The sequence below is a fragment of the Xanthomonas sp. NCPPB 3959 genome (assembly GCF_056675575.1).
This window is the reverse complement of record NZ_JBWWVR010000005.1, coordinates 228,191-272,754: the sequence shown is the minus strand read 5'-3', so window position 1 is coordinate 272,754 and position 44,564 is coordinate 228,191. Positions and strand designations below refer to the sequence as shown.

Sequence of the window (44,564 nt, the reverse complement as noted above, 5' to 3'; positions counted from 1 at the left end):
ATAGCGAGCTACAGCCTGCTTGTCCGGGGAGAGCAGGTGAGAGTGTTTCTGAAGAAGCTCAATTGATCGATCTGCCGTCATGAGGCGTAACGCTTGAATTAAACCGACCGGCGAAGCCGGTTCGGCTTGAATGAATTGTTAGAACTCAGCACGGCATCGACCACAAGCAATGCCTAACCGCATCGGTTTGGCCGGCCGCAAGTAAGGACTTTGGCGTGATCCCGTCAAGGGCGGGCACCTCGCGAGCGAGCCACGCCAAAGAGTCGCTCTGCAAATGGAAATACGTAGCCCAGGCAATGTCCTCATGGCCGCCGCAAGCCGCAATAAGCTCTGCCGCGAAGGGGCAGCCGTGAAACTCATCGTGGCAGATCGCTGCAAATGCGTTCCAGCGTGGGTCCATGAGTTCTAACTACTCTTGGACCGCCTAAAAGCGGTGTTGCGCCAAGTATCGACTAAGGCCGGAGGTCTGGGAAGGGGGAATTCCTGTTCCCTAACAATGACTTGCCGGATGGCAATCGACGGTCTTGGCGTCGATGCTGGTTGCGTTATCCGACGTTTGAGCAGGCGTATGAGTTACACCCGTGACGATGCAGCCGTAACTACGCGTCTGACCCCCAAGCTGTTGGATCAGGTCCGTGGTCGGCTGCGGCTTCGCCACTACAGCTTGCTACCTAGCAGGCGTATGTGGGCTGGATCCGACGCTTCATTCTGGCCAACGGCAAACGGCATCCAGTACAGATGCGGCGGGTAGAGGTCGAGGCGTTTCTCACCGAACTGGTGACGCGGGGCAGGTGTCGGCCGGCACGCAGAATCAGGCGCTGGCGGCACTACTGTTCCTGTATCGCGAGGTCCTGGGCATGGAGTTGCCCTGGATGGAGAATCTAGTGCGCGCCAAGCGGTCGCGGCCCATTCCGGTGGTGCTCTCGGCCGAGGAGGTCGCGCGCACCGTGCGGGGGCTGTTGGGCCACAAGGATGTGGCAACCACACAGATCTGCGCGCAGGTGCTGGGGCGCGGGGCCTCGGCGATGCGCAGCCCGATGGATGGGCTGCGCATCGGCGGTGGGTGATGTTGTCGCCAAGAAAAACCAACCCGCTGTGGTTTTTGCGGTCAGGCGTCGGTACTGAAGTGCCTCCCGCAGTCCGATGCCAGATACGATGAAGACCGCTAAAAATCCGCGGTCTTCATGGCAACGCCTCAGCCGTCCAGCATCGCCTTGTCCCGCACCGCACCCTTATCCGCACTGGTCGCCAGCAACGCGTACGCCTTCAACGCCGTGGTGACCTTGCGTGGACGTATTTCCACCGGCTTCCAGCCCTTGGCATCCTGCTCGGCGCGACGACTGGCAAGTTCCTCGTCCGAGATCAGCAGATTGATCGAGCGATTGGGAATGTCGATCAGGATCTTGTCGCCGTCGCGTACCAGGCCGATCGCGCCGCCTGCGGCGGCTTCCGGCGAGGCGTGGCCGATCGACAGGCCCGAGGTGCCGCCGGAGAAGCGGCCGTCGGTGAGCAGGGCGCATTGCTTGCCCAGGCCCTTGGATTTGAGATAGCTGGTGGGGTAGAGCATTTCCTGCATGCCGGGGCCGCCCTTGGGGCCTTCGTAGCGGATCACCACGATGTCGCCGGCTTTCACTTCGTCGGCCAGGATGCCCTTGACCGCCGAATCCTGGCTTTCGTAGACGCGGGCATTGCCTTCGAACACGTGAATGGATTCGTCAACGCCTGCGGTCTTCACCACGCAGCCGTCGCGGGCGATATTGCCGTACAGCACGGCCAGGCCGCCTTCCTGCGAGAACGCGTGCGCGACATCGCGGATGCAGCCTTCGCTGCGATCGGTATCCAGGCTGTCCCAGCGCGTGGCCTGGCTGAAGGCAATCTGCGTGGGGATGCCGGCCGGGCCGGCCTTGTAGAACGTGTGCACGGTTTCCGCGTCGGTCTGGGTGACATCCCATTGCGCGATGGCGTCGGCCAGCGTGCGTGCGTGCACGCTGGCCGCGTTGGTGTGCAGCAGGCCGCCACGTGCGAGTTCGCCGAGGATGGCCATGATGCCGCCTGCGCGATGCACGTCTTCGATGTGGTACTTCGGCGTGTTCGGCGCGACCTTGCACAGCTGCGGCACGCGCTTGGACAGGCGGTCGATATCCTGCATGCCGAACGGCACTTCGCCTTCCTGCGCGGCAGCGAGCAGATGTAGGATGGTATTGGTCGAGCCGCCCATGGCGATATCCAGGGTCATCGCATTCTCGAACGCTTCGAAGGTGGCGATGCCGCGCGGCAGGGCGGTGGGATCTTCGCCGCCGTACCAGCGATGGCACAGCTCCACCGCCACGCGTCCGGCGCGCAGAAACAGCTGCTCGCGGTCGGCGTGCGTGGCTACGACGGTGCCGTTGCCCGGCAACGACAGGCCCAGCGCTTCGGTCAGGCAGTTCATCGAGTTGGCGGTGAACATGCCCGAGCACGAGCCGCAGGTGGGGCAGGCGCTGCGTTCGAACTCGGCCACCTTTTCATCGGAGGCGCTGTCGTCGGCGGCGATGACCATTGCGTCGATCAAATCGAGTTTATGTTCGGACAACTTGGTCTTGCCGGCCTCCATCGGGCCGCCGGAGACGAACACGGTGGGGATATTGAGCCGCAGCGCGGCCATCAACATGCCGGGGGTGATCTTGTCGCAATTGGAAATGCACACCAGCGCGTCGGCGCAATGCGCGTTGACCATGTACTCGACCGAGTCGGCGATGATCTCGCGGCTGGGCAGCGAATACAGCATGCCGTCGTGGCCCATGGCGATGCCGTCGTCCACGGCGATGGTGTCGAACTCTTTGGCCACGCCGCCGACGCGCTCGATCTCGCGCGCGACAAGTTGACCAAGATCCTTCAGGTGCACATGCCCGGGCACGAACTGGGTGAACGAGTTGGCGATGGCAATGATGGGCTTGTGGAAGTCGCCATCGCGCATGCCGGTGGCGCGCCACAGTGCGCGGGCGCCGGCCATGTTGCGGCCGTGGGTGGAGGTCTTGGAGCGGTACTCGGGCATGGCGAATTCGACGGCTGATTGGCGAGCGGTGGCTGGCAATTAGAGCGCGTCGCAACTGTTGCTGCTGCAACCGTCGCGGCGCGTTCCGGTGATCTGGCACGTTAGCACGCAGCTGTTCGGCGCGGCCGTCATTGCAGCGTGCACGCTGCCGGGCGATCAGGCTGCAGTGGGCTGGTTTCAACGCAAGTGGAGTGCACGTGCAGCGCGCCCGGGTGGCGGCGTTCCGAATAGGGGGCTCGGCAAATGTGGTTTTTTGCCAGCGCCGCAACTGCGTCGCGCCGCTACACTGTGCGGATGTCTTCCACACTTTCCTGCCGCCCGGGCTGCGCTGCCTGCTGCATCGCGCCCTCGATCAGCTCGCCGATTCCCGGCATGCCCGATGGCAAGCCGGCCGGGGTGGCGTGCGTGCAGCTGGATGCGCAGCTGGGCTGCCGCTTGTTCGGCTCGCCGACGCGCCCGACGGTATGCGGCAGCCTGCGGCCATCGCTGGAGATGTGCGGCGCTTCGCGCGAACAGGCGTTGACGATGCTGACGGCCTTGGAGCGTGCGACGCAGCCTTGAACCGGAACGTCAACGCCAGGCGCGAGCCCGCCTCGCAGACCCCCAATCAATCGCCAGCCGGCACACCCAGATACTGATCCTTGAGCCGCACATAATGTTGTGCGGAGTAATGCAGGCTCTCGATCTCCTTGTCGCTAAGCGTGCGTGCCAGGCGCGCGGGATTGCCCAGCCACAGTTCGCCTTCGCCAACGACCTTACCCGGGCCGACCACCGCGCCGGCGCCAACGAATCCGTAGCGTTTGACGGTGGCGCCGTCGAGTACACAGGCGCCCATGCCGATCAGGCACAGGTCTTCGATGGTGCAGGCATGCAGGATGGTGCCGTGGCCAACGGTGACGTCTGCGCCAATCACGGTGGGATAGCCGGCCTTGTTGAACGGGCTATGGTGACTGACGTGGATGATGGTGCCGTCCTGCACGTTGGTGCGTGCGCCGATCTGCACATGATTGACGTCGCCGCGAATCACCGTGCCCGGCCAGACCGAGACGTCATCGCCCAGGCTCACCTTGCCGATGATGGTGCAGGCGGGGTCGATATAGACGCGTGCGCCCAGCTGCGGGGTGTGGTCCAGGAACGAACGAATCGGGGTCACGGCACTCTCCGGCAAATCAGCGTGCCGCCCAATGCATGCACTGCTTGCATGATAACTGGCCGTCTGCAGGTGTGCAGAACAGGCTGCGCGTGGTGGGTGTGCCGCGTGGCTGCGATCATGCACGACACGGTGGCTGCGCATCGAAGCCATCAAGGCTGCAAAGACAGAGTGGTTACGCCTTCCTTTTGTAGTGCATGCGATGCACACGACGAAGGCGTTTGATTGCAGTCACCAGCAACGAACGCGTGAGCCTCGAAACGAAGCGGCGTGCCGGCCTGTCCGATAAGCGCACACCAGTGCAGGCAGTCGTCTTGAACGCTGCCTGCGATCGGCCTAGCGTGGCCACGCACTGTTGCAGCGGTGTTGGTTTGCCACTGCATCGCAACGCGACATGTCGTCGAAACTGCCGATTCGTGTAACCGCGTCGGCTGCATCCATGGGCTCGATCTGCGCCGCAACTGTGCGGCGCCCTCGGACGACCTGCATGCAGGTCGGCGTACTGCAGCAAGCACCCTTCTCAATCACAGGATCCACGCATGCCGCATAGCGCAGCAACACCGGCAAGCTTCGTGCTGCAGCGGATGACGCCGTTTCAGTGGAGGGCGGTGGCGGTGTGCGTGCTGCTCACCATGCTCGACGGCTTCGATGTAATGGCGATGGCGTTCACCGCGCCGCATGTGTCGGCGCAGTGGCAGTTGTCGGGCAAGTTGCTCGGCGTGTTGTTCAGTGCCGGCCTGGTCGGCATGGCGGTGGGATCGTTGTTGCTGGCGCCGTTGGCCGACCGCATCGGGCGTCGCGCGATGATCCTGGTGTGCCTGGCGATATTGACCGTCGGCATGGGCGCCTCGGCGTTGGCCAGCAGCGCGTGGCAGCTCGGTGCGCTGCGTGCGTTCACCGGGATCGGGATCGGCGGCATGCTGGCCTGCGTTGCAGTGATCGCCGCCGAATACTCCACCGCACACTGGCGCAGCACCGCATTGGCGCTGCAGGCCACCGGTTATCCGATCGGCGCGACCCTGGGCGGTGCGATCGCGGCGTTGTTGCTGCAGCAGTGGTCGTGGCACGCGGTGTTCCTGCTTGGTGCGGCCGGCTCGCTGCTGTGCGTGCCGTTGGTGCTGGCCTGGCTGCCCGAATCGCTGGAATTTCTGATCGCGCGTCGCCCGCTGGGTGCGTCTGCGCGCTTCAACGCGGTGCTGGCCCGCATGGGCATGCCGCCGCGTGCCGAACTGCCATTGCCGCCGCCACAGGTGGCCGATGATGCGCAGGGCTACGCGGCCTTGTTCGTGCCTGGCTTGCGGCGCCAGTCGCTGCTGATCGCGCTGGCGTTCTTCCTGCTGATGTTCGCGTTCTACTTCGTGCTCAGCTGGACGCCGAAGCTGCTGGTGGTGGCCGGGCTGTCGGCGGAGCAGGGTGTGACCGGCGGGGTGCTGTTGAATCTGGGCGGCATTGCTGGCGGTGGGATGTTCAGCTGGCTGGCGGCGCGTGCGCGGTTGTCGCGGCTGACCGCCGGGGCGCTGCTATTGTCGGCGCTGGCCATGCTTGCGTTCGGGCTCTACAGCACGGTGTTGAGCTGGGCGTTCGTGATCGCGCTGTTGACCGGTGCGGCCATGTTTGCCGCCATTGCCGGCCTGTATGCGGTGGCGCCGGTGGTCTTCACGGCGGCGGTGCGCTCCACCGGCATGGGCTGGGCGATCGGCGTGGGCCGTTTCGGGGCGATTGCCTCGCCGCTGTGCGTGGGCGTGCTGGTGGATGCAGGGTGGTCGCCGGCCACGCTCTACCTGGCTTGCAGCCTGCCTCTGCTGCTGGCTGCAGCGGCCGTGCTGAGCATGCGTCTGCCCCCTCGCTGAACCGCTCACGCTGCGTCAGCCAGGTGCCGCTAGCGGAGTCGACCGCGCCAAAGAAATCCACTGCACTGCCGATAACTCGTCAGACCCCCCATCCCTGTGGCGGGCTCTTCCGCGGATTTCAAGCAGACCAGCGCCGGCATGCTCAGAACCATCGACTCAGATCAACTCCGCCCCGGCATGTATGTCTACAAGCTGCTGGGCGCGTGGGTGCACCACCCGTTCTGGAAGACCTCGTTTCTGGTCGACTCCGACGATGTGGACAAGATCCATGGCAGCCGCATCGAGCAGTTGGTGATCGATACCGCGCGTGGATTGGATCTGGAAACGCCGGCCGCAGCGCACACAGCACAGGATGCAGCGCCCGAACCGGAACTGCCGGAGCCATCGGAGCCGCCCAAGCCTGCATGCACCTCCCGCACCGCGCGCACCAACAGCGTCACCGCACAGGTCGGCATCGAGTCCGAAGTGGTGCGTGCCCGCAAGATCTTCGAAGACGGCCGCGACATGGTCGAGGCAATGTTCCGCGACGTGCGGCTTGGCCGCACCGTCGACACCGAGGCGGCGATGCCGCTGGTGCAGGCCATCAACGATTCGGTGCTGCGGCATCCACAGGCCCTGATCAGCGTGGCGCGGCTCAAGACTGCCGACGACTATACCTATCTGCATTCGATGGCCGTGGCCGGGCTGATGAGCGGGCTGGCGCGTCAGCTGGGGTTGCCCGAGGCGCAGGTGGTGGAGGCGGCAATGGGCGGCCTGCTGCACGACATGGGCAAGGCGGTGACGCCGCTGGATATTCTCAACAAGCCCGGCAAGCTCACCGACGAAGAGATGGACATCATGCGCCAGCACCCGATGGATGGTCATCGCCTGCTGGTGGCTGGCGGTGTGCAGAACGCGGTGGTGTTGGAGATCGCGCTGCATCATCACGAGAAGATGGACGGTACCGGTTATCCGAATCAGCTGGCGGGCGACACGATCTCGTTGATGTCGCGGATGGGTGCGGTGTGCGATGTGTACGACGCCATCAGCTCTGATCGCCCGTATAAACGGGCCTGGGATCCGGCCGAATCGCTCAAGCGCATGGCATCGTGGCAGGGGCATTTCGACCCGGCGGTATTCCAGGCGTTCGTGCGGCGGCTCGGTATTTATCCGGTCGGTTCGCTGGTGCGGCTGGAGTCGCAGAAACTGGCGGTGGTGATCGAGCAGACCCCCGATGCGCTGCTCAAGCCCAAGGTGCGCGTGTTCTATTCGGCCAAGCTGCGCAGCCACGTGCTGGTGCAGGACATCGATCTGTCGCGGCCGGACTGTCAGGACCGCATCGCGCAGATGGAAAGCCCCACCGATTGGGGCTTTCGCGATCTCGAGAAACTCTGGCTGCCATAAGCGGCTGCACCGCGTGAACACGCTGGCGAGCGCGACCATGCTGCGCTGCAGCTTGGCAATGTAGTTATGATCCATAACTATTCCGGAACGCAATCAATGCCGACCCGGATCTCATGCCCACGCCGTGCCTGGATCACCGCCGTTCCCTACGTGCTGCAGCTGCCGCACGCAGCTGCCATGCGCTGGCGCCGGCCGGCCGTTGGCCGGCTGCGCGGGTCTGCAGGCAGCAACGGGCAGCATCGGCAACGCACACGCCCGCATCGGTACCCCCGGCCACGTCTACAATGCAGCTCACGCCGCGGATCGGCGTTGCGGGCGGGGAGTGTTGCGCGCACCGGTCCGCCCGCTGCCATCGTTGCGAGAACCGTCATGTCCGTCACTGCCAATGCCGCACTGCTGCCCGATGCCGTCACCACGGTGGACCAGGCGCGCCTGCTGCGGTTGCTGGGCTACCGCATCACCCGCACCGAGCTGCTGGTGCGGCGGATGTTTCAGGACTGCGTGGCGGCGTTCGACCTCAAGCCGGTGGATTTTTCGCTGCTGATGCTGGTGGACGGCAACCCGGGCATCAACCAGCGCCAGATCGGCGATGTGCTGCACGTGTCGCCGCCCAATCTGGCGATCGTGGTGGCGCGGCTGGTCAAGCGCCGCCTGCTGCGGCAGGTGCGTGGACGCCAGGACCGCCGCATGCAGCATCTGTCGCTGACCGCTGCCGGCGTGGCCTTGCTGACCGATGCCGAAGCCGAGGTGCTGCGCATGGAACAGCAACTCAGCGCGGTGCTTGGCAGCAGCGAAGCGCCGTTGCTGCGCGCACTCGACCGGCTGGATCGTCTCGACACGCAGTGATCCGCCGCTGCCGAGCCTGCGCCCGGCAGTACCGTCCCCCCAAATTGACCATCGCACGTGCCTTGAGCGGCGCGGCGATTGCGCCTGCCTGACCGTTGCCACGTCCTATCTACCGCTGTTTCCTCCCAACGCTGGAGATGTTCGCAGTGAGTTATCTATCGGTTGTGCGCCACGTGGGTTGGCGTGGGTTACTGCAGTGCAGTGTCCTGCTCGGGGTGATGTCGCTGCTGGCAGCCGGGCCTGCGTTTGCGCAGGGCGTGCCGCAGAGTGCAACGCTGACCAATGGCATCAACACCGGCGGCACCAGCTTCTTCGACGGGTTCACGCGCACCACGCCGGGTTGGGCGGTGATCACCTATCTGCGTCAGAGTTCGCTGGATGCGATCAAGGACGCGCGCGGCAACGATGTGCCGGTGTTCGATAATCCGCGCATCGATTCCACGCTGTTGCTGACCCAGATCGCCTATGTCACGCCCTACAAACTCTTTGGCGGCGCACTGGGCATCAATACGCTGGTTCCGCTGATCAACCTGGATGCCTCGTTCGGCCGCAACAGCGTCGCCACACTGCGCGATAACGGCGCCGGCGTGGGCGATCTGACGTTCGGGCCGTATCTGCAGATGCTGCCGGTGATACGCGATGGCAGGCCGGTGTTTTCGCAGCGTTTCGAGATCGATGCCATCGCACCGATCGGCAAGTTCGATCGCGACCGCGACCTCAACCAAAGTGCAGGCTATTGGTCGGTGGTGCCGAACTACGCATTGACCTGGCTGCCGACGCCGAGCTGGGAAATCAGTGCGCGCTTGAATTACATCTACAACTTTCGCAGCGAGCGTCGTCCGAATCTGCCGCCCGGCTTCGAATTCCGCAATGGGCAGGCAGGCGATGCGGGCTGGATCAACTTCGCCACCTCCTGGGAAGTGGCACCGGATATCCATCTGGGCGTGAATGCGTATTACCTCACCCAGTTCCGCGATAACCGCACCAATGGGCAGCGCGTTGCAGACACGCGTCAAAGCGTGTTCTACGCCGGACCAGGCGGCTCATGGCGGCTGGATGCCAGCAACATCGTGTTCGCCAATCTCTATCTGCCGGTGGAAGTGAAGAACGCCGCCTCCGGCAACAACGTCAACCTGCAGTACGTCCATGTGTTCTAGTGCCGGCGTGGCCGGCCTCTTCGGAGAGTGGCAATGAATTTGCAGAACAAGACGATCGTGGTCACCGGTGTGGCCTCGGGTATCGGTGCAGAGGTCGCGCGGCTGGCGCGGTTTCATGGTGCCACCGTGATCGGCATCGACCGCACACCGGTGCAGATGACGCTGCATGGGTTTCACCAGGCCGACCTCGGCGACCCGGCCTCTATCGATGCGCTGGTGAAGGCCTTGCCGGAGCGTATCGACGCGCTGGCTAACGTGGCCGGCGTCCCCGGCACCGCACCGCTCGAGCTGGTGGCACGCGTCAACTATCTGGGACTGCGTCATCTCAGCCAGGCCTTGCTGCCGCGTATCGTGCCGGGCGGTGGCATCATCAACGTGGCCTCGATTCTGGGCGCCGAATGGCCACAGCGGTTGGACCTGCACAAGCAACTTGCCGCCACCGACAGCTTTGCTGCCGGCAGCGCGTGGTTGGCGGAACATCCGGTCGCACACGACACTTGCTACCAGTACTTCAAGGAAGCGTTGATCGTGTGGACGTTGCTGCAATCGCGGCCCTGGTTTGCCGAGCGTGGGGTGCGCGTCAACAACGTCTCGCCTGGGCCGGTGTTCACGCCGATCCTGGGCGACTTTGCCGCCATGCTCGGCGAAGAGCGCGTCAAGGAAGATGCCAAGCGCATGACTCGCCCGGCGTATGCCGATGAAGTGGCCGAGGCCATCGTGTTTCTTGCGTCCGATGCCGCGCGCTGGATCAACGGCATCACGCTGCCGGTTGATGGCGGGCTGGCGTCGACCACTCTGTAACTCCACCCCACAGCAGGAGGCTAGACCATGAATGCTCTCCCCAACGTTGCAGTATCCGCGCCCACCACCCCGGCGTGGCACGGCTGCATTTTCAATGGCGATTGGGTGCCCGGCAACGGCGGCACCTTGCAGATCTACGAGCCTGCCACCGGCAACCTATTGCATGAAGTGAGCAAGGCCGATCTGTCCGATGTTGCAGCTGCGGTGGCGCAAGCCAAACATGCGCAGCGTGCGTGGGCCGCCACTGCGCCGCGTGAGCGCGCTGCGATATTTCACCGTGCCGCGCAGCTGATGGAAGCGCGCAGTGCAGAAGCCGCGCTGCTGATTGCGCGCGAAACCGGCGGCATCCTGCCCAAGGCACAGCGCGAAGTGAATGAGTCGGTGGTGTTCTATCAGCAGGCTGCAGCGCTGCCGCTGCAGGCCGTGGGCCAGGTACTGCCGACTGGTGCCGGTCAGCTAAGCCTAGCGCGGCATCTGCCGTTGGGCGTGATTGCGGTGATTTCGCCGTTCAACTTCCCGTTGATCCTGTCGCTGCGTTCGGTCGCACCGGCGCTGGCAATGGGCAATGCGGTAGTGCTCAAGCCCGATCCGCGCACGCCGTATACCGGCGGCGTGATCATCGCGCAGGTGCTGGAAGAAGCCGGTCTGCCAAAGGGCTTGCTGCATGTGCTGCATGGCGATGCGCAGATCGGTCAGGCGCTGGTCGAATCGCCGGATGTGCCGATGATCGCCTTCACCGGTTCCACCGCTGCCGGCCGACGCATCGGCGAGATTGCAGGGCGGCACTTGAAGAAGGTCGCGCTGGAACTTGGCGGCAACAACGCAGTGATCGTGCTCGACGACGCCGATCTGGACAAGGCCGCATCGGCAATCGCGTTTGGCGCCTACATGCATCAAGGCCAGATCTGCATGGCCACCGGCCGGGTGCTGGTACAACGCAGTGTGGCCGAGGCATTGACGCAGCGGCTGGCCGAAAAAGCCCGTCATCTTCCCGTTGGCGATCCGGTCAGCGGCACCGTGGCGCTGGGCCCGATCATCGACCAACGCCAGCTGCAACGTGTGATCGACATCGTGCGCGACAGCGTTGCTGCCGGTGCGGTGGTCGAAGCCGGCGCGACAAACGAAGGCCTGTTCTATGCGCCGACCGTATTGTCCAACGTGCGTCCGGGCATGCGCGCATTCGACGAAGAGGTGTTCGGCCCGGTGATCAACATCACCGTGTTCGATACCGACGACGAAGCGGCGGAACTGGCCAACTACGGCGAGTATGGGTTGGCTGCAGGCATCATGTCGGCATCGGTGTCGCGTGCGATGAATTTGGGCGAGCAACTGTACATCGGCTCGCTGCATATCAACGACCAGACGGTGGTGGACGAAGTCATCAATCCGTTCGGCGGCACCGGTGCGTCGGGCAATGGCACCAGTGTCGGCGGCCCGGCCGATTGGGAGCAGTACACGCATTGGCAGTGGCTGACGATCAAGAACACGGTGCCGCAGTACCCGTTCTGATCAGAGTAATGCAGCCGAATGGGGTTGCTGACGAAACCTCTCTAACGCTGCATTGATGGTTGCAGCGTATTGGTTTCACCCGACTTTCGTTGTTTGGCTGTATCCCTGGCGTCGTCTTTGATGCAGCCGAAAGCCTGGTTAGTCGAGCGCGCGGTGCCCTCACCGCTCGCGGGACACGCCGCAAGTACGTCCATGTAGGCTCGGTGGCGGCATCCATGCCGCCACACGGTCCCGCAATCGGTGAGGACACCGCACCAGAGAATTTGCTGGCTGTTTTATTGAAAACCATGCACACCGACCATCTTGACTGGTCCTTGCCCGCCCACCGTCGCGGGACCTTACGCGGCATGGATGCCGCGTAAGAGCCTACATGGACGTACTTGCGGCGTGTCCCGCGATGGTGGGCGGGCAAGGACCCTGCAGCCAACCCGCAGATCAGCCGCCCTGGCAACTTAGCTATCCATGCTCTGCAATCACTTCAAGACGTGTACGGGAATTAAGTAATAGCCGGCTGCGCCCAACTAGCGGTAAGCGCAGTAGTTTTGTTAGCCGCTCTTAATCGCCAGCACGGAAGCGCGTAGGCGAGCAGCCGGTGTGGCGGGCGAAGTAACGACTGAAATACGCAGCGTCGAAAAATCCAAGGCTGGCGGCGATCTGTTGCACGCTCAGGCTGGTGTAGCGCAGGCTGCGGCGTGCTTCCAGCATGATCCGGCGCTGCAGCAGGTGTAATGCCGAGGCACCTGCCAGTCGCTGGCACAGCGCGTTGAGATGGCCCGGGGTCAGTCCCAATTGATCGGCGTAGCGGGAGATCGGCCAATGCGCGCGATAGTGCTGGTCGATCAGGGCCTGGTAGCCACGTAGATGGCGCAAAGCCGGATCGGCCTGCGGGCTTACCGCAGCTGCATCTTGTGCGCGTTCCAGTGCAGTGCGCGCCGTCCAGATCAACAGCTGCGCCGCAGCCGCCTGCAACGCGGCCTCGTGGCCGATGCGCTGGCGCGCGTGATCGTCGGCAATGGTGGCGAACAACACGTCGAGCAATCCGCGTGCTTGATTGACCTGCAGCACCAAAGGCGCCGCCAATGCGCGCTGCAGCAGTGGTGTGGCACTGAGTGCACTGCGTACCAACGGCATGCATAAGGTGATGATGTGCCCGCGCACCTGTGGATCGAATCCGAAGCCGTGCACGCATAACGGTGGCAACCACACTACGGTTGCGCCGCGCACGCGTTGGCTGCGGCCATCCAGCTGCAGCGTTGCAGGCCCGCGCTGCACGTAGAGCAGCTGCGCCAGGTCTTCGTGGCGGTGCGGCACGATATGCCAATCGTGCAATCGGCTACGTGCGGCGATCGACTCCCAGTGCAATAACTCCGGCGCGTCGGCATCGTGCTCGCCGTACAGACCGAAGGCGGGAACGTGGGTGGCTGCAGCAAGATCGGGTGCGCGTGTCGGCATCGTCGAAAAGTCCAAGCACTGCACGCAATCATCCCTTCAAAGCGCACGCTTGGCTACCGACACTGGCCTGCATCAGCCCGCTGAGGCAGGAGCATTGCATGCGAACCCAGATTGCGATCATCGGCGCAGGTCCCTCCGGGCTGTTGCTTGGCGAGCTGTTGCTGCGTGCCGGTATCGATACCGTCATTATCGAACGGCAGACACCGGAGCACGTGCTCGGCCGCATTCGCGCCGGCGTGCTGGAGCAGGGCAGTGTGGAGCTGCTGCAGCGCGCAGGTGTCGGCGAGCGCCTGCAGCGCGAAGGCTTGCTGCATCACGGCTTCGAACTGTCGCTGGATGGTCAGCGTGAGCGCATCGACCTGCTGCGCGGCTGCGGGCGTGGCGTCACCGTCTACGGCCAGACCGAGGTTACCGCCGATCTGATGCAGGCACGTGCGCGTAGCACTGCGCCGACCTATTACAACGCCCAGGACGTCACCCTGTGCGAGGTACAAAGCAATGCGCCCGCAGTGGAATTCACCCATGATGGCCAACGCCAGCGTATCGCCTGCGACTACATCGTTGGCTGCGACGGCTTCCATGGCATCAGCCGCGCCAGCATTCCGCCTGAGCGACTGCGCCTGTTCGAGCGCGTATATCCGTTCGGATGGCTGGGCGTGCTTGCCGACACACCGCCAGTGCACGATGAGCTGATCTACGCACGTCACCCACGTGGGTTTGCGTTGTGTTCGATGCGCTCGCCCACACGCACGCGCTATTACGTGCAGGTGCCTGCCGATGCGCGTGTTGAGGCCTGGAGCGACCAGGCATTCTGGAATGAATTGCGCGCGCGGCTGCCAGACACCTTGGCTACGCAACTGGTGACCGGCCCATCGATCGAAAAGAGCATTGCGCCGTTGCGCAGTTTTGTCGCCGAACCGATGCAGTACGGTCGTCTGTTTCTGGCCGGCGACGCGGCGCATATCGTGCCGCCGACCGGCGCGAAGGGCTTGAACCTGGCGCTGGCCGATGTCGGCCTGCTCGCACAGTTGTTCGAACGCTGGAACACATCCGGCGATGCCGGCGTGCTGCAGCAGTATTCGGCGCTCGCGCTGCAACGGGTCTGGAAGGCCGAGCGGTTTTCATGGTGGATGACCACCTTGCTGCACACCTTCGACCACGAAGATGCATTTACTGCGCGCATCCGCACAGCCGAGCTGGATTATCTTCTGAGCAGCGAGGCCGGTCGCGCCACGGTGGCAGAAAACTATGCCGGCCTGCCGTTGGTGGAGTTGCCTGACGAGTGATCTGACCAGGGCGGTTGACCCAGCGCTGCGCTGCCGTCAGGCAAGTATTCTTGCTGCTCGGAATGGGCACGGATTCGTGCGTTGTGCGGTTTGCGCGCCACTCGAGCTCACACATCGGAGCGCTCCTGGCATGCATTCACCATGCTTGGTAACACGACACGCGTCACGTTAAGAGGTGATTTTTTTCTCACCACCCATTTCAGAGGTGCCCTGGTGCACTTTCAGGCGGCTAGCGGGCGAGCGAACGCGGCCGTTAGGCTGGCGGCGACGCGTAGAAATCGCTGTGTGCAAGGGCGCGTCATTCCCCCAATCAGCGGAGCATCGTGCTGCTGCCTGCAGCGAGCGCAGTGCCCGTCTCCACCCAGGAGTGCTCCATGAAAACCCTGTTCTCCCGTGCCCTGTTACTGGTCATGCTGGTGGCGCCCGTGGCTGCGTTCGCGCAGACCGCAGTGACAGCCAATCCCAACCACCAGAAGATGCTGGTCGGTTCCACCTGGTTCGAAACCGCCAACAAGCGCCTGGTCTACGATTTCTGGCGCACCGTGTTCGAAGCCGGTCAGGTGCAGTACGCGCCGATGTACATGGACAAGAACTACATTCAGCACAACCCGAATGTGGCCAACGGGCGCGACGCCTTCATTGCATTTCTGACCGCCTTCGTGCCGCCGACGCCGGTGCAGGAACGCGTGCAGTTGCCGCTGGTCGCGATCACCGCAGATCGCGATCTGGTCACGCTGGTGTCGGTGCGCACGCTGCCGGATCCGCGCGATCCGAGCAAGACCTACACCACCACCTGGTTCGACATGTTCCGCATCGAAAAAGGCCTGATCAAGGAACATTGGGATCCGGACACGATTGCCGGCCGTGCCAACACCGGCGGCCAGTAAGTGCTGCGGCATTGCAGGGCTGCAGCGTGCAGCCCTGCAATGCGTAACTCACGCGAGTTGCCAACCTAACGTTGCGCCCACCTATTGGTGGGCGCAGTCGTTTCCATGGCAGCGTTTAGCTGATGCGGAAACCCATCGTGGCCTCCACCGCCTGCTGCCAGCCGGCATACAGCTGTTCGCGCTTGTCGTCGGCCATGTTCGGCTCGAACCGGCGATCCACTGCCCACTGCTTGGCGATCTCTTCGCGGCTGCTCCAGAAGCCGGTCGCCAGCCCTGCCAGATAGGCCGCGCCGAGTGCGGTGGTTTCTGAAACTTCCGGACGCAGCACCGGTACGTTGAGAATGTCGCTCTGGAACTGCGCCATGAAGTCGTTGGCGATCGCGCCGCCGTCGGCACGCAGCTCTTTCAGCTCGATGCCCGAATCGGCCTGCATTGCCGTGAGTACGTCGCGGGTCTGATACGCCATCGATTCCACCGCCGCGCGCACGAAGTGTTCCTTGGTGGTGCCGCGGGTCAGCCCGAACACCGCACCGCGGATATCGCTGCGCCAATACGGCGCGCCCAGGCCGACGAAGGCCGGCACCAGATACACACCGTCGTTGTCGCCGGCGCGCTCGGCATAGGCCTGCGAGTCGCTGGCCTTGCCCAGCATGCGCAGGCCGTCGCGCAGCCATTGCACCACCGAGCCGGCAACGAAGATCGAGCCTTCCAGCGCGTATTCGACCTTGCCGTCGATGCCCCAGGCGATCGTGGTCAGCAGGCCGGCCTTGGAGGCGACGGCCTTCTCGCCGGTATTCATCAGCGCAAAGCAGCCGGTGCCATAGGTGTTCTTGGCCATGCCCGGCTCGAAGCAGGCCTGGCCGAACAACGCAGCCTGCTGGTCGCCGGCGATGCCTGCGATGGGCACCTGCTCGCCGTAGAAATACTGGGTCTGGGTCATGCCGTAGATTTCGCTGGACGAGCGCACCTCAGGCAGCATTGCCGCGGGCACGTCGAGCATCGCCAGCAGCTCGGCGTCCCACTCCAGCGTGTGGATGTTGTACATCAGCGTGCGCGAGGCATTGGTGTAGTCGGTGACGTGCACCTTGCCGCCGGTGAGATTCCAGATCAGCCAGCTGTCGATGGTGCCGAAGGCCAGTTCGCCTTTCTGCGCGCGTTCGCGTGCGCCTTCCACATGGTCGAGAATCCACTTGACCTTGGTGCCGGAAAAATACGCATCGATCAGCAAGCCGGTCTTGTCGCGCACCATCTGCTCGTGCCCGGCTTCCTTGAGCTGCGTGCAGATGTCCTTGGTCTGCCGCGATTGCCACACGATGGCGTTGTAGATCGGCTGGCCGGTGGCCTTGTCCCACACCACTGCGGTTTCGCGCTGGTTGGTGATGCCGATGCCGGCGATCGAACGCGCATCGATCTGCGCGTTGTTGAGCAGCTCGGTGATGGTGGTGTAGACGCTGGTCATGATCTCGCGCGGGTTGTGTTCCACCCAGCCCGGCTGCGGAAAGATCTGGCCGAACTCGCGCTGCGCCACACCGGCCACCTTGCCCTGGCGGTCGAACAACATCGCGCGTGAGCTGGTGGTGCCTTGATCGATCGCAAGGACGTATTGCTTTTCCATCGGAGATTCCTCAAACAGTGCCGGCGCTGGCGCACGGCGAGAAAGTGGGTGGTGCACGCCGTTGTGTGAGAGGCCGTTAAAAACTCAAGACCTGCTCAACAGCGGCGCTGTGCTGTCAGTCGCGCAGCGGTGCGATTACCGCGGGTCGAGCGGCGGTTTGCCGCCCTGCAGATGCCGCACGCGTGCCGGCAGAAATGGCAGGATCAGCCATTGGTAGGCGAGCGCGCCGATGGGGCCGCCGATCAACGGACCGACGATCGGGATCCACCAGTAATTGTCCTTGGCCGGCAACGCGGCCTCGCCCCAGCCGGCGAAGTAGGCGAACAGGCGCGGGCCGAAGTCGCGCGCCGGGTTCATCGCCCAGGCTTCCAGATAGCCCATCGACGCGCCCAGCGTGGCCACCAGCAGACCGATCATCAGCGCGCCGGAGTTGGCGGTCGGCGCGGCTTCGTTGAACTGTTCGGTGATGGCGAAGATGCCGAAGATCAGGAACGCAGTGATGATGATCTGGTCCACCAACGCATGCATCGGCGTGACCGCAAGGCCGGGTGCGGTGAAGAACACCCCGGCTGCGCCACCGGCTTCGCGGGTGAGCTGTTGCACCTGGTTGTAGTGATCGATCACCGGCCCGTACATCTGGTAGACGATGGCCGCGCCCAGAAATGCACCGATCACTTGCGCGCCCCAGTACGGCAGCACTTTCTTCCAGGAGAAATCGCGGAACAATGCCAGCGCCAGCGTCACTGCCGGATTGGCATGCGTGCCGGATACCGAGCCGGTGACATAGATCGCCAGCGTCACCGACAGGCCCCAGGCGATACACACGCCCCAGTAGGCGTTCTGATACGGGCTGGGGTCGTAGAGGATGTACATCGCCGCGACCGAATCGCCGAGCGCGATGATGATGAACATCGCCACCGCTTCGGAGATCAACTCACCTACGAGTTGGCGGCTCATGCGCGCGACCTCATGGTTGTGACAGTGCCGATGCTGGCCTCAATGACGCAGGCAGGGTGGTGCGGCGCGCATGTTGGCGCGCAGGGGTGTTGGTTGGTGCTCATCTGGGTTGCCCTCCACGTGACTCAGGATGATGCTGGCGAATGCGCCAGGATACGTTGCCGAACGACCCGTCCTCGCCGGCAACGTTGTGCGATCAGGCCGGTACCACGTCCACCTGCTGGACCGATTGCGTCTGCAGATAGTCTTCCAGGCGCTGGCGCCCGGCCGCATCGATGCGCAGACCGAGTTTGCTGCGGCGCCACAGGATGTCGTCGGCGGTCACGGCCCACTCGTGGGTACGCAGGTAGTCCACCTCGGCCTGGTACAGATCGGCGCCGAAGTGCGTACCCAAGGCCGCGATGTCCTGCGCCTCGCCCAGCAGCTGCTCCGCGCAGGTGCCGTAGTTGCGTACCAGCCGCTGTGCGGTGGGTGCCGGCAGCCACGGCCGCGCGCTGCTGACGCGTTCGAGCAGGCTGGCGATATCGCGCTGTTCGCCGCCGGGCAATGCGTCGCCGCGCGCCGTCCATGCCGGCTTGCGCGCACCTAATGCCTGAGTCAGGCGGTCGACCGCCTCTTCGGCAAGCTTGCGATACGTGGTCAGTTTGCCGCCGAACACATTGAGTAATGGCGCGCCGTCGGTGAGCACTTCCAGTTGGTAATCGCGGGTGACTTCGGCGGCGTTGTCCTCGGCATCGTCGAGCAGCGGGCGCACGCCGCTATAGCTCCAGACCACATCGGCGGGGCTGATCTGCTGCTGGAAATACAGGTTCACCGCCTCGCACAGATACTGCACCTCGGCCGCGTCGATCTTGGGCGTGGCGGGGTCGTCTTCGTGGTCGACATCGGTGGTGCCGATCAAGGTGAAGTCGTGCTCGTACGGAATGGCGAACACGATGCGCCGGTCCGGTTGCTGGAAGATGTACGCATGGTCGTGGTCGAACAGTTTGGGTACCACGATGTGGCTGCCCTTGACCAGGCGCAGCGCATGCTTGTGCGGCACTGCGGCCACCTTGTCCAGGAACGACACCGCCCACGGGCCGGCCGCATTGGCCAGCGCACGCGCCTGCACGGTGCGGCGACGGCCGTCGCGACCTTCGAGTTCGGCATACCAGAACCCGGCATCGCGCCAGGCACCGACACAGCGCGTGCGCGTATGGATCTGCGCGCCACGCCTGGCGGCGTCCATCGCATTGAGCACCACCAGCCGCGCGTCCTGCACCCAGGCATCGGAGTACACAAAACCGGTGCGCAGCGATTCCTGCAATGGCTGGCCGACAGGGTGCGTGCGCAGCGACAGCCGGCGCGAGCGCGGCAGGCTGCGCTTGCTGCCGCCGAGATGGTCGTACAGAAACAGGCCGGCACGAATCATCCATGCCGGACGCAGATGCGGTTGATGCGGCAGCAGGAAACGCAGCGGCCAGATGATGTGCGGGGCCAGCCGCAGCAGTACCTCGCGCTCGGCCAGTGCCTTGCCGACCAGCGCGAACTCGTACTGCTCCAGATAGCGCAGGCCGCCGTGAATGAGCTTGGTGCTGGCGCTGCTGGTGTGCGCAGCCAGATCGTCCTGCTCGCACAGGCACACCGACAAGCCGCGCCCGGCCGCATCGCGGGCGATGCCGACCCCGTTGATACCGCCGCCTATCACCAGAAGATCGTATATCTCGCCCATCGGTGTCTCCGTCCGGGCGCGCCACAAGAGCGAACCCAAGTTGTCATGTTCGAACATATTCGAACATCAAACCTTGTCGGGACGTGAAGGGGCATCAAACTCCCGTTTTAGGACAGCTTTCCGCTGAGGAATCTATTGGAAGTGGAATTTCGATTGCTATTCAGGATCGAAAATGGCGATCCAGAGGTGTGCGCTTATCGCAAACGCACAAAAACGAACAATCGGCTCAGCTTGCGTCGCCAGGGTTTGCCAGATGCACCCGGGTGCCGGCCTCGGCCAGCACCGCGGCCAGTTCCTGCGGCGGTGGCCGGTCGGTGAACCAGTCGTGCACCTGGGCGATCGCGCCCAGCCGCACCATGGCGTTGCGGCCGAACTTGCTGTGGTCGGCAGCCAGCAACACCTGCCGCGAGTGCTCGATGATGGCCTGGGCCACGCGCACCTCTTGGTAGTCGAAGTCCAGCAAGGTGCCGTCCAGGTCGATGCCGGAAATGCCGATCACCCCGAAGTCCACCTTGAACTGGCGGATCAGCTCCACCGTCGCCTCGCCAGTCACGCCCTGGTCGCGTCCGCGTACCACGCCGCCGGCCACGATGACCTCGAAGCTGGGGTTGGCGCTGAGCATCACCGCCACGTTGAGGTTGTTGGTGATCACACGCAGGCCGCGGTGCTGCAGCAATGCGCGCGCGACTTCTTCATTGGTGGTGCCCAGGTTGATGAACAGCGAGGCATCGTCGGGAATGAAGCGGGCGACCTGTGCGGCGATGTGCTGCTTTTCGCGCGCCTGTAGCGCCTTGCGCGCGGTGTAGGCAAGGTTTTCCACGCTCGAGGGCATGCTGACGCCGCCGTGATAGCGGCGCAGCACGCCGGCATCGCACAGCAACGTGAGGTCGCGGCGAATGGTCTGCGGGGTGACGTCGAAGCGCGTTGCCAGCCCTTCCACCTCGGCAAAGCCCTGCTGCCGCACCAATGCCACCAATTGCTCCTGGCGCGGGTTGAGTGCCGGCGCCGGGACCGTCCTGTAGTGAGTCGACTCCATGCGCAGATGATCGCGCATGTGCGTGAGGATGCAAACACGGCTGCGTGCAAGCGGTAGCGAGCAGTCGTCAGGTGGGCGTGGACGGCGCACGCAGAAACCGCAGTGCGCGCGTGGCACTCGTCGCAGCGAGCGCCTGCCGGCGCCTGGCTGATGGTTGGCGCGGCAGTTTTGCTGCGCTCTCAGCCCAGCTCGCCGCGATACCCCGTATCGATACTGATGCTGCCACCGACCGCGCGCGAGACGCAGGCGCACAGTTTGCGGTTCTCGCGGCGTTGTTCGTCGCTGAAGAACACATCGCGGTGGTCGATATCGGCCGCGCTGTCCAGCACCTCCACCGCGCACAGCCCGCATTCGCCACGACGGCATTCGGCGATCAGCTCCACCCCGGCATCGGCCAGGGCATCCAGCATCGATTCGTTTTCCGCCACCGGCACTTCCAGGCCGAGCCCGGGCAACTTGACCACGAAGGCCTGCGCCGGCACCCGCCCGCTATTGCCGAAGGTTTCGAAATGCAGCCGTGCGCGCGAACGCCCGGCGGCGTGCCAGTGCTGGCGCACCGCTTCGAGCATGCCCAGCGGCCCGCACACATACACCTCGGCATTGGGAGACAGGCGCGCCAATTCGGCGGCAAGATCCGGCTGCCCAGCGGTGTCGTCGCAATGCAGCTGCAGGCGCTCGCCGAGCAAGGTTTCCAACTCGTCCGCATAGGCCATCGCAGCGCGCGAGCGGCCGACGTACAGCAGGCGAAAGGACCGGTGACGACGTGACAGCCGCTGCGCCATGCCGATGATCGGCGTGATGCCGATGCCGCCGGCGATCAACAGGATTTCCTCGCCGCTCTCATCCAGCGCAAAGTTGTTGCTGGGCGGCGAGATCTCCACCACGTCGCCGGGCTGCAAGGTCCACATATGCCGCGAGCCGCCGCGGCTGTCGGGCATCTGCCGTACCGCGATCTGGTAATAGCCATCGGAGCGCGGTTCGCCCACCAGCGAGTACGAACGCACATCGGCGCGGCCATGCAACTGCACGCGAAAATCCAGATGACTGCCCACCTCGAACGGGCGCGCCGCAGTGCCGGGATCGAGCACGATCTCGCGCACGCCCTCGCAGGCATCGGCAATGCTGACGACGTGGGCGCGGTGCCACTGGGTGTCTTTACGCATGGGGAACTCCGGGCAGAAGGGTGTGCTGGCTGCTGCCAGCGTTGGACGGATGGGCGCGGCCGATCAAGGCGCCACCGCGCACCTGGGTGATCGCCGCCGGGGTTTGCAGTACGTGGCGCAGATTGCGATGCGCAAGCCGTGCGTGTTCGCGCATCAGCGCTTCGGCACGCGCGCCTTGGCGGTATTCGATGGCAGCGATGACTTCGCGATGCTGGTCTTGCGCCAGCGTCAGGATCAGTTGCGCTTCGGCGCTGGTGGTCTGCGCCATGACCAGGCTGTTGGGCGAGGCGAACGGCAGCTGCAGCACACGGGTGAGTTCGCGGCCCAGCACATCGCTGCCGGCCATGGCCACCAGCAACGCGTGGAACTGCGCGTTGGCCTGCACGTAAGCGGTGAAGTCGATGGCGTGCAGCGGCGAGCCGACGATGCTGTCGAGCGTGTCCAGCAACTGGCGAGCCTGAGCCAGCGATGCGGCGGATGCCCCGCGTTCGGCCGCCATGCGCGCGGCCAGGCCTTCGAGCGTGCCGCGCAGTTCGATCGCATCGTGCACATCGCGTTCGCTGAAGGCCTGCACCGCGTAGCCGCCGCCCGGCAATGCGCTGGCCAGGCCTTCTTCGCACAGCCGCTGCAACGCGGCGCGCACCGGCGTGCGCGACATGCCCAGCCGCTGCACCACCGCCAGCTCGGACAGCCGCGCGCCGGCCGGCAGGGTGCCGTCGAGAATCAGTTCGCGTAGCGACAGCAGTGCGCGCGTGGTCTGCGCGGCACTGCTGCGAAACGGGGTGGTCGGTGACATGCGAACCTCCGTCGCGGTGCTTTAGCCCACCATGCGCAGCGACAATTCCTGCGCGCGCTGTTCCTGTGCGATCAGCCGATCGATCACGCGGCGCGCCCACATGCCGCCGGCATCGACGTTGAGGTTGTAGAAGGTGTGATCCGGATGCGCGTCGATGGCGCGCTGTTGCGCTTCCAGCACCGCCTCGTCTTCGCCGAACACGCCGGTGACGCCGGCCCGGGTCAGCGTGGTCAGCGATTGATCGTGCAGCGCATAGTTGCGCATGAACGCCCAGAAGTAGTGGCAGGTGGTGTCGGTTTCGGGCGTGATGGTATTGAGCACGTAGCCGTTGACGCCCTGGCTTCGGTCGCCTTCCGGCGCACCGGTGCCGGCGATGGCCACACCGACATCGATGGCAATGGTGCCGGGCGCTTCGAAGCGGATGATCTGCCAGCGATCGACCTTGCCGCGGTAATCCAGATGGCGCGCGATCTGGCTGGCCCAGAACGGTGGCGCGTCGATATTGCGCATCCAGCGCGACACCACCACCGAGCGGTCGCCGTGCATCACATCGAACGGCGCTTCGGCGATCTCGTCTTGGCCGATGCTGGAGCCATGCACGAAGGTCTCGTGGGTCAGGTCCATCAGGTTGTCCAGCACCAGCCGGTAGTCGCACTTGGCGTAGATGGTGCGGCCGTCGCCGGCCCAGGCCGGGTCGTGCGCCCAATGCAGATCGGGAATCAGGCTGGTGTCGGCCTGCGCCGGGTCGCCGGGCCAGATCCACACATAGCGATGCTTCTCGGCCACCGGAAAACTGCGCACGCATGCGGACGGGTTGATGGTTTCCTGCGAAGGCATGTGCACGCAGCGGCCTTGCGTGTTGTAGACCAGCCCGTGATAACCGCAGACCACATCGTCGCCGCGCAGCTTGCCCATCGACAGCGGTACCAGGCGATGCCAGCACGCGTCTTCGAGTGCGATCACGGCCCCGGCGGTGCTGCGATACAGCACCACATCCAGGTTGCAGACCTTGCGCGGGGCCAGCGCGTGCTTGATCTCGTGGTCCCAGGCGACGGCATACCACGCGTTGAGGGGAAACAGCTGCTTGGACTGGGACATGACCGTGACTCCTGGGGTTTGTATACAACCTGGGGTGCGGATCGGCAGTGGTGCGCCGGCTGGCAACCAGTTGACGCGCTTTCCAGCGCTGGCGTCTGCTTGCAAGCGAAGTTATGTATACACCGGAGACAATGTTGGAGTGTCAGTCGCCAAGCGAAATTGTGCGATTATCGAATACGCACACCGATAATCGGATTGACCGGGCTGTGCCGCTGCGCCTACCGTGACCGCACGCTCGCTGCGCAGGACATTGCAATGGCCCAAATCGTCTCCCTCTCAGAAGCGGTGTCCCAGCTGATCGCCGATGGCGATTGCGTGGCGATGGAAGGCTTCACCCATCTGATCCCGCACGCCGCCGGTCATGAGGTGATCCGCCAGCGCAAGCGCGACCTGCGCCTGGTGCGCATGACGCCGGACCTGATCTACGACCAACTGATCGGCGCCGGGTGCGCGGCGGCATTGCGGTTTTCCTGGGGCGGCAATCCCGGCGTCGGCTCGCTGCACCGGCTGCGCGATGCGGTCGAACATGCCTGGCCGCAGCCGCTCCAGATCCGCGAACACAGCCATGCCGATATGGCCAACGCCTACGTGGCCGGTGCCTCGGGCCTGCCGTTCGCGGTGTTGCGCGGTTATGTCGGCTCGGACCTGCCGCGCGTCAACGACAGCATCAAGTTCCTGCAATGCCCGTACACCGGCGAAACGCTGGCCACCACGCCGGCAGTGAATCCCGATGTCACCGTGATCCATGCGCAGCAGGCCGACCGCCGCGGCAATGTGCTGCTATGGGGCATTCTGGGCGTGCAGAAAGAAGCCGCATTGGCGGCGCGCAAGGTGATCGTGACGGTGGAAGAGATCGTCGACACGCTGGATGCGCCGCCCAACGCCTGCATCCTGCCGCGCTGGGTGGTGGATGCGGTCTGCCACGTGCCCGGCGGCGCCGCACCGTCGTATGCGCATGGCTACTACGCCCGCGACAATCGCTTCTATCTGGCCTGGGATGCGATCGCCCGCGACCGTGCGCGCTTCCAGGCATGGATCCAGACGCATATTCTCGATACCGAGAATTTCGCTGCCTTCCAGCGCGTGTACGCGCACTCGCTGTTGCAGGTGGCCGCATGAGCGACTACAGCACCAACGAAATGATGACCGTGGCGGCGGCGCGGCGCCTGCCCGATAACGCGGTGTGCTTCGTCGGCATCGGCCTGCCATCCACTGCCGCCAACCTGGCGCGGCTGACGCATGCGCCGGACGTCACCTTGATCTACGAATCCGGCCCGATCGGCGCGCGCCCGGACGTGCTGCCGCTGTCGATCGGCGATGGCGAACTGGCCGACACCGCCGACACCGTGGTCTCCACGCCGGAGATCTTTCGCTACTGGTTGCAGGGCGGTCGCGTGGATGTGGGCTTTCTGGGCGCGGCGCAGATCGATCGCCATGCCAACCTCAACACCACGGTGATCGGCCCCTACGATGCGCCGAAAACGCGGCTGCCAGGCGCAGGTGGCGCGCCGGAGATTGCGGCCAGCGCCAAGCAGGTGTTCATCATCATTCGCCAATCCACACGCAGCTTCGTGCCGGTGCTGGACTTCATCACCACGGTCGGGCATCTGGACGGTGGCGATGCGCGCCAGCGTGCCGGCCTGCCTGGCGCCGGCCCGACCGTGGTGGTTACCGATCTGTGCGTGATGGAGCCCGACCCCGTGACCCGTGAACTCACCGTCACCGCCTTGCACCCCGGCAGCACCCGCGAACAGGTGAGTGCCGCCACCGGCTGGCCGATCCGCTTCGCCGCCGATCTGGCGCAGACCACCCCACCGAGCGCTGCGGAATTGCAGGCGCTGCGCGCGCTGCAGGCACGCACCGATGCGGCGCATGGCAAGCAGGCTGCGGGAGCCGAGGCATGAGCGAGGTCTATCTGATCGATGGCATCCGCACGCCGATCGGCCGTTACGGCGGCGCTCTGGCCAGCGTGCGTGCCGATGACCTCGGCGCGGTACCGATCGCCGCGTTGATGGCGCGTCATCCGCAACTGGAACCGGCGCTGATCGAAGACGTGTATCTGGGCTGCGCAAACCAGGCCGGCGAAGACAATCGCAATGTCGCGCGCATGAGTCTGTTGCTGGCGGGGTTGCCGTCTTCGGTACCGGGTAGCACGCTCAATCGCCTGTGCGGGTCCGGGCTGGATGCGATCGGCACGGTGGCGCGCGGCATCCGTGCCGGCGAACTGGGGCTGGCGATCGCCGGCGGGGTCGAATCGATGACGCGCGCGCCGTGGGTGATGGGCAAGGCCGAGGGCGCATTCGCCCGCACGCAACAGCTGGAAGACACCACGATGGGCTGGCGTTTCGTCAATCCGCGTCTGCAGGGCGCCTATGGCGTGGAGTTGATGGGCGAAACTGCAGAGAACGTGGCGCAGCGCTATGCCATCGCGCGCGAAGACCAGGATGCCTTTGCATTGCGCAGTCAGCAACGCGTTGCCGCTGCACAGGCGGCCCGGTTCTTCGATGGAGAAATCACGCCGGTGACCGTGGCCCCACGCAAAGGTGGCGAGGCAACCGCTGTCGATCGCGACGAGCCCCCGCGCCCGAATACCACGGCCGAGATGCTGGCCAAGCTCAAGCCGGTTTTCCGCCAGCCTGGCACGGTGACTGCCGGCAATGCCTCGGGCCTCAACGATGGCGCTGCGGCCTTGTTGCTGGCCTCCGCGCAGGCGGTGCAGATGCATGGGCTGACCCCGCGCGCGCGCGTGCTCGGCTTCGCCTCCGCCGGTGTGGAGCCGGCCTTCATGGGGATCGGTCCGGTGCCGGCCACGCAGCGCTTGCTGGCGCGGTTGGGCCTGACCATCGAGCAGTTCGATGCGATCGAACTCAACGAAGCCTTCGCCGCGCAGGCACTGGCCTGCACGCGCGCGTTCGGGCTGGCCGACGATGCGCCGCACGTCAACGCCAACGGCGGCGCCATCGCACTCGGCCACCCATTGGGGATGAGCGGCGCGCGGCTGGCGTTGACCTTGCTGCGGCAACTGGAAGCCAGCAACGGACGGCTTGGCCTGGCCAGCATGTGTATCGGCGTGGGGCAGGGCGTGGCGCTGGCGATCGAGCGCGTGTAGTGCGCCCGTTGCAACCACCGCTGCCGTTACCGCACACCCATAGCGTTCTCGACGCTTGCAGCGTTGACGCCAGCATTCTCGACCGCGCCGCAGCGCAACCGATGGAGATCCCGCATGCGCGACCCCAGCTCTGACACGCCAATCGATCCGCTGCTCGGCTATCGCCGCATCCGGATCGGCACGCAGCCGGCGTATCTGCATCTTCCCTATGCATCCACCGCGTTGCGCGGCCCCACACGCGCGCCGATCGACATCCCGGTCACGCTGTCGGAAGTCACCGGCCCGCGACTGGATCGGCTCACGCTGGGCGAGCATGCCGCCGATCTCACTGCCGGCTTTGCCGGCGAGCCGTTGGGCGAGCGCATCATCGTCTCCGGCCGCGTACTCGACGAAAACGGCAAGCCGGTGCGCAACAGCGTGGTGGAAGTGTGGCAATGCAACGCGGCTGGCCGCTATCAACATGCGGGCGATCGGCACGATGCGCCGCTGGATCCCAATTTTCGCGGCACCGGCCAGGTGCTCACCGACGACCACGGCCGCTATGCGTTCAAGACCATCAAGCCGGGTGCGTATCCGTGGCGCAATCACTACAACGCCTGGCGGCCGGCGCATATCCATTTTTCGCTGCATGGCGATGGTATCGGACAGCGCTTGATCACCCAGATGTACTTCCCCGGCGACCCATTGCTGGCGCACGACCCGATCTACAACTGCGTGGACGATCCGCTGGCACGCGAACGTATGGTGTCCAGTTTCGACTGGGAAAACGCGGTGAGCGAATACGCGCTGGCCTATCGCTTCGACATCGTGTTGCGCGGTCGCAAGCAAACGGTCTGGGAGTGAATCGATGAGCCTGCACACCACCCCGTCGCAAACCGTTGGCCCGTATTACCGGCTCGGGCTGGAGCCGCTGTATCGCGACCAACTCGCATCTGCGCAGGCCACAGGCACGCAGGTGCAGATCAGCGGTTGTATCTTCGACGGCGCCGGTACTCCGGTGGCCGACGCGGTGCTGGAACTGTGGCAAGCCGATGCGGCCGGCATTTATGCGCATGCCGCCGACACCCGCTTTGAAACGCACGACCCCAGCTTCGATGGCTGGGGCCGCGTGCCGACCGATGCGCAAGGATGTTTTTCCTTCAGCACCATCAAGCCAGGCCAGGTCGCCGGGCCCGACGGCAAGCTGCAGGCCGCGCATCTGACCGTGCTGGTGTTCATGCGCGGGCTGCTGCGCGGCGTGTCGACACGGCTGTACTTCGCCGACGACCCGCAACTGCGCAGCGATCCGATCCTTGCCCTGGTGCCGGCCGAGCGTCGCGCCACACTGCTGGCGCAATCGCGCGGTAGTGGCAACTACGTGTGGGACATCCACATGCAGGGCGATGCGGAAACGGTGTTCTTTCATTATTGACCGCAGCATCATTGCGCGTTTGCCCATGCTGCGATGCGCGCGCGTGCGCACCGCGCACGCCAGTTGGCACTCCTGCGTATCGATGCCATGCTGCCCGCACGCCAAGAGAGGCCATGCATGACTGCGACGTCTTCCCTGTTGGGATCCTTGTTTGGCGAGCCCGCGTGCGACGCGTTGTTCGACGACGCGGCGCGTGTGCAGGCGATGCTGGCGTTCGAATCCGCGCTCGCCCGCGCGCAGGCGCAGTGCGGCGTGATTCCGGCCGAGGCCGCGCAGGCCATTGCCAATGCCTGCGACGTGCAGCACTACGATCTGGCCGCGCTGGCGCAGGCCACCGCACTCGCCGGCAACCCCGCCATTCCATTGGTCAAGGCACTGACTGCGCGCGTGGCCGAACACGATGCGCAGGCCGCGCGCTGGGTGCACTGGGGTGCCACCAGTCAGGACGTCATCGATACCGGCACAGTGCTGCAGCTGCGCGCTGCGCTCGACCTGTTGCTACCGCGTCTGCAACGCCTGTGCGCCGATCTGGCCGCACTGGCCGAACGCGAACGCAACACCGGCCTGCCCGGTCGCACCTTGTTGCAGCAGGCGGTGCCGGTCACCTTCGGGCTCAAGGTCGCCGGCTGGCTGGATGCGTTGCGGCGCGCGCACCACCGCCTGCAGGCCTTGCAGCGCGATGCCTTGGTACTGCAGTTCGGTGGCGCCGCCGGTACGTTGGCGTCGTTGCAGGAGCGCGGCCTCGATGTCGCCCAGGCACTGGCCACGACGCTGGCGCTGCCGTTGCCCGCATTGCCGTGGCACACCGCGCGCGACCGCCTCGTCGAGGTCGGCTGCGCCTTCGGCCTGTTGGCCGGCACCTTGGGCAAGATCGGCGGCGATGTGGTGCTGCTGATGCAATCGGAAGTCGGCGAAGTGTTCGAGCCTGCCGCTGCCGGCAAAGGCGGCTCCTCGGCGATGCCGCACAAACGCAATCCGGTCTCCAGTGTCGCCGCGATTGCGGCTGCCACGCGCGTGCCCGGCCTGGTCGCGACCTTGTTCAGCGCGATGGCGCAGCCGCATGAGCGCGCCGCCGGGCAATGGCACGCCGAATGGGAGACCTTGCCGCAGATCGTCTGCCTCACTGCCGGAAGTGTTGCGCAGATGCAGCTGTGCCTGGCCGATCTGGAACTGGACCGCGAGCGCATGCGCGCGCATCTGGATAGCCATGGCGGCGTGTTGTATGCCGAAGCGGTGGTATTCGCACTCGCAGCGCAGCTCGGCAAAGCGCAGGCGCATGCCCTGGTGGAGCAGGCGGTGTCACGTGCGCAGGCGCAGCAGCGGCATCTGCGCGAGGTGCTCGCCGACGATGCACTGGTCAGTGCGGTGCTCACGCATGCGCAACTGCAGGCGCTGTTCGATGTGGACAGCTGGCGCGGCATGTCCTCGGTCTGGATCGATCGCGTGCTTGCCGCTTCTTCTTCTTAGCTGAAGGTACTTCGATGGCCTATCTGCAGTTGCCCACGCACCGCCTGCACTATCGGCTGGACGGCACCGAAGGCCGCCCCTGGCTGACCTTCTGCAACTCGCTCGGCACCGACCTGCAGATGTGGGACACACAGATCGCTGCCTTTGCGCCGCACTACCGCATCCTTCGCTACGACCGCCGCGGTCATGGCGGTTCTGACACGCCGCCCGGCCCCTACAGCGTCGCCGACCTGGGCCAGGACGTGCTGGCGCTGTGGGATGCGTTGCAGATCGATCAGAGCGACTTCTGCGGCGTGTCGATCGGCGGCCTCACCGGGCAGTGGCTGGGCCTGCACGCACCGCAACGGCTGCGGCGGCTGGTGGTGTGCGCCACTGCGCAGAAGATCGGCAGCAGCGAGAGCTGGAACGCGCGCATCGCACAGGTGCGCAGCGAAGGCCTGGCCGTGCTGGTCGATGCCACCTTGCAGCGCTGGTTCACGCCGCCGTTTGCCATCAGCCACGCGCAGCGGCTGGAGATGATCGTGGCCGCGTTCGTGGCGACCTCGCCGGACGGCTACATCGCCTGCTGCCAGGCCGTGGCCGATGCCGATTTCCGTGGCGCGCTCGACACGCTGGCGCTGCCATTGCTCGCAGTGGCTGGCGAAGATGACCCGGTCTGCCCGCCCAACGATCTGCGCGAGATCGCCTCTGCCGTTCCGCACGGCCATTACGCGCAGGTGCCCGGCCGGCATATCTGCAATCTGGAATCGCCGGCCGCGTTCAACGACACCGTGTTGCGCTTTCTCCGGGCCGACTAAAGCAGCTGCCAGCACGCCTGCGCTGCACGGCCGCTCCAACCATTCCCCACGCAAGAGAGATCCAATGCACGAAGACGAGCGTTACCAGGCTGGCCTGCACGAGCGCCGGCGCGTTCTCGGCGATGCGCATGTCGACCGCTCGCTGGCCGCACGCACCGAGTTCACCGAAGAGTTTCAGGAACTGATCACCCGCTACGCCTGGGGCAGCATCTGGACCCGCGACGGCCTGCCCGCGCATACCCGCTCGCTGCTGACGCTGGTGATGATGGTGGCGCTGGGCCATGACGAAGAGTTCAAGCTGCACGTGCGCGCCGCGCGCAACAACGGCGTCACGCCCGAGCAGATCAAGGAGGTGTTGTTGCAGGCGGCGGTCTATTGCGGCGTGCCGGCGGCCAATCACGCATTCGCGCTGGCCAAACCGATTCTCGAAGAACAGGCCGCCGAAGGCTGAGCCGCTAGCATCGCGTCAGACACTCTGACGAGCGACACCGGAACACGCTGCGCATGCCGGCAGCGCAACCACGTGTGTCGTGCTCGAGGCGCGAGCAGCAAGAGCGGCCAAAAAACGATTACGTAGCCGCTAGGTGGGCACGTCGGTGCCCGGAATCGGCATGTGCCACTCGTACACCGCCAAGCATCGCAGGCAAGATGGCCGCTATCGGACATCACGTCCCAGGGAGATGACTCATGACGTTGCGCTTTGCCTGCCTGCTGATGCTGCTGCTCGCCACCTGTGCGCTGCAGGCGCAGCCGCATCCCGGACCGGGCACGCAGTTGTCGCAGGTTCGCGCCGACGATGGCCAGACGCTGGCGGTGTGGTCGCGCGTACCGGCACAACCGCGTGGCACGATCCTGCTGGTGCATGGGCGTACCTGGAGTGCGCTGCCTAATTTCGACCTGCAGGTTCCCGGCGAAGCGCGCGATTCGCGATCGGTGCTCGCGGCCTTGGCGCAGGCCGGGTATGCCGCCTACGCGGTGGACCTGCGCGGCTATGGCGGCAGTGCGCGCGATGGCAGCGGCTGGAACACGCCAGCGCGCGCAGTGGCCGATGTCGCCGAGGTGCTGGCCTGGATCGCCCGCAAGCACGCGCACTTGCCGCCGCCGGCGCTGCTCGGTTATTCCAACGGCGCGCGGGTGGCGCTGCTGATCGGCCAGCAACACCCGCAGGCGCTGTCTGCGCTGGTGCTGTACGGCTTTCCGGACGATGTCGATGCAGCTCCCGATGCAACACCACCGTCCGCGCAGCCATTGCGCGCACGCACCACGGTCGAAGCAGCCGGCGAGGATTTCATCACCGCCAATGCCGCGCCCTCTGGCGTGCGTGCGGCCTACGCTGCGCAGGCGGTGTCGGCCGATCCGGTGCGCACCGACTGGCGCGCGATGGAGCAGTTCGCCTTCCAGCCCGAGCAGGTGGCAACGCTGCCGGTGCTGCTGCTGCGTGGCGTCGACGATCCCATCGCGACCCAGCCGGACAACGCGCACCTGTATGCACGCCTGCGCAGCGAAGATCGCAGTTGGGTCACGCTGCCACATGCCGACCACGTGGCGCATGTCGAAGACACGCATGCCGCCTGGGTGGATGCGGTGGTCGGCTTTCTGCGCCGGCCGCGCTGAGCGTGTTCGACAAGCCCTAACTCAACAACGCCCCCAACCGCTGTGCCGCTTGCTTCAGCGGTTCCAGCAGCTGCGTCTGCATCGTCTGCAGGCTCACGCGTCCGGCCTGCGCGCCGATGTTGAGCGCGGCGATCACCTCGCCGCGCAGGTTACGCACCGGCACCGCGATCGAGCGCAGGCCGATTTCCAGTTCCTGGTCGGTCAGGCACATGCCTTCGCGGCGCGTTCGTGCCAGCAGCTCCAGCAGTGCCGATGCCTGGGTCACCGTGCGGTCGGTGCGCGGGCGCAGCGTGGTGCGCTCCAGATACGCCTGCAAGGTGTCGCCGGGCAGGGCGGCCAGCAGCACCCGGCCCATTGAGGTGCAGTACGCCGGCAGGCGCGTGCCCGGGCGCAGCCCGATCGACATGATGCGCACCGTCTCGGCGCGCGCCACGTACAACAGGTCGTCGCCGTCCAGCACGCCCAGCGAGCAGGATTCGTGCAACTGGTCACGCAAGCCATCCAGCACCGGCTGCGCTGCCGCAGTCATCGACGAAGAGGCCGCATATGCCCCGCCGATGCCCAACACGCGCGGCAGCAGCACATAGCCGCGGCCCTGCTCGCCGACATAGCCCAGCTTGGCCAGCGTATGCAGCACCCGCCGCACCGCTGCGCGCGAGATGCCGGTCTCCAGGCTGATCTGCGACATCGTCACCTCGCGCGCGTGCTGGGCGAACACGCTGAGTACCACCAATCCGCGTCCCAGCGAGGTCATGAAGTCCGGGTCGCCCTGGGCAGCGGCGATCTGCTGCATCAACTCATGCGGCAGGCCGCGTTCGCTCCCGACTGCGGGCACGGCGGTGGGGCGTTTGCGTCGGCTGGCGGCGGGCTCGGGCATTGGGTCGCAGGTTGGACAGGTTCACGCATGGTAAGCGCTCACGCCGAAGCATGCCCCCGGTCGCAGCTTGTGCCTGGACATGTAATCGCTTCACCCTGCTTGCCGCATAATCGCCGCTGGTTTGTTCCGGATCGGTCCTCTTAGTCCATGAAAACCCCCAAGGGCCTGCAACCGCTGATCGACGACGGCATCATCGACGAAGTGTTGCGACCACTGAAGAGCGGCAAGGAAGCATCCGTCTATGTGGTCAGCACAGGCGCCGACATCCTGTGCGCGAAGGTCTACAAGGATATGGCGCAGCGCAGCTTCCAGGCGCGCGTGCAATACCAGGAAGGCCGCAAGGTGCGCGGCAGCCGCCAGGCACGCGCGATGGGCAAGGCCACCAAGTTCGGCCGCCGCGAAGCCGAGACCGCGTGGAAGAACACCGAAGCCGAGGTGCTCTACCAGCTGATGGATGCCAGCGTGCATGTGCCCAAGCCGCGCGGCTATTTCCACGGCGTGCTGCTGATGGATCTGGTCACCGACGAAGCCGGCCACAGCGCACCGCGGCTGGGCGAGGTAGAGCTGGAACCGGAGCAGGCGCGCGTGTTCCATACCAGCCTGATCGGCGATGTGGTCAAGATGCTGTCGCTGGGTCTGGTGCACGGCGATCTGTCCGAATACAACGTGCTGGTCTCGCCCGAGGGGCCGGTGTTGATCGACTTCCCCCAGGTGGTCAGCGCCGCCGGCAACAATGCCGCGCGCGACATGCTGCTGCGCGACGTGCACAACCTGCGCGATTGTCTGGGCCGCTTCGCGCCGGAGTTGCTGGAAACCTACTACGGCGAAGAGATGTGGGCGCTGTTCGAAAAGGGCGAGCTGCGCCCGGACAGCGTGCTGACCGGACGCTTCAAGTTCGACACCCACCGCGCCGACGTCCGCGCCATCCGTGCCTCGATCGAAGACGCACGCCAGGAAAATCTCATTCGCCAGCAAGGTCGCGAGGCAGCTGCGGAAGACGAAGATTAGCCAGCGGCTGTCGCGCCCTATGCGGCGCGACACTGGCAATGGCGCACACGGCGCACTGCCAGCGTGCACTGGTCATGGGCAACGTGTCGGTGCGCGCTGAGCGCGCCGATGCCAGCGCGTGCAGATGCGATGCGGCGCAGCAAAAAACCAACTGACGCTGATTGCGTGGACTGTCGGACAAGCCCGCCGGGTTCCGCCCTTGCCGCCGCATGCAAGGCCAGTCAAGGGTTTTGCAGCGCTGCGGTGTGCATCAGGCAATGCCATTGAAATTATTTATGCAATTTAATGGTGATTGATCATAAGTATCTGGCAGGCTCGCTCCTCGTCTCCTGGAGGGTCTGTCATGTCGTTTGATCCTGATGTCGTGCGCCTGTTTGCCCAGCTTCAACAATCCGGTCAACCGGCCATGGACACCCTGCCGATCGAAGGTGCGCGCGCGATGATGCGCGCGCTCGGCGCGCAGCTCGGCTTCCCGCGCGTGGAGATGGCGCAGGTGCGCGATCTGCACGCCGACACCGCTGCCGGCCCGGTGCCGTTGCGGTTGTATCGACCATCCGAGCTTGCCCCTGGCCCCGCCCCGACCTGCCTGTTCGTGCATGGCGGCGGTGGTGTGGTGGGCGATCTGGACTCCCATGACGACGTCTGCCGGCAACTGGCTGCGCGTGCCGGCTGTCAGCTGCTGGCGGTCGACTATCGTCTGGCGCCGGAACACCCCGCACCGGCCGGCGTGGAAGACGTGATTGCCACCCTGCAGTGGCTGGTGGCCCAGCCCCATGCGGTTGGTGCCGATGTGCAGCGGCTGGCCATTGCTGGCGACAGCATCGGCGGCGCCATGGCCGCAGTTGCAGCGCTGGCCGCGCGCGACGCCGGGATCGCGTTGCGCTGCCAGGTGTTGGTGTATCCGCTCACCGATGCACGCGAGGACACTGGCGTGTACCCGTCGCGATCGCACAATGCCGGACTGCCGCCGCTCACCGCAGATGCGGTGCGCTTTTTCAATCGACATCTGTTGCCCGACCCCGCCATTGCACAGGACTGGCGCGTCTCGCCGATGCTGGTGCCCGATGTGGCCGGCGTTGCGCCCGCACTGGTCGTGGTGGGCGATCGCGACATGCTCTGCGACGAAGGACGCGCCTATGCCGAGCGGCTGCGTGCTGCCGGCGTGGAAGTCACCTTGCACAGCTTCCCCGGCATGATCCACGGTTTCATCAACATGGGCGGCGTACTGCGCGCCGCCGATGAGACGTTGGCGCTGGCGGCACTGGTGCTGCGCCAGCGTTTGCTGCCCGCCATCGGGCGGTGGGCGAGTGACTAGAAATTGAAGCGGAAGGTGGTCATCAGCACGTGGTTTTCGCGGTCCACTGCAGGCGTATTGACGAACTGATTCAGATACCCGACATCGACATTGGCGATGGCGTTGAACTTCCAGTTGATACCGACGAATACGCGGTTCTGATCGAGACCGCGTCGCGCGCCCCACTCGGTCTGATCGAGATTGACGAACAGTTCGTTGAACGCCACCCACGATAATTGCGGCGACAACGCGCTGGGGCGCACGGCCCGGATCATCTGGCGCACTCGGTACCCTTCGTCGCTGAAACCTTCGCGGTGGCGTTGCTCCAGACGTGTGCGGCTGGTAATGGTGATATTGGCAATTGGATCGAACTGATATTGAAACTGCCCCCACCAGCGATTTTCGCGGTTGGAGGATTGCCCGGCCGGGTGGCTGATAATGGTGTCGTAGCCCATCCAGACACTGGCTTTGGGATTGAGCCGGTAAAACACGGCGGGGCGCAGAATCAGTTGGTCGAACTGCTCGCCTTCCTCGCGCCAGCGCGGATGGATATCCATGCTCCAGTACAGATTTTCGACCGGCAACTTGCCCTGGGCATACACACTTAACCAGTAACGGCCATCTTCTTCGGTAGTGGCCATCGCTGGCGCGATGTTCGCCAGCATCAGCACTAAAAGCAGACAGGCACTGCGCACAGTTGCCTTCAACATCGCACTCGATCTGTTCATGGATTAGAAAGTCGTCATAGTTGATCGAGCATAGCAACTTCCCCCGTGCCGCTAGAGTCCGCCGGACGAGCGGCAAGCCTGCGCGTACCGGTGGCTTCGCACGTGGCGACATGGCATCGCATGCTGACATCTGTTGGCAATATTGCGCGCATGCTTCGGTTCACTTAGGGCGCTTGCACGCGTACCGGCGTGGGACACGCCGCAAGTACGTCCATGTAGGCGCTTATGCGGCATCCCTGCCGCATAAGGTCCCACGCCGGCACGCGCGCAAGCACCACCGACTGTTGTCGGTGGCTGTGGGACAAGCGACGGCTGGTTGATTGATCTAGCTGTACGCGAGACCTTCGCTGGCGACCGAGTGGCAGCGCGATGGATGACCGACGTCATCGTGGAATCCGTCGGACGACGTGCTTGCCGAGCGGCGACGTAATCGATCAACCAACCACAAGCCCCTCACGCCACCTGGCTGCGCCGCGCGCGTTCCAGATGCACCAGCAGCAGCGAGATCGCCGCCGGCGTCATGCCGGCAATACGCTGTGCCTGGCCGATACTTTGCGGGCGCACGCGTTCGAGTTTCTGTTGCACTTCGATCGACAGGCCACGCACGCCGGCATAATCGAACCCTTCTGGAATCGGCGTGGTTTCGTGGCGTTGCTGACGCGCGATGTCATCGCGTTGGCGGTCCAGGTAGCCGGCGTATTTGACGCTGATCTCGACCTGCTCGGCCACCTGTGCATCGTCCACGCCCGGCCCCAGCGTCGGCACGCGCATCAGCGCAGCGTAGTTGAGTTCGGGGCGCTTGATCAGATCCAGTACGTTGGTTTCGCGGCTCACCGCCACGCCCAGGGTCTGGGCCACTTCGCGGCCCAGCGCATTGCCCGGGGTTGCCCACAGTGCCTGCAGGCGCGCGCTTTCGCGCTGCACCGCTTCCTGCTTGGCCGAAAACCGCGCCCAGCGCGCATCGTCGACCAGGCCCATCGCACGGCCCATGCCGGTCAGGCGCGCGTCGGCATTGTCTTCGCGCAGCTGCAGCCGGTATTCGGCGCGGCTGGTGAACATGCGATACGGCTCGGTGGTGCCGTGGGTAATCAGATCGTCCACCAGCACGCCCAGGTACGCCTCATCGCGACGCGGCGACCACGCCGGCAAGGCCTGCACATGACGCGCGGCATTGAGGCCGGCCAGCAATCCCTGTGCGGCGGCTTCCTCGTAACCGGTGGTGCCATTGATCTGCCCGGCGAAGAACAGCCCGCCCACCGCCTTGGTTTCCAGCGAGGCCTTGAGCCCGCGCGGGTCGAAGAAGTCGTACTCGATCGCATAGCCGGGGCGGGTGATATGCGCCTGCGCAAACCCATGGATCGAGCGCACCAGCGCCAGCTGCACATCGAACGGCAGCGAGGTGGAGATGCCGTTGGGATAGATCTCGGTGACCTCCAGGCCTTCGGGCTCGACGAAGATCTGGTGGCTGGTCTTCTCGGCGAAGCGCACCACCTTGTCTTCGATCGACGGGCAGTAACGCGGGCCGATGCCTTCGATCTGTCCCGAATACAGCGGCGAGCGATGCAGCGCGCTGCGGATGATGTCGTGGGTCTGTTCGGTGGTGTGAGTGATCCAGCAGCTGACCTGGCGCGGGTGATCGCTGCGCTGGCCCATGAACGACATCACCGGCAACGGGTCGTCGCCCGGCTGTTCGGCCATCACGCTGTAGTCGAGCGTGCGCCCGTCGATACGTGGCGGGGTGCCGGTCTTGAGCCGGTCAATCGCAAACGGCCGTTCGCGCAGGCGCGCGGCCAGCGTGGTGGCCGGCGGGTCGCCCATGCGCCCGGCCGCGTACTGGGTCTCGCCAACATGGATCTTGCCGGCCAGGAAGGTACCGGCCGTGAGCACCACCGCGGGTGCTTCGAAATGCAGCCCGGTCTGGGTGATGACCCCGCGCACGCTGTCGCCTTCGGTGGCGCCGTTGTGGATGAGTAGATCGTCCACCGCCGCCTGGAACACGGTCAGGTTGGGCTGCGCCTCGACGATGCTGCGGATCGCATTGCGGTACAGATTGCGATCGGCCTGGCAGCGGGTGGCGCGTACCGCCGGCCCCTTGGAGGCATTGAGCGTGCGCCACTGGATGCCGGCCAGATCCGCCGCGCGCGCCATCGCCCCGCCCAGCGCATCGATTTCCTTGACCAGATGGCCCTTGCCAATCCCGCCGATGGCCGGGTTGCAGCTCATCGCGCCCACGGTCTCGATGTTGTGGGTCAGCAGCAAGGTGCGGGCACCGGCGCGCGCGGAGGCCAGCGCGGCCTCGGTGCCAGCATGGCCGCCGCCGATCACGATGACGTCGTAGCGATAAAAGGTGTCGGACATGGGCGTGGACTGGGAAGCGGAAGGAGGACAAGCGGCCGCGGAATTATCGGCGGAAGGGCGCTTGAGGTCACTCAATCGATAAAAATGTGATGTGAATCACATTTTCGAACAGTGGCACTCAAGTTGGCATGTTCCGTGCGGATATCCCTAATGCACCCGTCGTGGCATTGCGACATGGGCGCAAGGCTGGAATTGGAACAGGGGCCAGCCGCGCGTGCGATGGGGTAGCGTAAGGGTCGGTAGTCGGGGGACTGCCGACCCTTATTTTTTTCTGCGGTTGGCGCCGCTGCCGATGCGTTCTGCCAAGCTGATGCGGTCAAGTGCTGCCAGATTAAGCAAAGGACAAACGCATAAAGCCCCGGCATGCCGGGGCTTTATGCGTTGAAGGCGCCGATATCCGACAGGGCCGGAACAGGGGGGATCCAGATTTCCCTGTCGGACATCGACATAAGTCAGTCAGTGGAACGCGTCAGGTCAAAAAATGACGTGGCGGGTCACACAGAGCACCTAGCTTGCAACCAAGTGCCGGCTGAACGCAAGCCCCCAATCTATCCATTTGTGGGCCGCGTCGCAGTCAGCAACTCAGGGGATCTGCTCACGGGTATTGCGGGGTGCTGTCTGCCGTTGAATCTGCCGAATCACCCCAGGCGGCGCACCGATGCGTGCCGGCGGCCGCGACGGCGGAGCGCCGGTTGCCGGTGGACGATTGGGCTGCTGCGGACGCGGGCCATTGGGGCGGGGACCGTTCGGACGCGGGCCATTGTGGTACGAGCCGTTCGGGCGCGGCGGTCGGTATTGTGGGCGCCGATCGTTCTGCCGGTAGTAGTAGCCGCCACCGCCGCGATAGACCGGATACACCGGGTAGTCGTACAACCCGATCGAACCGGCGCCATAGGGGTTGCCGTACGGATTGCCGTAGAAATACGGCGAGTAACCTGGCGGGTAGCGATACTGTACGGCCGGAGCGCCACGGTAATAGCCGCCCGACCCACCGCCGGTGTAGTCGTAAGTCGCGCAGCCGCTCAGAGCCAGTAGCCCGGCGGCGAAGATCAGACGGAATTTCATGGATGGTGCCCTCCTGCAACCATGGTCCCACTTTCGAACCGATGCATTGAATCGGTCCTTAACTGTGTCGCTATGTGGCGCTTTTTCATTGATCCAGCATGCGCGGGAATTGTGCGCGCAACCGTGAAGAGTGGGGGATACGTTAATCTTGCAGGCATGATCGAGACGGTTTCTCTTGCCCATTCCGACGTCCTGCAAGCCGCTGCGCGCATCGCGCCGCAGTGCGCGCCGACACCGTTGCTGACCTCGCACAGCCTGGATGCGCTCTGCGGCGCGCAGCTGTTCTTCAAGGCCGAACACCTGCAGCGCAGCGGTGCATTCAAGTTCCGTGGCGCCTGCAATGCGGTGTGGTCGTTGCCCGAGGAGCTGGCCGCGCGCGGCGTGGTCACGCATTCGTCCGGCAACCACGGCGCTGCCTTGGCGCTGGCCGCGCGCACCCGTGGCATCGGTTGCCATGTAGTGGTGCCGGAGGGTGCGGTGGCCGCCAAGTTGGCCAATATTTCCCGGCACGGCGCCACGCTGTGGCGCTGCGCACCGACTATCGCCGCGCGCGAGCAGCTGTGCGCGGAAGTGCAGGCCAGCAGCGGCGCGACGCTGGTCCATCCCTACACCGATCCGGCCGTGATCGCCGGGCAGGGCACCGCCACGCTGGAACTGTTGCACCAGAGCGGCGGCCTGGACGTGCTGGTGGCGCCGGTCGGCGGCGGCGGGCTGGCTGCCGGCGCGGCCTTGGCGCTGCAGGCCGCGCCGGGTTGCGCACTGGTCCTGGCCGAGCCCAGCGGCGCGGCCGACACTGCGCGCTCGCTGGCGGCAGGCGAGCGCCTGGTCGATTTTGTCCCCGACACCATTTGCGACGGCTTGCGCGGCACCCTGGGGGCGCCGAACTTCGCGCTGTTGCAGGCGGCTGGCGCGCAGGTGATCACCGTGGACGATGCCGCGGTGGTGCAGGCAATGCGGCTGATCTGGCAGATCCTCAAACAAGTCGTGGAGCCGTCCTCGGCGATTGCGCTGGCGGCGGTGCTGGCCGACCCGGCGCGCTTTGCCGGGCGCCGGGTCGGGCTGATCCTGTCCGGCGGCAATGTCGATCTGGACGCGCTGCCATGGGTCGCGGCGTGAGCAGGCGCTCGCGCGGGCTCGGCCTGTGGGGCTGGGGCTGGCGGTTATGCATGCTGGCGGCGATCTGGCTGGTGGGCGTGGCGGGCTGGATCGTGTGGATCGGCGACCGCGACCAGGCCGCGCCGGCCGATGTGATCATCGTGCTGGGCGCGGCCGCCTACGACGCGCGGCCTTCGCCGGTGTTCGAAGAGCGCATCCGGCATGCGCTGGATCTGTACGCGCAGGGGTATGCGCCGCGGCTGTTGTTCACCGGCGGCTTCGGCAATGGCGCACGCTTTGCCGAGTCGCAGGTCGCGCGGCGCTATGCGCTGCGTCACGGCATCCCGCCGGAAGCGATCGTGATCGAAACCGAATCACGCACCACCCGGCAGAACCTGCAGCAGGCGCGCGCGCTGATGGAGCGTCACGGCATGCACCGGGCCATCATCGTCAGCGACCCGCTGCACATGGCGCGCGCGCTGCGGCTGAGCCAGGAGCTGGGCGTGGATGCGCTGGCCTCGTCCACCCCCAGCACGCGCTTTCGCAGCTTCCACACCAGCTGGCGCTTTCTGCTGCAGGAGGTCTATTACTTCCACCGCGACCTGGTGGTGCAGGGCGCCTGATGCCGGGTCTGCAGTGTGCGATGACGTTGCAGTGCAAGACGCGCTCTATGATGCGGCTTTCCCAGCGGCAGGTTCGAGCATGAGCGAGAGCAATCGGCAACGCGCCACCGGCCTGGTCCAGGCCTACTATGAAGCATTCAACCGCGGCGAGTGGGACGCCATGTTGGCGTTCCTGGCCGACGATGTGGCGCACGACCTCAATCAGGGACCGCGCGAGATCGGCCGGGCGGAATTCGCCGCTTTTCTGCAACGCATGAACGACAGTTACCGCGAGCAGTTGCGCGACATCGTGATCACCGCCAACGAGGACGGCACCCGGGTCGGCGCCGAGTACGTGGTGCACGGGGTCTACCACACCACCGACGAGGGCCTGCCGGAGGCCAACGGGCAGACCTACGTGCTGCCGGGTGGTGCGTTCTTCGATGTGCGCGACGGCAAGATCACCCGCGTCACCAACTACTACAACCTGCAGGAATGGATCGCGCAGGTCTCGCGCTGATTGCATCGACCGGCACGGGCTAGACCTGCGTAGGAGCGCACCTGGGCGCGATGAGGCGCTACCGGGAAGCTTGGTCGCGCCCGGGTGCGCTCCTACGTGGTTGGTGCGGTAGTGCGGCCGGACCTATGCCTATGTAGGAGCGCGCTTGCGCGCGATGAGGCTTTCTCGGTAACGCTTCATCGCGCGCAAGCGCGCTCCTACGCGGTCGGTCTTGGCGTTACAGCAACACGATGCCGATCACTACCAGAATGAAGATGCCCCATTTGAGCGTCTGGTACAGCGGGTTGTTGCGTTCCTTCAAGGCTTTGGCCCTCAGGCGGCCAGCGTAGAAATAGCGGAACACGCGGTTGATGCCGCCGGTCTTGTCGCCTTCCTGATTGGGCGAGGCGCCGGCCGAGAGCAGGCTGCGGCCGACGAAGCGGTTCACCGCCGCCGCCCAGCGCCAGCGCATCGGGCGCTCGATATCGCAGAACAGGATGATGCGGTCCTGGTCGGTGTCGTTACGCGCGTAGTGGATGTAGGTCTCGTCGAACATGGTCCATTCGCCATCGCGCCAGCTGTGACGCTGGCCGTCGACGTCGATGAAGCAGCGGTCGTCGTTGGGCGTGGCCAGGCCCAGATGCAGACGCATGGACCCGGCGAACGGGTCGCGGTGCGGGCGCAGTTCGCTGCCCGGCGGCAACTCGGCGAACATCGCCGCCTTCACCGTGGGGATGGACTTCAGCAAGGCGGTGGTCTGCGGGCACAGTTCGGACGCCGACGGGTGCGCGGTGCCGTACCACTTCAGATAGAAGCGCTTCCAGCCACGGCGAAAAAACGAGTTGAAGCCGATGTCGGTGTAGCCGTCGGCGGCGCGGATCTTCTGCATCTGCTGCAGGGCCACCGCTTCATCGCGGATCAGCGACCAGTTGGCGCGCAACGGTGCCAGCTCCGGGAATTCCTTGCCGGGATCGATGAAGGGCGTGGTCGGCACCCGCGAACACAGATACATCAGCGTGTTGATCGGTGCCATGAAGGTGGAATGGTCCAGCAGCTGCCGGCTGAGCCGGTGCCGCACGCGACCGCGGTAATGGATGTACAGCGCCGATGCGATGAACAGCGCGATGATGAGCCACTTCAACATGGAGAAGGCCAATTAGGGAGCGGGGGCCGCAAACGCAAGAGCGGGATCAAAACGACGATGCAGCAGCCGGGCGCTGCCGGTGCTCGGAACCAGCATGTACTGCACACGTACACACCGGTTCCTCCGCGCCGTCTGCACGCACCCGACGACTGCTTGCCACGTTTTGCCAGCCACTCTGGTTGAGGCGTTGAACAAGGTGAGCCGTCACAGGAACATGCGGCCGTTAACGACTGAATTCTACCGGGTGTCGCCGCCGAGCCTGACAGGTCGGCATTGGCATCGGCCCAAGATTGTGTGTCTCACCGGCAGCAGCTGCATTGCGGCCAGCGATCTGTACCGCCGCTCAGTCGATGCGGCGGCGGATCGGGATCGAGGCCAACGGTACGCTGGCGATGTCGTGCCCTTGTTCGCGGATGGGCGCGCCCGGTGCCGGTGCCCAGGCGTGCGCGTAGATCACTTCCCAGGAGCTGGGCAAGGTGCCGTCGGGCCGCCGTAACGGCTCGTACGCGGCGCTGGCGGCGGCGAAGCGACCGCGTCCGGTCAGGGTGGCGCGGCGATCGCTGAGCGCGTTGGTGGCGCCCATCGCCCGCAGTTCGCGCATCAAGGCGGGCAGGTCGCTGTAGGTCAGCGTGAACAGGTCGCGGTCCAGCACCGGGTCGCGGAAGCCGGACATCAACAAGGCATCGCCGAACTGCGCGATTGGCGGGAAGCGGCTGACGTGCGGGGCCGGGTCGGCCTGGGCGAAGGCTTCGCGCAGTTCGATCAGCGTCTCCGGGCCGAAGGTGGAGCACAGCAACAGCCCGCCCGGGCGCAGCGCGCGGCGGAAGCCGGCGAACACCGCCGGCAGGTCTTCCACCCATTGCAGGCACAGATTGCTGAAGATCACATCCACGCTGCCGTCGGCGACCGGGAGCGCGCGCGCATCGGCGCAGACCTGCGCGAACGGTTTCCACCAGCCCGCGGCCTTGCGCGCCTGGCGCAGCATCGGCATAGCCTGATCCAGTGCGATCACCTGCGCCTTGGGCCAGCGTTTCTTGATCGCGCCGCTGGCATGGCCGGGGCCGGCGCCGACATCCAGCACCACCTTGGGCAGCTGGTCGTCAAAGTAGTCGAGCGATTCGAGCAGGCGCGTTTCCGCTTCGCGCTGCAGTGCGGCGGCGGCGGCATAGCTGCTGGCGGCACGCGCAAAGGCGCGCCGGACGTGGCGGGGGTCGAAGGTACTGTTCATTGCGGGGCTATTGTCGCCGCTGCGCGCGGCGGAGGGAATCGATGTGTGGTGTGGCGTGGCAATCGGCATGGAGAGCTCTGCACGCGGTCGCTCTGCCAGCGACTGCGTGGCGACCGCAATGGACCGGCACTGTGTTTCGACACGCCGAGTCGTGGCCGAAAACGACCGCGACGTCCGCCGCGGTCGCCACAACCTCCGCATGGCCGAAGCGCTCTAGAACGTGCCCGGGTAGCTGCCGCCATCGATCAGCAGGTTCTGCCCGGTGATGTAGCCGGCCTGCGCGCTGCACAGGAATGCGCAGGCCGCGCCGAATTCGTCCGGCTCGCCGAAGCGCCCGGCCGGAATGCCCGCGCGCTTGCGCTCGGCGACGTCCTCGGCGGTGCCACCTTGCTGTTGCGCGATCGCGGCGAAGTTGCCGCGCAGGCGGTCGGTCGCGAACTGGCCGGGCAGCAGATTGTTGATGGTGACGTTATCGGCGACCGTGCTGCGCGCCAGCCCGGCGACGAAGCCGGTGAGGCCGGCACGCGCGCCGTTGGA

At 65.3% G+C, this 44,564-nt stretch carries 40 protein-coding genes, 2 other RNA genes and 1 pseudogene (1 of these 43 cut by a window edge); 25 read left to right on the top strand and 18 right to left on the bottom strand.

Annotated elements, in window-relative coordinates; translation table 11 throughout:
- Positions 1-568 precede the first annotated feature (568 nt).
- A pseudogene (locus AC1KVG_RS08575) lies at positions 569-965 on the top strand (phage integrase N-terminal SAM-like domain-containing protein); the annotation flags it as partial.
- 230 nt (positions 966-1,195) lie between these two features.
- Here the strand turns inward: AC1KVG_RS08575 and ilvD are convergent.
- Positions 1,196-3,034, bottom strand: coding sequence for a dihydroxy-acid dehydratase (ilvD, locus tag AC1KVG_RS08570; RefSeq protein ID WP_481094106.1), 1,839 nt, complete (start codon positions 3,032-3,034; stop codon positions 1,196-1,198).
- Positions 3,035-3,328: 294 nt separating this feature from the next.
- Here ilvD and AC1KVG_RS08565 point away from each other — a divergent pair, with 294 nt between their 5' ends.
- The gene (locus AC1KVG_RS08565) at positions 3,329-3,595 is read left to right on the top strand and encodes a YkgJ family cysteine cluster protein (protein WP_115037842.1); all 267 of its coding nucleotides are present in this window, start codon (positions 3,329-3,331) and stop codon (positions 3,593-3,595) included.
- A 46-nt stretch (positions 3,596-3,641) separates the two neighbouring features.
- On the opposite strand, the gene AC1KVG_RS08560 is transcribed toward AC1KVG_RS08565, so the two are convergent.
- Positions 3,642-4,187: a gamma carbonic anhydrase family protein gene (locus AC1KVG_RS08560; protein ID WP_481094105.1), complete on the bottom strand. Its 546-nt coding sequence runs from the start codon at positions 4,185-4,187 to the stop codon at positions 3,642-3,644.
- 536 nt (positions 4,188-4,723) lie between these two features.
- Here AC1KVG_RS08560 and AC1KVG_RS08555 point away from each other — a divergent pair.
- The 6 genes from AC1KVG_RS08555 to AC1KVG_RS08530 all read left to right on the top strand — a co-directional run bounded on the left by AC1KVG_RS08555 (position 4,724) and on the right by AC1KVG_RS08530 (position 11,730).
- The gene (locus tag AC1KVG_RS08555; protein WP_481094104.1) at positions 4,724-6,034 is read left to right on the top strand and encodes an MFS transporter; all 1,311 of its coding nucleotides are present in this window, start codon (positions 4,724-4,726) and stop codon (positions 6,032-6,034) included.
- Between the two features lie 138 nt (positions 6,035-6,172).
- Positions 6,173-7,417: an HD-GYP domain-containing protein gene (locus tag AC1KVG_RS08550; protein WP_481094103.1), complete on the top strand. Its 1,245-nt coding sequence runs from the start codon at positions 6,173-6,175 to the stop codon at positions 7,415-7,417.
- Between the two features lie 369 nt (positions 7,418-7,786).
- A complete protein-coding gene (locus AC1KVG_RS08545) occupies positions 7,787-8,263 on the top strand; it encodes a MarR family winged helix-turn-helix transcriptional regulator (RefSeq protein WP_006451709.1) in 477 nt (158 codons plus the stop codon).
- Positions 8,264-8,400: 137 nt separating this feature from the next.
- A complete protein-coding gene (locus AC1KVG_RS08540) occupies positions 8,401-9,420 on the top strand; it encodes a SphA family protein (RefSeq protein WP_023902274.1) in 1,020 nt (339 codons plus the stop codon).
- A 33-nt stretch (positions 9,421-9,453) separates the two neighbouring features.
- A complete protein-coding gene (locus AC1KVG_RS08535) occupies positions 9,454-10,221 on the top strand; it encodes a coniferyl-alcohol dehydrogenase (RefSeq protein ID WP_481094102.1) in 768 nt (255 codons plus the stop codon).
- A 27-nt stretch (positions 10,222-10,248) separates the two neighbouring features.
- The gene (locus tag AC1KVG_RS08530; RefSeq protein ID WP_023902276.1) at positions 10,249-11,730 is read left to right on the top strand and encodes a benzaldehyde dehydrogenase; all 1,482 of its coding nucleotides are present in this window, start codon (positions 10,249-10,251) and stop codon (positions 11,728-11,730) included.
- A gap of 555 nt (positions 11,731-12,285) precedes the next feature.
- Here the strand turns inward: AC1KVG_RS08530 and AC1KVG_RS08525 are convergent.
- Complete coding sequence (locus AC1KVG_RS08525) at positions 12,286-13,182, bottom strand: helix-turn-helix domain-containing protein (protein ID WP_481094101.1); 897 nt, start codon at positions 13,180-13,182, stop codon at positions 12,286-12,288.
- Between the two features lie 98 nt (positions 13,183-13,280).
- On the opposite strand from AC1KVG_RS08525, the gene pobA reads away from it, so the two are divergent.
- Positions 13,281-14,468, top strand: a complete 1,188-nt coding sequence (pobA, locus tag AC1KVG_RS08520) for a 4-hydroxybenzoate 3-monooxygenase (protein ID WP_481094100.1) — start codon at positions 13,281-13,283, stop codon at positions 14,466-14,468.
- 374 nt (positions 14,469-14,842) lie between these two features.
- Positions 14,843-15,355 (top strand): nuclear transport factor 2 family protein, encoded by a 513-nt coding sequence (locus AC1KVG_RS08515; RefSeq protein ID WP_043888863.1) that lies wholly within the window; start codon positions 14,843-14,845, stop codon positions 15,353-15,355.
- 115 nt (positions 15,356-15,470) lie between these two features.
- Here AC1KVG_RS08515 and glpK read toward each other — a convergent pair whose 3' ends face one another.
- From glpK to AC1KVG_RS08475, 8 genes are all read right to left on the bottom strand, one after another.
- The gene (glpK, locus tag AC1KVG_RS08510; protein ID WP_104592572.1) at positions 15,471-16,970 is read right to left on the bottom strand and encodes a glycerol kinase GlpK; all 1,500 of its coding nucleotides are present in this window, start codon (positions 16,968-16,970) and stop codon (positions 15,471-15,473) included.
- A gap of 135 nt (positions 16,971-17,105) precedes the next feature.
- The gene (locus tag AC1KVG_RS08505; protein ID WP_268213866.1) at positions 17,106-17,927 is read right to left on the bottom strand and encodes an MIP/aquaporin family protein; all 822 of its coding nucleotides are present in this window, start codon (positions 17,925-17,927) and stop codon (positions 17,106-17,108) included.
- Positions 17,928-18,123: 196 nt separating this feature from the next.
- Complete coding sequence (glpD, locus tag AC1KVG_RS08500) at positions 18,124-19,638, bottom strand: glycerol-3-phosphate dehydrogenase (protein WP_481094099.1); 1,515 nt, start codon at positions 19,636-19,638, stop codon at positions 18,124-18,126.
- Positions 19,639-19,864: 226 nt separating this feature from the next.
- A complete protein-coding gene (locus tag AC1KVG_RS08495; RefSeq protein WP_104551345.1) occupies positions 19,865-20,692 on the bottom strand; it encodes a DeoR/GlpR family DNA-binding transcription regulator in 828 nt (275 codons plus the stop codon).
- A gap of 11 nt (positions 20,693-20,703) precedes the next feature.
- A non-coding RNA gene (locus tag AC1KVG_RS08490) (sX9 sRNA) lies at positions 20,704-20,792 on the bottom strand.
- A gap of 61 nt (positions 20,793-20,853) precedes the next feature.
- On the bottom strand, positions 20,854-21,837 hold the full coding sequence (locus tag AC1KVG_RS08485) for a PDR/VanB family oxidoreductase (RefSeq protein ID WP_210762758.1): 984 nt from the start codon (positions 21,835-21,837) through the stop codon (positions 20,854-20,856).
- Positions 21,830-22,633: a GntR family transcriptional regulator gene (locus AC1KVG_RS08480; RefSeq protein ID WP_115037306.1), complete on the bottom strand. Its 804-nt coding sequence runs from the start codon at positions 22,631-22,633 to the stop codon at positions 21,830-21,832. Before AC1KVG_RS08480 ends, AC1KVG_RS08485 begins: the two co-directional genes overlap by 8 nt.
- A gap of 21 nt (positions 22,634-22,654) precedes the next feature.
- Complete coding sequence (locus AC1KVG_RS08475) at positions 22,655-23,731, bottom strand: aromatic ring-hydroxylating dioxygenase subunit alpha (protein WP_481094098.1); 1,077 nt, start codon at positions 23,729-23,731, stop codon at positions 22,655-22,657.
- A gap of 255 nt (positions 23,732-23,986) precedes the next feature.
- On the opposite strand from AC1KVG_RS08475, the gene AC1KVG_RS08470 reads away from it, so the two are divergent.
- The 9 genes from AC1KVG_RS08470 (at position 23,987) to AC1KVG_RS08430 (ending at position 32,129) form a co-directional block, all read left to right on the top strand.
- Positions 23,987-24,850: a CoA transferase subunit A gene (locus AC1KVG_RS08470; protein ID WP_481094097.1), complete on the top strand. Its 864-nt coding sequence runs from the start codon at positions 23,987-23,989 to the stop codon at positions 24,848-24,850.
- Positions 24,847-25,635, top strand: a complete 789-nt coding sequence (locus tag AC1KVG_RS08465; RefSeq protein WP_104551341.1) for a CoA-transferase subunit beta — start codon at positions 24,847-24,849, stop codon at positions 25,633-25,635. The genes AC1KVG_RS08470 and AC1KVG_RS08465 overlap by 4 nt, the downstream gene beginning before the upstream one ends.
- Positions 25,632-26,840 (top strand): 3-oxoadipyl-CoA thiolase, encoded by a 1,209-nt coding sequence (gene pcaF, locus AC1KVG_RS08460; RefSeq protein ID WP_481094096.1) that lies wholly within the window; start codon positions 25,632-25,634, stop codon positions 26,838-26,840. The genes AC1KVG_RS08465 and pcaF overlap by 4 nt, the downstream gene beginning before the upstream one ends.
- A 114-nt stretch (positions 26,841-26,954) precedes the next feature.
- Positions 26,955-27,683: a protocatechuate 3,4-dioxygenase subunit beta gene (pcaH, locus tag AC1KVG_RS08455; protein ID WP_316697078.1), complete on the top strand. Its 729-nt coding sequence runs from the start codon at positions 26,955-26,957 to the stop codon at positions 27,681-27,683.
- Positions 27,684-27,687: 4 nt separating this feature from the next.
- On the top strand, positions 27,688-28,251 hold the full coding sequence (gene pcaG, locus AC1KVG_RS08450) for a protocatechuate 3,4-dioxygenase subunit alpha (RefSeq protein WP_481094095.1): 564 nt from the start codon (positions 27,688-27,690) through the stop codon (positions 28,249-28,251).
- Between the two features lie 117 nt (positions 28,252-28,368).
- Positions 28,369-29,718, top strand: coding sequence for a 3-carboxy-cis,cis-muconate cycloisomerase (locus AC1KVG_RS08445; protein WP_481094094.1), 1,350 nt, complete (start codon positions 28,369-28,371; stop codon positions 29,716-29,718).
- A 14-nt stretch (positions 29,719-29,732) separates the two neighbouring features.
- Positions 29,733-30,515, top strand: coding sequence for a 3-oxoadipate enol-lactonase (pcaD, locus tag AC1KVG_RS08440; protein ID WP_481094093.1), 783 nt, complete (start codon positions 29,733-29,735; stop codon positions 30,513-30,515).
- Positions 30,516-30,579: 64 nt separating this feature from the next.
- Positions 30,580-30,966 (top strand): 4-carboxymuconolactone decarboxylase, encoded by a 387-nt coding sequence (gene pcaC / locus AC1KVG_RS08435; RefSeq protein WP_481094092.1) that lies wholly within the window; start codon positions 30,580-30,582, stop codon positions 30,964-30,966.
- Between the two features lie 236 nt (positions 30,967-31,202).
- Positions 31,203-32,129: an alpha/beta hydrolase gene (locus AC1KVG_RS08430; RefSeq protein ID WP_481094091.1), complete on the top strand. Its 927-nt coding sequence runs from the start codon at positions 31,203-31,205 to the stop codon at positions 32,127-32,129.
- Between the two features lie 16 nt (positions 32,130-32,145).
- On the opposite strand, the gene AC1KVG_RS08425 is transcribed toward AC1KVG_RS08430, so the two are convergent.
- Complete coding sequence (locus tag AC1KVG_RS08425; RefSeq protein WP_055828399.1) at positions 32,146-33,006, bottom strand: IclR family transcriptional regulator domain-containing protein; 861 nt, start codon at positions 33,004-33,006, stop codon at positions 32,146-32,148.
- A 147-nt stretch (positions 33,007-33,153) separates the two neighbouring features.
- On the opposite strand from AC1KVG_RS08425, the gene AC1KVG_RS08420 reads away from it, so the two are divergent.
- Together AC1KVG_RS08420 and AC1KVG_RS08415 are read left to right on the top strand one after the other, a co-directional pair.
- Positions 33,154-34,014: a PA4780 family RIO1-like protein kinase gene (locus AC1KVG_RS08420; protein WP_006451961.1), complete on the top strand. Its 861-nt coding sequence runs from the start codon at positions 33,154-33,156 to the stop codon at positions 34,012-34,014.
- 343 nt (positions 34,015-34,357) lie between these two features.
- Entirely contained in the window at positions 34,358-35,329 is a 972-nt protein-coding gene (locus AC1KVG_RS08415; RefSeq protein ID WP_481094090.1) for an alpha/beta hydrolase, read from the top strand.
- Here AC1KVG_RS08415 and AC1KVG_RS08410 read toward each other — a convergent pair.
- From AC1KVG_RS08410 to AC1KVG_RS08400, 3 genes are all read right to left on the bottom strand, one after another.
- Entirely contained in the window at positions 35,326-36,036 is a 711-nt protein-coding gene (locus tag AC1KVG_RS08410; protein ID WP_317060944.1) for a DUF2490 domain-containing protein, read from the bottom strand. The genes AC1KVG_RS08415 and AC1KVG_RS08410 overlap by 4 nt on opposite strands.
- Before the next feature lie 453 nt (positions 36,037-36,489).
- A complete protein-coding gene (gene mnmG / locus AC1KVG_RS08405; protein WP_481094089.1) occupies positions 36,490-38,394 on the bottom strand; it encodes a tRNA uridine-5-carboxymethylaminomethyl(34) synthesis enzyme MnmG in 1,905 nt (634 codons plus the stop codon).
- Positions 38,395-38,976: 582 nt separating this feature from the next.
- Complete coding sequence (locus AC1KVG_RS08400; RefSeq protein ID WP_043910088.1) at positions 38,977-39,459, bottom strand: hypothetical protein; 483 nt, start codon at positions 39,457-39,459, stop codon at positions 38,977-38,979.
- A 156-nt stretch (positions 39,460-39,615) separates the two neighbouring features.
- Between AC1KVG_RS08400 and AC1KVG_RS08395 the strand changes: the two genes are divergently transcribed.
- The 3 genes from AC1KVG_RS08395 (at position 39,616) to AC1KVG_RS08385 (ending at position 41,676) form a co-directional block, all read left to right on the top strand.
- Positions 39,616-40,575 (top strand): pyridoxal-phosphate dependent enzyme, encoded by a 960-nt coding sequence (locus AC1KVG_RS08395; protein WP_481094088.1) that lies wholly within the window; start codon positions 39,616-39,618, stop codon positions 40,573-40,575.
- The gene (locus AC1KVG_RS08390; protein ID WP_006451966.1) at positions 40,560-41,177 is read left to right on the top strand and encodes a YdcF family protein; all 618 of its coding nucleotides are present in this window, start codon (positions 40,560-40,562) and stop codon (positions 41,175-41,177) included. Before AC1KVG_RS08395 ends, AC1KVG_RS08390 begins: the two co-directional genes overlap by 16 nt.
- 79 nt (positions 41,178-41,256) lie before the next feature.
- A complete protein-coding gene (locus AC1KVG_RS08385; RefSeq protein WP_104551522.1) occupies positions 41,257-41,676 on the top strand; it encodes a nuclear transport factor 2 family protein in 420 nt (139 codons plus the stop codon).
- 217 nt (positions 41,677-41,893) lie between these two features.
- Here the strand turns inward: AC1KVG_RS08385 and lpxO are convergent, their stop codons facing one another.
- Positions 41,894-42,799: a lipid A hydroxylase LpxO gene (gene lpxO, locus AC1KVG_RS08380; protein WP_481094087.1), complete on the bottom strand. Its 906-nt coding sequence runs from the start codon at positions 42,797-42,799 to the stop codon at positions 41,894-41,896.
- Positions 42,800-42,893: 94 nt separating this feature from the next.
- Here lpxO and AC1KVG_RS08375 point away from each other — a divergent pair.
- A non-coding RNA gene (locus AC1KVG_RS08375) (sX9 sRNA) lies at positions 42,894-42,971 on the top strand.
- A 171-nt stretch (positions 42,972-43,142) separates the two neighbouring features.
- Here the strand turns inward: AC1KVG_RS08375 and bioC are convergent.
- Together bioC and AC1KVG_RS08365 are read right to left on the bottom strand one after the other, a co-directional pair.
- Positions 43,143-44,027: a malonyl-ACP O-methyltransferase BioC gene (gene bioC, locus AC1KVG_RS08370; RefSeq protein WP_104551520.1), complete on the bottom strand. Its 885-nt coding sequence runs from the start codon at positions 44,025-44,027 to the stop codon at positions 43,143-43,145.
- A gap of 213 nt (positions 44,028-44,240) precedes the next feature.
- Positions 44,241-44,564, bottom strand: partial view of an SDR family oxidoreductase gene (locus AC1KVG_RS08365; protein WP_481094086.1) — the 3' end only. 459 nt of this gene lie beyond the right edge of the window; only the last 324 of its 783 coding nucleotides appear in the window; its start codon lies beyond the right edge, outside the window — the gene reads right to left on this strand; the stop codon is at positions 44,241-44,243.

What these genes read in the sequence shown, in the direction of transcription:
- AC1KVG_RS08395 (WP_481094088.1), top strand. Translation starts at nt 39,616, where the DNA reads ATGATCGAGACGGTTTCTCTTGCCCATTCCGACGTCCTGCAAGCCGCT.
- AC1KVG_RS08390 (WP_006451966.1), top strand. Translation starts at nt 40,560, where the DNA reads ATGGGTCGCGGCGTGAGCAGGCGCTCGCGCGGGCTCGGCCTGTGGGGC.
- AC1KVG_RS08445 (WP_481094094.1), top strand. Translation starts at nt 28,369, where the DNA reads ATGACTGCGACGTCTTCCCTGTTGGGATCCTTGTTTGGCGAGCCCGCG.
- AC1KVG_RS08385 (WP_104551522.1), top strand. Translation starts at nt 41,257, where the DNA reads ATGAGCGAGAGCAATCGGCAACGCGCCACCGGCCTGGTCCAGGCCTAC.
- AC1KVG_RS08465 (WP_104551341.1), top strand. Translation starts at nt 24,847, where the DNA reads ATGAGCGACTACAGCACCAACGAAATGATGACCGTGGCGGCGGCGCGG.
- AC1KVG_RS08485 (WP_210762758.1), bottom strand. Translation starts at nt 21,837, where the DNA reads ATGCGTAAAGACACCCAGTGGCACCGCGCCCACGTCGTCAGCATTGCC.
- AC1KVG_RS08475 (WP_481094098.1), bottom strand. Translation starts at nt 23,731, where the DNA reads ATGTCCCAGTCCAAGCAGCTGTTTCCCCTCAACGCGTGGTATGCCGTC.
- AC1KVG_RS08425 (WP_055828399.1), bottom strand. Translation starts at nt 33,006, where the DNA reads ATGCCCGAGCCCGCCGCCAGCCGACGCAAACGCCCCACCGCCGTGCCC.
- AC1KVG_RS08420 (WP_006451961.1), top strand. Translation starts at nt 33,154, where the DNA reads ATGAAAACCCCCAAGGGCCTGCAACCGCTGATCGACGACGGCATCATC.
- pcaD (WP_481094093.1), top strand. Translation starts at nt 29,733, where the DNA reads ATGGCCTATCTGCAGTTGCCCACGCACCGCCTGCACTATCGGCTGGAC.
- AC1KVG_RS08415 (WP_481094090.1), top strand. Translation starts at nt 34,358, where the DNA reads ATGTCGTTTGATCCTGATGTCGTGCGCCTGTTTGCCCAGCTTCAACAA.
- pcaG (WP_481094095.1), top strand. Translation starts at nt 27,688, where the DNA reads ATGAGCCTGCACACCACCCCGTCGCAAACCGTTGGCCCGTATTACCGG.
- AC1KVG_RS08470 (WP_481094097.1), top strand. Translation starts at nt 23,987, where the DNA reads ATGGCCCAAATCGTCTCCCTCTCAGAAGCGGTGTCCCAGCTGATCGCC.
- glpD (WP_481094099.1), bottom strand. Translation starts at nt 19,638, where the DNA reads ATGGGCGAGATATACGATCTTCTGGTGATAGGCGGCGGTATCAACGGG.
- glpK (WP_104592572.1), bottom strand. Translation starts at nt 16,970, where the DNA reads ATGGAAAAGCAATACGTCCTTGCGATCGATCAAGGCACCACCAGCTCA.
- AC1KVG_RS08535 (WP_481094102.1), top strand. Translation starts at nt 9,454, where the DNA reads ATGAATTTGCAGAACAAGACGATCGTGGTCACCGGTGTGGCCTCGGGT.
- AC1KVG_RS08525 (WP_481094101.1), bottom strand. Translation starts at nt 13,182, where the DNA reads ATGCCGACACGCGCACCCGATCTTGCTGCAGCCACCCACGTTCCCGCC.
- AC1KVG_RS08480 (WP_115037306.1), bottom strand. Translation starts at nt 22,633, where the DNA reads ATGTCACCGACCACCCCGTTTCGCAGCAGTGCCGCGCAGACCACGCGC.
- bioC (WP_104551520.1), bottom strand. Translation starts at nt 44,027, where the DNA reads ATGAACAGTACCTTCGACCCCCGCCACGTCCGGCGCGCCTTTGCGCGT.
- AC1KVG_RS08430 (WP_481094091.1), top strand. Translation starts at nt 31,203, where the DNA reads ATGACGTTGCGCTTTGCCTGCCTGCTGATGCTGCTGCTCGCCACCTGT.
- ilvD (WP_481094106.1), bottom strand. Translation starts at nt 3,034, where the DNA reads ATGCCCGAGTACCGCTCCAAGACCTCCACCCACGGCCGCAACATGGCC.
- mnmG (WP_481094089.1), bottom strand. Translation starts at nt 38,394, where the DNA reads ATGTCCGACACCTTTTATCGCTACGACGTCATCGTGATCGGCGGCGGC.
- AC1KVG_RS08555 (WP_481094104.1), top strand. Translation starts at nt 4,724, where the DNA reads ATGCCGCATAGCGCAGCAACACCGGCAAGCTTCGTGCTGCAGCGGATG.
- pobA (WP_481094100.1), top strand. Translation starts at nt 13,281, where the DNA reads ATGCGAACCCAGATTGCGATCATCGGCGCAGGTCCCTCCGGGCTGTTG.
- AC1KVG_RS08515 (WP_043888863.1), top strand. Translation starts at nt 14,843, where the DNA reads ATGAAAACCCTGTTCTCCCGTGCCCTGTTACTGGTCATGCTGGTGGCG.
- AC1KVG_RS08530 (WP_023902276.1), top strand. Translation starts at nt 10,249, where the DNA reads ATGAATGCTCTCCCCAACGTTGCAGTATCCGCGCCCACCACCCCGGCG.
- AC1KVG_RS08565 (WP_115037842.1), top strand. Translation starts at nt 3,329, where the DNA reads ATGTCTTCCACACTTTCCTGCCGCCCGGGCTGCGCTGCCTGCTGCATC.
- pcaH (WP_316697078.1), top strand. Translation starts at nt 26,955, where the DNA reads ATGCGCGACCCCAGCTCTGACACGCCAATCGATCCGCTGCTCGGCTAT.
- pcaC (WP_481094092.1), top strand. Translation starts at nt 30,580, where the DNA reads ATGCACGAAGACGAGCGTTACCAGGCTGGCCTGCACGAGCGCCGGCGC.
- AC1KVG_RS08545 (WP_006451709.1), top strand. Translation starts at nt 7,787, where the DNA reads ATGTCCGTCACTGCCAATGCCGCACTGCTGCCCGATGCCGTCACCACG.
- AC1KVG_RS08550 (WP_481094103.1), top strand. Translation starts at nt 6,173, where the DNA reads ATGCTCAGAACCATCGACTCAGATCAACTCCGCCCCGGCATGTATGTC.
- AC1KVG_RS08410 (WP_317060944.1), bottom strand. Translation starts at nt 36,036, where the DNA reads ATGAACAGATCGAGTGCGATGTTGAAGGCAACTGTGCGCAGTGCCTGT.
- AC1KVG_RS08400 (WP_043910088.1), bottom strand. Translation starts at nt 39,459, where the DNA reads ATGAAATTCCGTCTGATCTTCGCCGCCGGGCTACTGGCTCTGAGCGGC.
- pcaF (WP_481094096.1), top strand. Translation starts at nt 25,632, where the DNA reads ATGAGCGAGGTCTATCTGATCGATGGCATCCGCACGCCGATCGGCCGT.
- lpxO (WP_481094087.1), bottom strand. Translation starts at nt 42,799, where the DNA reads ATGTTGAAGTGGCTCATCATCGCGCTGTTCATCGCATCGGCGCTGTAC.
- AC1KVG_RS08540 (WP_023902274.1), top strand. Translation starts at nt 8,401, where the DNA reads ATGTTCGCAGTGAGTTATCTATCGGTTGTGCGCCACGTGGGTTGGCGT.
- AC1KVG_RS08495 (WP_104551345.1), bottom strand. Translation starts at nt 20,692, where the DNA reads ATGCGCGATCATCTGCGCATGGAGTCGACTCACTACAGGACGGTCCCG.
- AC1KVG_RS08505 (WP_268213866.1), bottom strand. Translation starts at nt 17,927, where the DNA reads ATGAGCCGCCAACTCGTAGGTGAGTTGATCTCCGAAGCGGTGGCGATG.